The following is a 57,671-nucleotide window of genomic DNA, read 5'->3' on the forward strand; positions in this document are numbered from 1 at the left end:
ATGACATAGTGAAACTGCGCCACGTGATGAGCAGGCGCGCCGTCATACCGATCGACCGCGAGAACTTCCACCCCCAAACGCTGGAAAGCTATTGCGACCTCTTTGCCCAACTCCCCCGAACCAAGCAACATGACCTTGGTCGCGCTGGGGGATAAGGGTGTTCCGATTGCATCTGGTGTGTACACGCTGGTCAGAGTACCAGCCGATAGTCCGAAAGCTCGGAATACGGCCCGTTATGGCACGTCCACACCACCGATTTAGGCTCGCCTAATGTGCTGCCGCCGTGGGCACGCAGCACATCATGGATCTCGCCGGCGACGAACCCGCGCATGATGCGCTCCAAGGTGCGATACCCGTAAACGTCCAGGCCAACGGTGGGCTCGTCCAGGAAAAGGAACTCCGGGCCGCGGGCCAGTGCGCAAGCCACCGACACAATTCTTCTTGCCGACGACGCTACGTCCAGCGGATGGACGCCCCCGACATCTTCAAGCCCGCAATACTCGATCAGCGCGTCCGCGTTGCGGAGGGTGGAGCCGATCGCGATTTCGTCCCTGACCGTTTTCGCAGAGAACGAGGTGTCCATTGATGTGGGGGCCCAACCGTAGTGGAGGGGGTGGGGTGGGGCGACAACCTGCTGCGACCCGCCACTGTGCTCAATCAAGTCCGCCAGGGCGAGGAGAAGCGTGGTTTTCCCCGTACCGTTTGGCCCCGCGATGTGAGTAATCCCGCGCGGAATTCCCGCCGACAAGGGGCCGAGCGTAAAAGCATGGCGCTCGACCACAAGGTCGTTGATCATCAGAACAGGCGAAGGAGCATGGGCGGAATGGGTGAAGTCAGCAGATTCGGCGTCGGAGCCGCCAGCGGAGTCCTCGTCGGGAGTCTTGCTCAACTCGACCGGCGAGTCATACGCCGCCCCCGCAACGGGATTCAGCCCGACACCCCCGGGATAACGCGATTCAACGTCGCAGAGGTCGGCTAAGTGGTTCCACGTGCGGTCAAAAATGGTGACGTCGCCCGGAAAACTATCCACGACCTGCACCAAAGCGCGCGTTGCATCCATGTCACATCCGTCCAACGGGCAGTCCAACACCAGATTGTCAGGATTACGTAAGAGAGCGGACGCGATGGCCACCCGGCGCGTCTGGCCCGTCGACAATTTGGATGGATCGCGCTGGAGGAGCGTCGTCAACCCCCATTGACCAGCAACATCCTGGATTCGCGCGCGCATGTCCGGCACGGGCACACCCATCTGCTCCATGCCGAACGCGAGCTCCTGCTCCACCGTGCTCCGCAGCAACGTGATGTGGGCTGCCGCATCATTGCCCACCCACGCGGCACCCGTGTCCTCCGCGAGGGCCCACGCCTCTTCGCTCATCCCCGAACCGCTCGGGGCGCACACAAACTCCTTCATCTCTATCCTGCTTATCCCTGCTCTATCCAGCGATCCCCCACACGCAGGCCACGCACATCAGCGCAACCATCCCGTAACGAACCACGCGCTCCCACGCGCGATCGCGGACCGGGTACAGCACCGTCCGCCGCCCCGACTGAGCAATCCCCGTTCGCGACAACGGCCGGGACCGCTGCGCCGCATCCGTCACCAGCCCCACGACCAGCGGAATGACCAGCTTCCTCCGTTGCGGTTTCACACCCCTCGATCGCTGAATCTGCTGGATGGTCCTCATTCGCGACGTCGCCAGGGGGATCAACCGGACGACCGAACCCACCACATACACGATCGGCGCCGGCAGCCACGTTTGCAGGGCGCGCATGAGCGCATCCGGGTTGACTAGCGAACCGAACATCACGCCGCAGCCGACCACCGCAGCGAAGCGCAGGCTCAGGGCAGCGGCCGTCGACCATGAACCAAAAAGGCCGTACATCAGCGAAAATGACACACACGCTGGGATGATGATGGTGACGGCAGCCAGGGTTGCTGCCTTATTCCTAATTATTAGCGACGCCACCACGGCAACGCCTATCCCGATAGCCGACGCCCACGGCGCGTTGAGCACGGTGACGCTCACCATCAGGCAGGCGGCGGTCACGAGCGGGGTGTACGGGTGGATGTTGGGCTCCTTAGGGTGTCGCGGTGGTATGGGGTGGGGGTTGGAAATCGGGACCAACGGCGTCGGCAAATGTGTGCGGTGCTGGATCAACAGCGTCGGCAATTAATAGGCTAGACGGCAACGGCACATCAAGACCATAAAACTGCGGGGGTATATGGAAGTTCAGGGAAAGTGTGGGGGTATATGGTCGAAAATCGTCCGAAAAAGGCCCATATACGCCCGCAAAATTCGAGCAGGAACATGAGACGGGCGATCGCCACTCTGGTTCGCTGCTACGCACGACCGTCACCAGGGATTTTTCACCGAGCTGCCAAGCCAGGGTTTCCCGCCGGAGGGGCCAGCAAAACCCCTACGACTTCTTCGTCGAAAATGAGCGGATGGTCCGGAGTGGAAGAGCCGCAATAATCGCCGCCACCAGCGTAAACACGATCACTTTATCGATCGGGTCCGAGGTCAGCGACTGCAGATAAACCGCCGTCATGGGGCTGAAACCGAGCCCGCGATACGCCGTCACCAAGAGGCCCGTGCCCGTACCAGCCGTCCCGCCGAAAATGAACGACGCCACCGGCGCAGCCATCAACGCGGACAGCAAACCGACGAACACGCCGGCAATCGGGGGAACCCAGCGCTTCGTCCACGGCACCAGCCCCGCGAGCAAACCAATCATGGCGTAATCCGCCGCGAAGGGGACCACGGTCGGGTTGAAGGTTCCCCAGATCAGAGCCGACAGCACACCCGTTGCCATGCCCGCCTGCGGACCTGCAAGGGCGGCGATCAGAACCGTCCCGATGGAGTCCAGGTATAGAGGAACCGGCAACGGCATCGTGCCGATCACCTGCCCAACCACGATGTTAATGACCAACGCCGCAGGTAGCAGGGCTAACGACCGCGGTGGCAGCTTGGGCACAATCCCGATCAGCGCGATCAGCGCACTCACACCGAAACCGGCCAGCGCGATGATCGACCCCTTACCATCGGCAAGCGACTCCCAAGGATCGTCCGGCTGCATCAGGACCAGCGTCAACCACGTCGCCGCCATAATGAGAATCGCGATGGCGGTGCACACATTCGCGGTGTTGAAGACGCGTCGCTTGGGGGTGTTCGACGCTGTACCTTGTTTATGGCCATTGTGGTCTGGTGATGTATTGGGCTCGACGGGGCCGTTGGTGCTCATAGGTTCTCCGTATCCGGCACATTCTCGGACTGATTATGCACGTGCGGCACGTGAAACGCAGCGCAACTGTGCAGCTAGACGCGCTTCGCTTTGCCAAGCACGCTTTCAGCAGCGTTCCACCCGTTTCCGCGCGGCTGCTGGTACAACGCTCTATGTCACCTCGAGCTGTCAATACTTTAACCCATGGGACTTTAATCCATGGGAACACCGACCCCGGAAACCCGTGTTGACCTCGAGCTTATTTATTGTCGACGGGTGTGCGGTAGGCAATCACGCCCGCACAGCCTCCCGTAAATACCGCCCCGTTAATCCGGGCTCCTTCTGCTCGACCAATTCCCGCGGCGTGCCTTCAAACACGACCTGGCCACCCTCGTCACCCGCGCCTGGCCCCAGGTCAATGAGCCAATCCGCGTGCGCCATCACCGCCTGATGATGCTCCACCACCACGACGCTCTTACCCGAATCCACCAACTTATCCAGCAGAGTTAACAACTTGTCGACGTCCTGCATGTGCAGCCCGTTCGTCGGCTCGTCCAGAACGTAGACTCCGCCGTCGTCGGCCATGTGTACGGCTAACTTGAGGCGTTGGAGTTCGCCGCCGGATAGCGTCGACAATGGTTGTCCGATAGTCAGATAGCCCAAGCCGACGTCGGAGAGCCGACGAAGGATCGCGACCGCGCTGCGAACCTTCGCTTCTCGACAGAACGGGAGGGCCTGGTCGACGGTCATTGCCATGACGTCGGCGATGGTGGAGCCGCCCAACGTGTAGTCCAGGACCTCCGCGGAGAAGCCCCGGCCGGCGCAGTCTTCACAGGTAGAGCTGGCGCGGCCCATCATGCCGAGGTCGATGTCGATGGTGCCCAAGCCGTGACACGATGGGCACGCGCCTTCAGAGTTGGCGCTAAACAGCGACGGGGGGACGTTGTTTGCCTTTGCGAACGATTTGCGGATGGGGTCCAGCATTCCGGTGTACGTGGCGGGGTTGGATCGACGGCCGCCCTTGATCGGGGACTGATCGACGTAGACGAGGCGCTGGTCAGAGGTGGGTAAGTTGCCGGATGCGTGCTCAGCACTTCGCCGCCGCAGCTCGCTCATCAGCGAACTCTTCCCGGAGCCGGCCACGCCAGTTACAGCCACAAGCTCCCCCAGCGGAATCGACACCGTAACGTCGTCGAGATTATTCAACGAAGCATGATCGATGGTGATCGCGCCGGTCGCTTCCCGGACGGCGTCCTTCAGGCGAATGGAATCGTGCAGATGAGTGCCCGTCGCGGTCGAGCTCTCACGCAGCTCCTCCACGCTGCCTTCGAAGCACACCGTCCCACCGTCCTTACCCGCACCCGGCCCCATATCAATCACATGGTCCGCGATCGCAATCGTTTCCGGCTTGTGCTCCACGACGAGTACCGTGTTCCCCTTGTCCCGCAGGCGCAGGAGCAGGGCATTCATGCGCTCGATATCGTGCGGGTGCAGCCCGGCGGTGGGCTCGTCGAAAATATATGTGGCATCCGTGAGCGCCGAATTCACGTGCCGCACCATCTTGGTCCGTTGCGCTTCACCACCGGATAACGTCCCCGCGGGGCGGTCCAGCGTCAAGTAGCCCAGGCCACTATCGACAAATGTGTCTAGCATCGCCAGAAGGTTCTCAATAACCGGCTTCACCTGGGGTTTGTCGAGCGACGCCACCCACTCGGCCAGCTCGTTGATCTGCATTCCTGCCGCGTCGGCAATAGAAACTCCATCGATTGTCGACGTTCGAGCCCCCTCATTGAGCCGTGTGCCGTGACAATCGGGGCATGGCTTGTATGTCACCGCACGGTCGACGAACTCGCGAATATGCGGCTGCATAGATTCACGATCTTTCGACAGCATCGAATTCTTAAGGTGTAGAACTAAGCCTTCATACGTTCGGTTGACGTTATTTATTTTTATGCGCTCCGGCTCGCGATAAAGAAAATCGTGCATTTCTTTATCCGTGAATTCCTTAATGGGCTTATCCACATTGACGAATCCCGATTCCACGATTTGCCGAACTGACCACCCTCCAGCTTTGTAACCAGGAATGGTTAAAGCACCATCATTAAGGGATAGCGAGTCATCAAAAAGTTCGGTCAGCTTTAAATCGGAGACGGTGCCCATACCTTCGCACGTCACACATTGCCCGCCGATCACGGTGAAACGCTTGGCCTTACCTTTCCTCTGCCCCGCTTTCTTGATTGCGCCGCCGCCCGTCACCGTCGGCTGATTAAATGAATATGCTTTAGGCCCACCAATATGAGGTTCGGCAACACGGCTAAATAACAGGCGTAAATAAGCCAAAGCATCGGTAATAGTGCCGACAGTGGACCGTGGACCCCCGCCCAACGATGACTGATCCACACTGATGGCCGCCGTGATCCCCTCAATACGATCGACGTCCGGCCTGCTGGGGGCCTGCATAAACCCCTGCACAAACGCGTTATACGTCTCGTTAATGCTGCGCTGCGCCTCCGCGGCGATCGTGCCGAACACCAGCGAACTCTTGCCCGACCCCGACACACCGGTGAAAACGGTGAGCTTCCGTTTCGGGATATCGACGGTGACGTGGCGCAAATTGTTTTCCGACGCCCCGACGACGCGAATGACATCGTGCAATTTCGACGTGTTCTGAGTAGCCATCCCCACCACTGTAGCTGCACCAGCACTGCAGCCACTCGTGCCTCTGTAACCGTCCCCACTGTGGCCATCCCTACAGATTCAGAAGCTTTCCTCATTTCAGGAGTGATTCGGGCCACCACCTACGACACCGCCCACCACCGTTTACGATAAGTAATGCGATAAGTTCTTCTGCCCCGCGAATGGTTTTGCCCCTCTCGTGAAGCAGAAATACCAGGGAATCCGGTGCGAATCCGGAACTGTCCCGCAGCGGTATGTGAGAAAACCAAACGACACAATGACGCACTGGTGACCCTCCCCAACCTGGAGAACGCTGGGAAGCAGTGTCAATTAGGTTCCGCCCCGGATGGCCACAACCTCACGGCCATCAGGAACAGCATCAGGAGCAGCGCACTACATCGCGCACCAGCGGAGTGCTCACGAGTCCGAATACCTGCTTATCGTCGCGGAGCCCGCCGGGCCCGTGTGTCCACCACTGACGAGGATCAGGAATGACATTCACAACACTTGGCGTGCCACGCATCGGTCCACGCCGCGAACTCAAACGCGCTTGCGAAAAATACTGGAAATCAGTCTCTGCAGATAAAGAGCGCGAAACCCAAGAACACGCTTCCCACCTGGCCCGTACCGCGTGGGAACTCACCACGACCTACACACAGAACCTCGCCTCAGCCGGCATGGAATCCGTCCCCACCATGGGGCGCAGCTACTACGACGCCGTGCTCGACATGAGCGCCTACCTCGGCGTTCTCCCCGCACGCTTCAACACAATCCCGGACCATACAGCCCCCGACCACACGCCAGCACCGTCGATAGAAAACCGACTACCGCGCGACATCGATCGTCGCTTCGCCACCGCCCGCGGGACGTCGGATCTTCCCCCGTCGGCAATGACCAAGTGGTACGACACCAACTACCACTACATCGTTCCTGAGCTCACCGTCGACACGAAGTTTGATCTGACTATCGACGATTTTCTTGCCGACGTCGCCGAGCTGCGGAACACCGCCAACGTGCGGCCCGTCTTGGTTGGCCCGTTCACCTACCTGACCTTGGCTGATCAGGCATCCAACGATGACCTCGGCGGGCTGTGGCAACCGCTGATCGATGCATACGCAGAATTCATCACGCGCTTAGGTGCCACCGGGACGGAATGGGTGCAGCTGGACGAGCCGCAATTGACCTGCGACGTCACCGACGCCGATATCGAACGCGTCCGGTCCGCCTACACGAAGGTTGCCGAGGCCGCCGGAAAAGCCGACGTCAAACTGCTGGTAGCCACCTATTTTGGCCCAGGTGATCATGCTCTCGCCGCACTGAGCGACACTGGCGTCGATGGCATCGCCGTCGACCTCATCCCGAGTCAACAAACCACCACAGGGAACACTGCCGCCAGCGCCGACGGCGCCGTCCCACACTGGCTCGATGCATGGACAGGCGAGGAGACTCTCGTCGCGGGCATCGTCAATGGCCGCAACGTCTGGCGCACCGATATCGAACAAGCCTTGCGCACGCTCGAAAAACTCGCCGAGCACGGGCCGGTGGTGGCCTCGACGTCGTGCTCCCTCCTCCATGTTCCCTATCGCCTCGGGCGCAACGCCGACGGCACCGACGCACAAGAGGGTAGCTCGGAACCCGGTTTGCCCGTCGACGTCCGCGATCGATTAGCCTTCGGCGAGGAGAAAATACAAGAACTTGCGCTCCTCCACCGTGCCCTCGCGTCGGCAAGCACCCCGGACGACGAGCACTATATTGCTGCATCGAGCCAGGCCTTATCTGGGGGTGTACCCACCAACGACGATGTTCAACGGCGGCTGAGCTCGATCACCGAGGACGACCGCCACCGCGTTCCGTTTGGCGACCGCACCGGCCCGGCGCTGCCCGCGCTACCGACAACCACGATCGGGTCGTTCCCGCAAACATCGGCCATCCGACGCGCCCGGAAAGACAAACGCGACGGCACCATCACCCAGGACGAATACACCGCGCGGATGGAAGACGAAGTGCGGTCCACCATCAAAGCCCAGGAAGATCTTGGCCTCGATGTCCTCGTTCACGGCGAGCCCGAGCGGAATGACATGGTGCAGTACTTCTCCGAACAGCTGGACGGCTACTGCTCCACCACGAATGGCTGGGTCCAGTCCTACGGGTCGCGGTGCGTCCGCCCGCCCATCGTCACCGGCGACGTGTCCCGTCCGTCGCCACTAACGACGCACTGGTTCCGCGTCGCGCAGGATGCCACCGACAAACCGGTAAAGGGGATGCTCACGGGCCCGGTCACGATGCTCGCGTGGTCGTTCGTTCGCGAAGATCAACCCATGTCGGTTACTGCCGACCAGGTAGCGCTCGCGCTGCGCGATGAGATCGATGATCTTATTCGGGCCGGTGCGCGCATTATTCAGGTCGACGAACCTGCCATTCGTGAACTCCTCCCCCTACGCAAAGCTGACCACCAAGCCTATACGACGTGGGCAACGAAAGCCTTTCGATTGGCAACGTCGAGCGCTGGCCCGGATATCCACATCCATACTCATATGTGTTACTCACAGTTCAATGAGCTCATCGATACGATTATCGACCTGGATGCCGACGTCACCACCATCGAATCGGCCCGCAACGGCATGAAGGTACTCAAAGCTCTTCACGACGCCGGGTTCTCGCTCGGCATTGGCCCTGGTGTGTGGGATATTCACTCGCCGCGAGTGCCGTCGGTCGAGGAAATCACGACACTTATTCGCGACGCTATCGATGCCGTCGGTGTTGAGCCTCTATGGGTTAATCCCGACTGTGGACTGAAGACTCGGACGTGGCCCGAGACGACCGCGTCGCTGCGCAACATGGTTGAGGCCACCCGGAGCGTTCGGGCAGATTTGGACCGCTGAGCTGCCGTTATGTAGCGACGGGTGCGCTATCGCGATGGAGTGAGAGTGGCGAACACGCGCTGTGTTTCGGCTCTCACGTCATCGGGATCGACGGAATCGAGAACGTGGATCGTGGCGGCCTTTTCGCGACCCCCATCAGCCGCCGCCACCGTCGTGATCGCACCACGATCATCGGGCACGGCGACCAGCGCTTTATCAGCAATCCCGTAACTGACCGCGTCGAGGGCCACCATGACGGCAAGCAGGTCATGAACCTGGGCACAGTACCCAATCCCCTCGTTGTCGTGGAATTCGAAGTAAAAACGCAGCGCATCCTTCACAAGCGTGCCCAACTCACCCATCAAATCCCACCGCGCGATGTCGTCCGGCGTGACCATGATCGTTTCCGTCACCCCGAGGTGGCACAGGGTGACATCCCAATCGCGCTGCCGAGCTTCGTTCAGCGTCATCGCCACTGCGTCGGGGTCGACCCAGAAATTCCACTCCGCTGTGGGCGTCGTATTCCCCCGATACTCGACGGCACCGCCCATGATCGTCAGCGAATCGAACCTTGACACCAGCTCGGGATTCATCGCTACCGACGTCAGCGGACCCGTCGCGACGAGATCGGCCGGGCCGTCCTGAAGAGCAGCTTCCCACACGTCAGTCGTCGTCAATGTACGGGAAGCGGTCGACTTATGGTCGGTGGGTTCGCCACCATCCACCAACAGCCGCTCGCCCACCTCACGCGGAGGTCGGGCGTATCCGAGGCCGTAATCGCCGTGAGTTTCGGGAGTGGTGGTCAACGGAATCGAAACCGGTACGGCTGGCCCCACCCCAACGGGGATGTCGGGGCATCCGCACAGGTCAAGCACCCAACGCGTGTTCACCGCGACATTCTCGACCGTCGTATTTCCTGCGACGGTGGTCACGCCGGCTAACTCAATTTCCCCGGCGCGGTGCCGTGCCGCGAGATAAATCAGAGCGAGCATGTCGTCGATACCCGTATCAACATCCGCTACAAGTCTGCGCACAGAAAACCTCGCTTCCGCTGGCGACAAGCGCACAATTAAGCACAATAACGTACTGCCCCACAACGAGACTATAGGTAGACTTTCACAGGAGCAGGCTTTCTTTCTCTACCAATAATAGAGAAAATAAATTATGACAATTATGATTCATCTTTTCTATACAGGTACCGACGACGCCGCGCAGCGTTTTGCGGAAGAAATGACTACAAGCGGAACTGTCGAAGCTATCCGCAATACAAAAGGAAATTTACGGTATGAGTACTTTCAATCGATCGATGATCCTCATACCATCCTCTTGGTTGATTCTTGGGAAGATCAATCTGCACTTGATGCTCACCACGAATCACCACTTATGCAGAAAATAGCGCAATTGAGGGATAAGTATGACCTGCACATGCGTGTGGAACGGTTAAAAACAGACGATAATCCACCAAATGATGAACAATACATAAGACGCTGACAGAACAGCACTGGCTACCGTTACAACCATTTCTCTCCCCCTATCCTCTTAGAAGCCCTTACAGCTTCGCCGAAGAGTTAATAACAAAAGGCTGATGTCAACAGTTCAGCCCACCTTGTGAAGCTATCACGCTCACAAGAGTGGGCTGGATCTCTATTAAAACGGGGCCATGCGTAGGACTACAAACACACTTTATAGAGAGAATACGCACGCCATAGAGCGATAGAATGTGGCCAGGTTCGAGAAATCCCAGCCTCACATCAACCCAGCCTCTACACCTACGGAGTACCACTATGGCTCTCAAAGCTGCATTCATGTTCGTCGACACCGGCGCCGACCCCTCCACCAACCGCTCGACCGTCACAACTCCAGGCGTCGAACTCCTCACGGTGGCCGTCAACGATTACGCCCAAGCCGCCGACGTAGCATCGAAACTCGCCGACGAAGAATACGTCGCTATCGAGTTATGCGGCGGTTTCGGCATCGAAGGCGTCGCACGCGTCAAGAAAGCCGTTCCTGACACCGTCGCCGTCGGGGTTGTGCGGTTCGACCACCACCCCGGCCTCGGACATAAGAGCGGAGACGAGCTTTACTAATCCCAATCCCGCCCATGTGATCACATCATCATGTTCACGACGACGCTATGGCGCCTCACCAGCCACGATCCGCTCCATAACCTGGCCTTCGAACGCTTTCTGTTCGACTCGCTGGGGCAGAAAGAAGCGGCCCTCCTTATGTGGCGCAATAGCCCCGCCGTCATGGTCGGCCGAGCACAAAACCCCTGGTACGAAGCAAATACCGAGTTCCTCCACAGCCACCACATCCCACTCTTCCGTCGGATCAGTGGCGGCGGAACCGTCTACCACGACCTAGGAAACCTGAACTTCACGTTCATGGCATCCAAACCGTACTTCTCGCGGGACCTCCCCATCACAATCGCGCGCGACGCCCTACAGTCACTCGGCTTCAAGGTCTATGCCGACCCCCGTCGATCGATCTTCCTCCAGCACAACGGCAGCGCCTTTAAAATCACGGGCTCCGCTATCCGTGAAACTCTCACTCACGGCCTCCTCCACGGAACAATTCTTGTCGACGCGGACCTCGCCATGCTTCACGAAGCCCTCCGGGCCCACGACCCGCATGTGCATGTCAATGGAATCCCGTCGGTCCCCTCCCCTGTTACGAACCTCCCGAATGTGACTATCGACGCTGTACAGACAACGGTTCACGAGCACTTTGCCGCACATATGAAGCGCGAAGGCGTTGTCATGTACCGAACCGCCCATGCCGACGATTACGCGCACCAACTACGCCCCCACCTTCGCACGCAACGCAGCTGGGAATGGAATTACGGGCGGACACCGCATTTCAGCTACCGCAATGGCGCCATTAGCGCTGATATTCGCCACGGAATAATCACGGAGAGCAGCGTCGCCAACATCGTCGGCAAGCGTTACAGTCCACGCCTCATGGCTGGCCCCCGATAAAGGGCCAGCCATAACGCGACCTTTACAGCAGAACCCGGTACGGCTCGGCCAACACGTCGGCCAAGGTGCTGAGGAACTCCGCACCCGTACGACCGTCGACAGTTTGATGATCAATAGTCAAGCTCAACGGCAGCTCAACTACTTCTTCAATCTCGCCCTCACCGTTTAAGGTCAGCCGCGTGCTCTGCGCGCCGACCCCCAGGATCGCGACCTCCGGGACGTTGAGCACCGGGGTGAAATACTCGATCCCGTCGGTCCCGAGGTTCGTAATGGTGAACGTTCCGGGTGCGAGGGTGTCGATATCGCCAGTCCGCGCGCGATCAACACGATCGTGGAACACGGTCCTCAACTGCGATAACGATTGGCCAACGACGTTCGGAACCGTCGGCACGGCCAAACCATCGTCCAGGGCCACAGCCACACCGATGTTGACGTCGTCGCACTGCTCGTACTCGTGGCCGTCGTAGTGCGCATTCAGCGAAGGATGCTCCTGCAGGGCGATAGCCACCGCCTTGATCAGCAGCACGTTCATGCTGAGCGCCTTGGCCTCATCACCAGGGCCGACGTTGCCCTTGATCTCAGACACCGTGGCCAGCAGGTCAGTCACATTCACCTTCCGGTGCAATGTCAACTGCGCTGTGGAATGCAAACTATGCATCATATTCTGCGCGATGATCTTGCGCATGCCGGTCAGGCCTTCACCAGCCGTCACCGGCGCGGCCACGGCACCACTTGCCGATGCATCCGCCGCCGCCCCTTCAGACGACGCCTCCTGCGAATCCGCATCCGACGGGTGGGACTCAATGTAGGCCTTCATATCACGCTTCGTGATCCGCCCATGACCGCCCGTGCCCTTGACTTTCGAATAGTCGATGCCATGCTTCTTGGCCATCTTCTCTGCGACTTTAGAGATAAAGATGCGCTTGCCATCGCCACTCGTGTCGCGGTTCGCGCGCCGGGCGCCCGCCTCGAAGTCATCCTCATCGGTGGCATCGGCGCCGGAAGCTCCAGCCCCGGCACCGGCATCAGTGTCGGCACCACCACCCGCACCCGAGGAATCCTCCTCACCCGTAGGTCCCGTCGCTGCTGCAGAGACGGTTTCACCAGCGTCGCCCACGTAGGCAATAGGCGTTTTCACCGCCGTCGAATCCCCTGCAGCCACGAGAATTTTCAGGAGCGTCCCGTCGTCGTCGGCTTCAACATCTCCGGACAGTTTCTCCGAGCTAATCGAGCACAGAGCTTCGCCCTTCTTGACGGCGTCGCCTTCGTTTTTATACCACTCGTCAACTAGGCCTTCCGTCATGGTAAGGCCGAGCTTAGGCATCAATACTTCTGTTGCCATGATCGTTTCCTTACTTCTTGAGGTCGAAGATCAGCTCGTCGGCTTCCTCCATGATGCGCGCAGCATCGGGGATGTAGAGCTGTTCCAAATTGGAGGCAAACGGCACCGGAGTATTGGGCGCGGTCACTCGCTTGACGGGGCCGTCCAAGTAGTCGTAGGCCTGGTCGGACACGACCGCGGCGATGTCAGTTGCCGTGTTGTTATGCGGGTTCGCCTCATCGACGACGATCAAGCGCCCAGTCTTCCGGACGGACTCCAGCACAGTTTCTTGGTCCCACGGTGCCACCGTCAGCAGGTCGATAAGCTCAACACTTATTCCCGACGACGCCAGCTGGTCGGCAACCTCGATGCCCTGGTACAGCATCTTTCCGATGGTGACAATGGTGAGGTCGTCGCCTTCGCGAACAACGTCGGCCTTGCCCAGCGGGATCGTGTAGTAGTCCTCCGGAACCTCGCCTTTCTGTGCATACAGCGTCTTGTCCTCGGAAAACACCACAACGTTGTCTTCCTCGATACTCGACAGCAACAGGCCTTTGGCGTTGTACGGCGTCGACGGGACAACGACCTTGATACCGGGGATAGCGCCCAACAGGCCGTAGTACGAACCCGAGTGCTGGGCCGCGGCGGAGGCGCCCGCACCGTGCATCGTGCGGACCGTCAGCGGCAACTTTGCTTTACCGCCGAACATGTACCGCATTTTCGACGCCTGCCCCAGCAGCGTGTCGAAGCAGAACCCTAGGAAGTCATTGAACATGAGCTCGGGGACGGGGCGAAGCCCTGTGGCCGCCGCACCGACCGCGATACCCATATATCCCATCTCTGAGATAGGCGTGTCCTTAACGCGTTTTTCACCGAACTCCTCAATGAGTCCTTTGGTGACGCCCATCACGCCACCCCACGCACCATCACCATTCAAATGTTCTACACCGTGACCACCTGCAAGGTCTTCGCCTAACAGCATCACACGATCGTCTGCGCGCATTGCCTGAGCGAGCGCTTCATTAGTGGCCTTCATGAAGCTAATTTCACGTGCCATGACTATGTACTCCTCTCTTAGTTAATCGGCTCTAGTGAGTTAGGCGAAGACGTTGCTTAACAGGTCTTCAGGGTCAGGAATGGGGCTCTGCTCTGCGAATTCGATCGCATCATCGATGCGCTTTTCGCTGGCCTTTTCAATCTCGTCGGCCTTTTTCTTGCTGAGCCATCCCTTCTCGATCGCGTCCTCACGGAAGCGTGGGATCGGATCCAGATCGGCGAACTCCTTCTCAGCGCCTTCCGTGGCTTTATACGCTTGTTCGTCGCCTTCGAAGTGCCCGTACTTGCGGTAGGTGCGGCATTCGATGAGGCTGGGGCCTTCTCCCTTGCGGGCACGCTTGATAGCGTCTCCGACCTCGTCATATACCTCGATGACGTTCTTGCCGTCGATGACTTTGCCGGGCATGTCGTAGGCCGCCGCTCGCTGCGCGATCGTCTCGCTGGCGCACGCGTAATTCTGTGGGGTGGCCTCGCCGAACATGTTGTTTTCACAGACGAACACCACCGGGAGTTTCCAAATGCCGGCCATATTCAAGGCCTCGTGGAACACGCCTTCGTTCGACGCCCCGTCGCCGAAGAAACACACGGCGACCGCGTCGGTATCCAAATATTGGTTCCGTAAGGCCGCGCCGGTGGCGAGCGCGAACCCACCACCGACCATGCCGTTCGCGCCGAGCATCCCGGTATCGATGTCGGCGATGTGCATCGATCCGCCCTTGCCGCCGCACAGACCGTCTTTGCGGCCGAAGATCTCGGCCATCATGCGGTTCAGGTCACACCCCTTGGCGACGCAGTGCCCGTGTCCACGGTGCGTCGAGGTGATGGAATCTTCCTCCGTCAGGTGTGCGCACACACCCACCGCAACAGCTTCCTCACCTGCATAAAGGTGAACGAAGCCAGGGATCTCCCCTTTTGCGAAAAGTCCGTGAACTCGATCCTCAAAGTTGCGGATGTCGTTCATCTTGTTATAGATCCACTCTGCGGTCGATCTTTTCATAACGCCCTCCTCTTGGCCGGCTGGCATGATTCCTCATGCCACACCACGTATTGCTCTGTATTGACTTGTCACGACGGTCGTGTGCGGGAAGGTCGCGCTTGCCGACGATCTTTCGTGCCGACAAGTCCTGCCTGCCGACGCTGCTCCGTGATGCCCTGTCTGGACGGATCGGAACACCGGGTCAGAGCAGTGGCCGCTGCCGCTTGGATCACCACGTGATGACGTCGTGAAGGAAGCGGTTTCCTTCGTTCCACGCGACGAGCTTCCTCTATGTTCTAGATCACATTCATAGGGTGATTATGATCTATCTCTACGTGCGAGACTAGTGCGGTTCTGCCCCTATGCGCAGAAAAAATATTGGCTTCACTTCTGATAAAAGCACGTTTTGGACGAATCTCAACCCCTAAAGGGTGTGGTTTGTGGGCTGTCTCATAATTATCAGCGGCTTCGCGTACGTCACTGCCCCCGCACATACGCCACGCACACGGCACGCACGCACTCCCCGTACACTCCACGTGGCGCGGAGTAAAGCTAAAGCGCAAAGAAAGACGCACACTCCACGCATACGAAAAGCGCCCGCGGAACGTCATGTTCCACGAGCGCCTATCACTCCGCGCAGCACGTCACCGCGCCAAAACTCTGAGCATTCCCCGCCTTAATTCTCAGGCTTCAGAACGTCGTTAATAACGATGGTTTCGTCGCGACCGGGGCCAACACCGATGTAAGAAATACGGCAACCAGACAATTCTTCCAGCCGCTCCAAGTAATCCTGGGCCTTCTGCGGCAAATCGGACACTGACCGCGCACCGCTGATGTCCTCTTCCCACGCGGGCATGGTCTCGTAGATCGGGACGGCGTGGTGGAAGTCCGATTGCGTCAGGGGCATTTCATCGTGGCGGACGCCGTCAACGTCGTAACCAACGCAGATGGGGATCTCGCCAATGCCGCCGAGGACGTCCAACTTGGTGATGAACAGATCGGTGAAACCGTTGACGCGGGCTGCATATCGCGCGACGACCGAGTCATACCACCCACACCGACGCGGACGACCGGTGTTCACGCCGAACTCGTGGCCCGTATCGCGCAGGTAGTCGCCCCATTTATCGAAAAGCTCTGTAGGGAAGGGGCCCGCACCGACGCGCGTCGTGTAGGCCTTCGAAATACCCAGAACCGACGTGATCCGCGCAGGACCGATGCCCGACCCCACCGACGCACCACCGGCCGTCGGGTTCGAGCTGGTCACAAACGGATACGTGCCGTGGTCGACGTCGAGCATCGTGGCCTGGCCACCCTCCATAAGGACAGATTTGCCCTCATCAAGGCCCTTATTCAGCACAGTTGCCGTGTCGATCAGCATCGGCTTCAGGCGGTCCGCGTAGGACATGAAGTAATCGAAGACCTCGTCCGGATCGATCGCCTTCCGGTTGTAGATCTTGACCAGCACCTGGTTCTTAAAGTCCAAGGCAGACTCGATCTTTTGGCGGAGGATCGACGGATCGAGAACATCCTGCGCACGGATCCCCACGCGGGCGACCTTGTCGGAGTAGGTGGGCCCGATACCGCGGCCCGTCGTGCCGATGGCTCGCTTACCCAAGAACCGCTCGCCGACACGGTCAAGAGTCTGGTGATAAGGGGCAACGAGGTGCGCGTTCGCCGAAATCCGCAGCCGTGATGCGTCGGCACCGCGGGCCTCAAGGCCGTCAATCTCAGAGAACAGTGCCTCCAGGTTGATCACCACGCCATTGCCCAGCACCGGAGTGGCGTTCGGGGACAGCACTCCCGCGGGGAGCAGCTTGAGTTCGTACTTCTCGCCGCCCACAACCACCGTGTGACCAGCGTTGTTACCGCCATTGGGCTTGACGACGTAGTCAACTTTGCCGCCCAAAATGTCGGTAGCTTTACCTTTGCCTTCATCGCCCCACTGAGCACCCACGACAACGATCGCAGCAGCAGTCACGAAAACTCCCACGGTCCCATGGATTGCCGACGAGCCGGGACCACAAGCCTAACGTCGGAGTGCCAATCGGGGCACAAACCACGTCAAGTGTAACGGGTGAGAGCGCGCGCGTGTGCAGAAGGGCCAAACAGCTAGGTAAATAGGCAAAACCCCGCGCACCGACGGTGAAAACCTGCCCGGCTACGATGGTCGTGACACCGTACACCGCTGGTTAGTGGCATGGGCTGCCGGACTTTCCGCGTCTAGCGCTCGGCTCCATGCAGCCACCAACGGTTTTTGCAGCGTTCATTGTCGAAGGATCACCGTACCCTATGCCCATTCACATCGTCCGTTGCGGTGATGCACCGCTTCCCCAGGACCTCCCCCTGCCCGTGCATACCATCCCCACCTGCCCGGGCCGTAAGGATCTGCACTTTATCGATGAGCTGGTGGCACGGTACCTTCCCCACGATCCGACGCCGAGCCTCGATGAAATCGCCGCACAGCCCGATGTTGATCACCTTGGGGCGCCCGGCCCGGATCCGCGCACGCCGATCGACACCGTTCGGCTAGTTGTTGTTGGCACTGATGCCGATCTTGATGCTGTGGCCACGCGATTAATGCGTATCGACGCCACATGGATCGAGCTCGCTTACGTCCCTGTCCTGGCCAAGGTTTATGCTTCATCGGGCTCCCGTGTTTCGCCGGGCGAGTCGAGCGTCGAAGCGCCGTCGGGGATTGCGACGAGTTGGGGTGTGGCCGATAAGCCCTGGTCAATCGCTTTGTCGGGATCGGTCCGTCCGGTACCCCTTATCCGCGATGATTCTGGCAGGGTAACTCTCGGGGTCGCCGAAATCTGTTCAACGGATGGCTCGCCGTTTGTCGGCGAAATCATTATCGACGACACCACCGTCGGAGCTCCTGATGGGAGCGATTTTTATGGCACGCGGTTGATATCCACGTTGGCCGCGCCGGGAATTGCTGCCGTTGCAATGACAGGACCGTCTGTCTACAGCGGTGACCGGACGCACCCCACACGATCCGGCTCGCCCCATAAGCGGAACGGATTGTTGGGGCGATTCTTTCACCGTGGCCCCGAGGCCGGCGCTGTTGATAGTGCAGTGCTCACTGGGCGCGCCGTTCAAGCTGGTGGGGAGCCATTTATGGTGTATCGCGATGGCGTCGCCCACCCGCGCCCGCTGACTCGTGTGACGTTTTACCGGCACCTGCGCGATATGCAGGTTGTTCGCCCTTAATTACGGATCACAAAACGGGGCCCACCTCGTTAAGAGTGAGCCCCGTCGTTTCAGCTGTTATTTAGCACACAGAGGGTGGCGCGGTGCGCGACCGCGTTTCCTCACGCATGCTCGTCGCCACCTTTAGTGGTGGTGATGATGGCCTTCCGCCTCAGGCTTTTCTTCCTCTGGCCTGTCCACCACAGCGGTCTCGGTGGTCAGAACCATCCGAGCCACCGATGTCGCATTGTCCACAGCGGAGTGGGTGACCTTCACAGGGTCGATAATTCCCTGCTCGATCAGGTTGCCGTACTCCAAGGTGTCAGCATTGAGGCCTTCACCGTTCGGCAGATCCTTGATCCGGTTAACCACAACAGCGCCATCAAGACCAGCGTTGTGAGCAATCCAGAACGCGGGCTTGGTCAACGCATCAGCCATAGCCTTCACGCCGACTTTTTCGTCGCCTTCGAACTGATCGGCAAATTCCTCGAGCTCACGAGAAATCTGAACCAACACGGAGCCGCCACCAGCAACAACGCCTTCTTGCGCAGCAGCGCGAGCGGAGTTGATCGCGTCCTCGATGCGCAGCTTGCGCTCCGAAACCTCAGTCTCAGTTGCACCGCCAGCCTTCACCACGGCCACACCGCCGGAGAGCTTAGCCAGGCGCTCTTCCAGCTTCTCGCGATCCCACGTGGAATCCGTCTCATCAATCTGGCGACGGAGCAGGTCACGTCGGGACTGAAGATCTTCCTTGGTGCCGCCACCGTCGACAATGATGGTCTCATCCTTGGTCACGGTGATGCGACGTGCGGAACCGAAGTAGGATTCGTCGGCCTCGCTCAAGCTGAGGCCAACTTCCTTATCGATGACAGTTGCACCGGTGACCACAGCAAGGTCGTCCATGAAAGCCTTGCGACGATCGCCGAAGTATGGCGACTTCACGGCGCACACGTTCAGGCTCTTGCGGATCGAGTTCACAACCAGCATCGAGAGCGGCTCGCCCTCAACATCCTCGGCAACGATCAGGACCTGCTTGCCAGACTTAGCGATCTTCTCCAGCACCGGGAGGAAATCCGGCAGTGACGAGATCTTCTCGCGAGCCAACAGAACCAGGGCGTCATTCAGAACCGCTTCCCCGGTCTCCGTATCGGTGACGAAGTACGGCGACAAGTAGCCCTTATCGAAGGACACACCTTCGGTAACAGCCAACTCGTCGTTCAGCGACTGCGATTCCTCAACGGACACAACGCCGTCTTTGCCGACTTTTTCCATAGCCGACGCAACCATCGCGCCGATTTCAGCGTCGCGGGAGGACACCGTACCGACGTTGGCGATCTCGTCGGTGCTGGATACCTCGGTGGCGCGGGCGCGGAGCAGCTCAACGGCTTTCTCCGCAGCGGCCTTGATACCAACGTTGAGCGCGAGCGGGTTGGCACCAGCAGCAACATTGCGCAGACCAGCGTCGACAAGAGCCTGGGCCAGCAACGTTGCGGTTGTGGTGCCGTCACCGGCGATATCGTTAGTTTTGACGGCGACGGACTTCACCAGCTGGGCGCCGAGGTTCTCGAAAGGATCCTCAACGTCGATATCGCGGGCGATCGTCACACCGTCGTTCGTGACGAGGGGGCTACCAAAAGCCTTGTCAAGCACCACATTGCGACCCCGTGGGCCGAGGGTGACTTTGACGGCGTCGGCAAGAGTGTCAACGCCAGACTGCAGGCCACGGCGGGCTTCCTCGTCGAATGCAATAAGCTTCGACATACTGTGCCTCTACCTCTCCTGAACGATTACTTTTCGACGACAGCGAGCACATCGCGCTGCGAGAGAATCAAGTATTCCTCGCCAGCGTACTTAATCTCAGTTCCGCCGTACTTGGAGAAGATGACGACGTCGCCCTCGGCAACGTCCATGGGCACGCGCTTGCCGTTTTCATCGGTACGGCCGGGCCCAACAGCGACGACGGTAGCTTCCTGCGGCTTTTCTTTAGCGGTATCCGGGATAACCAGTCCGGATGCGGTGGTGGTCTCAGCTTCGACGATCTGAACGAGGAGCTTATCCTCAAGAGGCTTGATGTTGACCTTAGCCACGATTACTTCCTCCAGTGAATGGAAAGTGAATGGAAAATTGTGCTCTTGACAGGTTTTCCCACAGCCGTCGTCGCGGGTGAACAACTGTGATTCACAACCTGATTGGCACTCTACCCGTGTGAGTGCCAGCTCTCAACCACCGGGAGTGCTAAATATCCAAACACGCTCGTGCAGCCATATGTGAAAGCGCTTGGGCGGGCACTTTTTAGAGCGTTTATACAACGGGAATAGCGACGTCAAGACCAGGATTTGTGGCAGCGCCGAGCCCCGATGGCCCCACACCGCGTGCTATCGAATATGCTGCGGCCACCGCAATCATGAGGCCGTTATCCGTGCACAACTTCATCTCTGGGACGCATAAGTTGATCCCCGCGCTCTGGCACCGCGCGGTGGCAAGGCGACGCAAACCAGAGTTCGCCGCGACCCCGCCGCCGAGCAGCAGCGTCGTCGCTTCTGTATCGGTACAAGCCAACACCGCCTTCTCGGTCAGCACGTCCGCCACTGCTGCTTGGAACGATGCGCACACATCGGGCAGCGACACCGTCTGGTGGTTCCGCTCGGCTGCCTCAATATAACGGGCGACGGAGGTCTTTAAACCAGAGAACGAAAAATCGTACCGGTGGGGGCCGCAGAGATCCTGTGGGCGCATCACACCGCGCGGGAAACGGATGGCCTTCGCGTTCCCCTCGGCTGCCAGCTTGTCGATAATCGGGCCACCCGGGTACCCCAGCCCCAGGAGACGCGACACCTTGTCATAGGCCTCGCCGGCAGCGTCGTCGAGGGTTGACCCCAGCTCCTGCATGGGTTTGCCCAGGCCGTTAACCTTCAGAATCTGAGTGTGGCCGCCGGATACGAGAAGCGCGATGGCGTGGTCGAGGTCCAGGTCCGCGTCGGCCAGAGCCCCCACCGCGATGTGTCCGGCCAGGTGGTTCATCCCGTAAAACGGAACACCCCACGCAGCGGCGTACGCCTTCGCCGCCGATGAACCGACGAGGAGGGCACCAGCCAAACCTGGGCCAACCGTTGCGGCCACATAATCTGGCTTATCGACGTCGGGGCGCGCGGTTTTCAGGTCGGCGAGGGCTGCCCGCATGACCGGCCCCATGGCCTCCAGGTGGGCGCGGGAGGCGACCTCCGGGACGACGCCACCGAAGCGGGCGTGCTGTTCCATCGAACTAGCGACGCGGTTGGCTAGGACGGTCACGGTGGGGTCGGCGTCGTCGTGCGTGGTGACTTCGACAATGCCCACGGCCGTTTCGTCACATGAACTCTCCACACCCATCACGATTGCGCGCATGATGACAAGCGTAGACACCGGGGCGGGATGACTGAAAACACGTGGTGGGAGGGCTTGTGTGGGGCTAGTCCGGTCTGGGTTCCCTTTTCATGGTGAACGCGTCTGCACCCGACGGCTGATAATAGTTCTTTCGAGTGCCTAACACCGTGAAGCCTTCTGATTCGTACAACCCGATGGCTGGCTTATTGTCGGTGCGCACCTCGAGGAACACAGGGCCGGGCGCGTTATCGGCGACATAGAGGATTGTCTCCAACAGCACTCGTCCCAGGCCGTGACCACGCCATGCGGGATCTAACCCGATGGTTCGGACTTCAAATTCTGGGTCATCGTCCGGGCCTAAGACTCCTAGTCCGGCATAGCCGACGAGGGTCATCGCGTCAGGTGACCTTTGAGTTTTACGACGCGGGTTCTCCCCTTTTTCATCGCTGTGCCCGGCGCGGGAAGCTGCTGACGTGACAAGGCCGGCGTACACCGATCTCGGGTCGCGGAGCTCCGCGAGGAATCCTTCGTAGGGCCATGGCGAGTCGTCCGGGAAAATTTCTGCTTCCAGTTCCGCACAGGCAGCGGCGGCGGTGGCGTCTAGCTGGACGAGAGTCATTCCGTCAGGGAGATTATCGGGCGGAGCACTAGCGTGCTGGCCGTCACTCATCGCGGTCTGCCGTCATCTGTTCACGGAGCTGACGCGCGCGAGTAATCGCTTCCTCGCTGATAGCGGGGCTCACCGGCTTTGCTTTCGGTGGCACGGCGTCGGGCCGTCGTAAATAAAGAGGGCGGAGGGATTGGAGATCTGACTGTCGCGGGAAGAGCGCGTTGCGGTCGCTGTCATCCCGGGTGGAGTCGGCAGAATCGTCGACGTTCTTCGTGCGGTCAAGATTCGCGCGGTCGAGATTCATGGGGTGGTCGAGGGCTGCGCGAACGAAGTTCACGATGTCCGGTTGCGCGTCCACCGACTGGTTAACACTGGTCACGCTGGACAAAAGAGCGTCGGCCACGGAATCAGACACAACTGCAAAACTCGGCTGTTGTGCAGGAGTATCCGCTTTTCCGGGCACATGAACATCCGTTGGACGCGTGACCTCGGGTTCCGTGACGCGCACGGGGTGCCCGTCGGACATGCGGTACGTGGCCCAATACACCTCTCGGCGGCGAGCATCCGTCGCAACAATAATCGTGTCCCCCTCATGCTGGGTGGCATCCGCGACGGCATTCCACGCCAGACCATCCAGTGAGCACACCCCGATGACGGGAATATCCAAAGCGTCCCCAAACGCCGCAGCAGTCGCCATACCGACTCGCAATCCCGTGAACGGCCCGGGACCCACACCCACAACAACCGCGTCGAGATCGCGCGAGGTAACTCCCACTTCGTCACAGCACTCCATGATGAAGGGCGTCAACACTTCGTTGTGCGCGCGGGAATCTCGAACGCTCCTGTTAGACCGCGCGCGGATCGTGTCCCGCGAGGTGACGTCGACAAGCCCCGCGGTGACATACGGTGTCGCAGTATCAATAACCAGCACGAGCATGATGGATAGATTACCGCCGGACCCATGTCCACGAAATGACTCGTGGTTCGTCCTCATCAAAATCGACGGGATCTGCTGGTGCTGATGTGTCGCCCCCAGCAGAGGCGTCGTTGCCAGCGGGCCTCTCGCTGCCACCCGTCGCGCGCTCAAGGCGGATCAACAGATAATCCTGCTCCAACGCATCGGCCATATCCGCGGCCCATTCCGCCACGACGATGCTATCGGGAATGCGCGTATCCAAATCCAGCGAATCGAGGGCGCCGATCGGATCCGTCGTGGTATCGCCCAGCAGGCGATACGCGTCGACATGAATGAACGGCACCGGGCCGGGATGTTCGCGGGCGATGGTAAACGTCGGCGATGTTACACGGCCTGATACATGCAAACCTCTGGCCAGCCCCTGCGTAAACGTGGTTTTACCCGCACCCAGTGGCCCGTCCAACACGACGACGTCACCCGGCCGCAAAGCGTGAGCGATCGATTCAGCCAGAGTTTGCGTCGCCTCCGCATTACGGACACGAACACGGCCGTCGACAAGACCGCGGCCGACATACCGTCGATGGACGCGGGTATGCGGGCTGGTCAGGATCTCGTAATGAATGGTGCCGAGGGTTTCGGCCAATTCCGTGGCCGTCGGCAATGAGGCAGGCTTGCCATCTGAACCGATGCACTCGCCGGGTGGACCAAAAATAACTGCCTCATCGCCCTGGTGAACTGCGCTGGCCTGCTTTGAGCCCGCCGGACCCAGGGCGACAACAATCTGGTCCATGCACACACGTCCGATTTGCGGATACCGACGCCCGTTGATCGCGACCTCCATACGGCCGGACAGCGCACGAGGGATCCCGTCGGCATAACCAGCGGGAACAACGCCCGTCACTGTGTCGACGTCCGCTGTCCACGTCCCGCCATAACTCACTGATTCCCCAGCCTTGACCAACCGCTTCGCGACAATCGGCGCAGATAAAGTCATCGCCGGCTTCAATTGCGAGACCAACGAAGAACCGGTGGACGCCGAGCGATCTGCCGGCTCCTCCAACGGATCCATTCCGTACAGCGCAACACCCGGGCGCACCATCTGGTAAAACATGTCCGGCCTGGTCACCGAGGCAGGTGAATTACACATGTGGTTGATGCGAACAGGAATTCCGGCCGCCTGCAGCTCCTCAATCGCGGCATCGAACTGAGCCTTCTGCCGATTATTCGACGGGTTATCCGCGGCATCTGCGCTGGCCAGGTGGGTAAATGCGCCAGTGACGTCGATGATGGAATCACTACTTGCTGCGCTCAGTTCCTTCAGCGCGTCATCCCATTGGTCAGGAGAGATCCCCGAACGGCTCAGACCCGAATCCACCATCACCGTCACGCGAGGGGGGACAAATTCCCAGTCTTCTTGGGAGCGTTTGCGCTCGGTCGCTTCATCGACAATGGCTCTGATATGCGCCAGCGTCGGAACGCCCAGGTCGATCCCGTAATCCAGGGCTGCTTTAACAGAGACGTGGTCGTCTGCGTTCCAGATCCAGGCCAGAATGGGCGCTGAAATCCCAGCCTGGCGAAGCTCCACCGCCTCGGTAATCGTCGCCACACCCAGCTGGGTGGCGCCATTGGCCAAGAACACCCGTGCAGCTTCCACCGCCCCGTGGTTGTACCCATTCGCTTTCACCACAGCCATCAACTCCGCCGGGTGATCCGGGTTTGCCAGCTGTGCGTTCCGCGCCACGGCCTGCGCATTATGCGCCAATGCGTCGCGGTCGATGGTCATGGTCAAAAGGCCGGGCAGAGCCGCGTCGTTACCGCCCGCGGATAAATGGTCGCTAGATACAGCATGAGATGAAGACTGGATGGGCATAGACATCATTGTGCCACCTGCCTAGGACACGGCCGACGGAGATTCTCGAAACGGCCTATAACCAGCGAAAACCGCGCTTGAGCGGCCTACATCTGAAGGCGCGCGCGTGCACGCGGAATGGCCTCTGCAATAACCGACGCCGACGTCGGCGCATATCCATCTTCGGTCTCTGCTGCGATATCAGCCGCCGACGCATGAATGACCGCGGCACGAACGACAGTCTCCATGAGGGCGGACAAAGGCAACTCGGTATCGGGACCGGCGTGGCCGACGCTCTCAGCAACCAACGCGCCAGCGAGTCCCGACAACACATCACCGGAGCCCGGTGTCGCTGCCCACGAACACCCGGCATCGACAACACACACTTTTACCTGCGACGATGCATCCGCCAGAGTGCCAGACGATCTATCCGCCGGGGCCGCGACCACCGTGGACCGACCTTTAAGGAGCACCACGCAATGCAACGCTCTCGTTACCGCTGATACCGCGGGTATACGCGGGTAGTCGCTGTCCTGATTAAGAACGTCAGTCAAGGCCTCGCGTTCCTCAGAGGACAATTCCACCGACGGTTCCGCGAGAACAGCCTTCACGACACGTCGGAATTCACCCTGGTGTGGGGTCAAAATAACGGCACCGTCGTAATTCTTGACCGCGTGGATCAGCGGGAACGTCTCGTCAGAGTCCGCGTGCTCCTCGTCCGACCCCGCCTTGTTCTTGCTCGGTTGGCACAGGGCGGTCACCCCGTCGGCGTCGATAAGGATGGGGCATGCGTGTGACGTCTCTGAACCACTCAGAAGACCGTGGAGGTCATCGTAATTCCTCTCGACACCACCACCGGGGCCGACAACCCACGCCTGAACACGCCCTGACGAGGCAATATCGTCAGCGGCCACGATCTCGGGATGGGCAGCGACGACCGCATCGCGACTCTTACCAGCGAAACGAACCATCGCGCTCGTGGCGCGAACCGCAGCCGTCGTGCACAACACAGCAGCGCCCGGGTACTCGGGGGATCCGGCGCGAACCCCCACTACTCCGCCGGTGTACTTGTCATCATGCGCCCCTGGCTCCAACGCCATCGCCGGCCACACCGCCGACGACGCCGCTCCGGGCGCTTCTCCGCGAGCGTCCGTCCCGCGAACCTTAGCCGCATCAGGCGCCAGCGTCACCATCCCGTCGGGCAGAGCGATCTGCCGAATATCCGGCGGCGTCACCGCCCTCACGCCAGAGGCAACCAGCTCACCATCCGCCTCACGCTTCTCGCACTCGCTGCGACAGGCATCGCGCAACCCACAATCCGCCTGAAGAACAACCCCGCAATCGGAATTCATGGCGTGGGCACGTCGAAAAGCACCAAATGTCACGGTCGCTGCAGCCACCACATGTGGGGTGTGGGCGATCCCGGTATCCGCATCAATTCCGGACGGAATATCCACCGCCACCACCGGAATCTCCGCGTCCGCGGCCGCAGCGATCCACGTGGCCGGCTCGTCACGAAGAGGCCCATGGCCACCAATCCCCGTTACCCCGTCGATAAGAAAACACGACGAAAAACGGGCGCGATACTGCACTAACTCCTCAGGACTGAGGTCGGCCTCCTCGGCCTCCCCGTTCTTTCCGACGACAACTCCGCCCGACTTCTCGAACGCCCGGCGCGCCCGCTCATGAACGGACGACCCCACGCACACGGCCACCGCGTGCCACCCGCGCTGAACGAGCACAGCTCCGGCGTAGAGCGCGTCGCCCCCATTGCCACCGCTACCTGCGACAATAATCACCGCCGGGGAAGAAGGTTTCTCCTGGGACAACCCAGAAAGTCCATGTGCACCATTATCATCCGGACCCGCTGCCCGATCATTGCCGGGCACTCCCGGCAGGGTCGACAGCCACTGCACGGTATCAGCCACTGCCGTGGCCGCTTTTTGCATCGTTTCGTCGGGGAACGAATCGGACGCAATCACCCCCTCCTCCGCAGCTCGAATTGCTTCGACGGGGAGAAGGGGGTGGAACACGATGCACTCCTTAGACGGCTTGCGCAGCCTTCATACGGCTCACACAGCCGGTGGACCAACGGCGAATCAATCAATCGTCAACGTCGTCCACCGTACTCCGAAGACCGTGCTCACGTGCTTATTCGACAGTCACCGACTTCGCCAAGTTGCGTGGCTTGTCGATGTCTTCGTTCCCGCATTCGCGGGCAATCTGGGCCGCCAAGAACTGCAGAGGAACCGTCGACAATAAAGGCTGCAGGAGTGTTGATGTCTGCGGAATCTCGATCAGGTAATTCGCGAACGGCTTGACGGCGTCATCGCCTTCTTCCGCAATAACGATGGTTTTTGCACCTCGCGCGCGGATTTCCTGAATGTTCGACACAATCTTGGAGTGCAGCACTGCCCTACCACGCGGGCTCGGCACCACCACCGTCACCGGGAGATCGTCTTCGATCAAGGCAATCGGCCCGTGCTTCAACTCACCAGCCGGGAAACCTTCGGCATGAATATATGCCAGCTCCTTGAGCTTCAAGGCCCCCTCCAGCGACACGGGGAACCCAACGTGCCGGCCGAGGAACAGCATCGTCCGAATCGCGCCCATCTCTCGGGCGATGTTCGTGATGTGTTCTTCCTGGTCCAGGACCTGCTGGATTTTCTCCGGAATCTGTTCGAGCTCCTGGTAGATGGCGGTGACCTCGTCGGGGTATTTCGTGCCGCGCGCCTGCGCCAGGGCCAAGCCCACAATGTAGTTCGCCGCGATCTGCGCCAAGAAGGCCTTTGTCGACGCCACACCGATCTCGGGTCCGGCGTGGGTGTACAGCACGGCGTCGGCTTCGCGCGGGATTTGCGCACCGTTGGTGTTGCACACAGCCAGCACCCGCGCATTCTGCATCTTCGCGTGGCGGACGGCCTCTAAGGTGTCCGCGGTTTCACCCGACTGGGATACCGCAACCACCAGCGTCCGGGAGTCGAGCACGGGGTCGCGATAGCGGAACTCGCTAGCTACCTCGATCTCGACGGGGATACGAACCCAGTGCTCAATGGCATATTTCGCCAGCAATCCAGAGTGGTACGCCGATCCACAGGCGACGACGAACACTTTCTGCACTTCACGAAGCTCATCCTCGGATAACCGCTGCTCGTCGAGAACAATCCGACCGTCCTGAAGGTGCCCCGCGAGGGTGTCGCGGATAGCGGAAGGCTGCTCATTGATCTCCTTCTCCATGAAGGAGTCATAGCCGCCCTTTTCAGCGGCCGCCAGATCCCAGTCAATGGTGAAGGGCTTGCCTTCTTGCTGATTACCGTAGAAGTCCGTGAGGGTGTAGCCATCTTTCGTGATGGTCACCGCAGTGTCCTGCCCGATCTCCACCGCCTTGTTCGTGTATTCAATGAACGCGGCGACGTCGGAGCCCAAGAACATTTCGTCCTGGCCGATGCCAATAATCAACGGCGATGACCGTCGGGCAGCGATAATCCGATCCGGGTAGTCAGCGTGTGTGAATAATAGGCTGAAAGCCCCTTCTAGCCGACGCAACACCGCCAGGACAGAGGCGTCGAAATCCCCCTTGTTCTGTCCTTGGTTGTATTCCAAAGCAACCAGGTGGGCTGCGACTTCCGAGTCGGTTTCGGACTTCAGTTCAATGCCCGTGTTTTCAACTTCTTCCCTAAGGGCGGCGAAGTTTTCAATGATGCCGTTGTGGACGATGGCGACTTTGCCGTCGTAAGACAGGTGCGGGTGAGCATTAACATCGTTGGGCCGGCCGTGCGTTGCCCAGCGGGTGTGCCCAATTCCTGTGGCGCCGGTGAGGTGATCCGTACCGATGTGGTCGATAGCGTTGCGCAGGTTATCCAGCTTTCCTGCTTTTTTCTCTATGTTGATGGCGCCCCGGCCGTCGAGGACGGCGATCCCTGCGGAGTCATACCCCCGGTATTCCATCCGCTCAAGAGCCGCAAGGGCGATGTTGAGGGCCTGTTTACGGCCAACGTAACCGACAATTCCACACATGGGCACGATGATACTAATTTTTGTCGATACGGGCTGCTTCATCCACCCCATTCCGGTCGATATGTGGTGTCATCTCGACGTTTACCCCGCCCGTCGGTTACTGTTTTCTTGTGGCTGACAAACTTTCATCGCTCGTAGCTCATCTTGATAAACGTGGCCCGCACCGGGTTTTAGTGGGAGACCTCGATTATGTCGGGATTCCCGGCAAGGTTTATCTCCCCGCCGACGGGAACAACGTCCCCGGTGTCGTCTTCGGTCATGACTGGATGACCGATATTTCTGCTTATCACGGCACTCTTCGTCATTTGGCGAGCTGGGGTATTGCCGTGGCTGCGCCGGATTCCGAAACCGGTTTCAAGCCGAACCCCGGTGCTTTTGCTAATGACCTCATGACCTGCATGTCTGTGATCTCGGGCGTCCAGATGGGTCAGGGTTCTATCACCGTTCACCCGGAGAAACTTGTGCTGGCGGGGCATGGTTTCGGCGCGAGTGCGGCTGTTCTTGCTGCTGCCGGTGAGTGGGGTTCCTCGTCGTCCTCGGATTCCGAGGTGTCCGCGCGTTCGGTCTCGGTGGGGTCCGGATCGGTGACCGCGTCTGCTACCCCGGGCCCGAAGGGTTTGACCGGTGTAGCTGCTGTTTTCCCGCGTAGTACGTCTCCGCGGGCGTCGGACGCTGCTTCAAATATTGAGGTTCCCGGTCTTATTTTGGCCCCTGGTCAGGATTCTGTTCTTGTTGGCGACGAGTCCCTCCGCATTGCTGCGAAGTGGAAGGGCGATTCCTATTACCGACGCGTGAATAAGGCATCGCAGTCGGTGATGTCGGAAAAGGTTGTGAAGAATATGGTGCTGGGGCTGGGCTCCCCCGGCTTTTCGCAGCGTGCCGCACTTCGCGGACTGCTTGTCGCTTTTGTCCGCACGACGGCGGAAGGCGACAAGAAGTACAGCGGCGTTTTGTCCGATGAGGACCTCAAGGGCACTGAGTTCTGGGATCGCGATGATATTGCGAACGAGCTCCCCGAGAACGCCGATGTGATGGAGCGCCTCCGCGACGCGCTGTAGTTGAGGCGCGCGGGGGCGGGCGATGACGGCCGGGGCGGCCACGCACAGCGCCAACCACGGGCGGTGTCGGCCGAGGGCTGTGTCAGCTACGTATCGCCCGAATGCCTCCACCGCGAGAAGTGCCTTGCGTTCGTGGCGTATGAGAGCTGCGAGAATTGGTTGTCTGCGAGCCATGGGAGTTGTCAGCCTTATCCCCGTTGGTCGTCGCGCGCCCGAACGTGAAAGTCGAGTGGCCATCAGGAGCCTGATGCCGGCCTTTGCGCGTGGTCGCGAACGTGGTTTCTTTGCTGATAGTGCTGCTGGCCCCTTCCGCCTTCTGGGCCTGCTGAATAATTTCCTCGAGTTTCTTCACCCGTTCACCGTATTGGCGGTGAAACTCCGCGAGGTTTTTATCCATTTCTGCCCGATGGGCGTCCACGATGGCCTGATACGCCGCACGGTAATTCTCGGTATTACTCACCATGCCCCTGCTTTCTCTACGGTGATGCCTAAGTGTGATGTTGTGTTGTCTGCTGTAGTGCCCGGCGCTGTTTCCTCTGGCCGTCCTACGTGCGCTTCTTCCTCCGCGACAGCCTCCAGTGGCTGCTGCACCGAGACGTCCATTCGGATAGAAGAAGGCCCTCTCGTTCCTTGCACTGAGCCAGACTCCCCGCCCGAAAGGGCCGAACTCTCCGGTGTTTTTTGATTCCAGTCCGGCGCTCCTTGAGTGCTTTCAATGGTGAGACCACTGGCCATCTGCGTACATGTTTGTCCCGCCGACGACGCGTCCGACAGCTTCGGAGTCACTTTTTGCGCAGACTCAGCCTCCGACTGGGCCAAGGACGAACACTGGGCCGAGGACTGCGACTGGCATGACGATGCGGACTGGTCCGTGGCCTCCCTCTGCCCGGTAAACATTTCACACGAGGACGGTGACGTCGATGTCCCTGGCGAAACCAGCGTCGCCGGTGAAGGACAAACACTCACTAGTGGTGACGATTCGTTCCTCGGCACAACACTCGGCAGCGCATCCCCACCCCGTGATGCCACTACATCACAGTGTTGCAGCGGTTTCGGCGGCTCGACTGGGCACACTCCACACACGCGGACCTGCTCCGAGCAATGCGTCGATAATGTCCCCAACGCTTCACCGATCGCACGATCGCGCGCCTTCACCTGGTTCAACAGGAGCAAACCCGCTGCGTTCCCCACCTGCGTCAACGCATGCATAGCGATCTTTTTCGCCGGCGGAGGCAAAGGCAAGATCAAGGGCAATCCCGTCTCCACCACCGTCGTAAATAAATCGACAACGTCCTCCATTGCCGAATCGGTATCTTCCATCACGGATTGCAGCGCATCCGCGCACGCGTCACTGGATTCGGCGCCGTCGGAAAGAGAAATGAGCCACTCGCCGACCTTGTCCACCGCCTCGCTAATCAACCCCTCAGCGACGTCGACAAGAGAATCAGATGCCCGGCCACCACTGCTGCGCACGGCCATAAAATACGGGATCATGCGTCGTAAAGTGTCAGCACTTTCCCGCAGCGGATCCCACTCCACGCCCGACGCGCGCATGACATCAATCTTTAATTGGTTCCCAGACACCACCGGGTGATACAGCACCCCGGAAAAAGCGGCTCCCAACATGAGAGCATGGCTTGCTGCCGAATACTCTGCCGCACAATCGATTTGCTGGGACAGGGTGCTCATCGCACCACCACCGCTTCCACCGAGGGCTCCAGGTTCGCAAGCGCTGCGGTATTGGCATCATCGGCCCCGACAATCTGGGACACAACACTGTCCGCTGATAGCCCCTGAGCAGCGGCAACCTCACACGCCCGACGGGACAACTCCCGGAGTTGGTCCAACTCACCCGCAATAGCCAGCCCCTCCTGCACCCACGAAAAACCGGTATGCACGGGCATAAATGGCACTGGCGAGCCAACGATCACTGATTCGACATCCTGCCCCGCCTCGCATACACCGACGAGCGCGCGGACGCCTCTGGTGCAGAGACAACAAGCTCCCCCATTACATCCCCCTGAAATTCGTAGCGATTATTTCATGGCTGATGCCATGATCCCCACCGCAAAATTATGCCAGACTGCTGCGACATCGCCCACCCCTCACATCATCCGCACATAGTGCTATAGATCACACGGTCGCAGCGTGGGCACTAGCTACACACTTGCGACGACGGCAGCCAACCGACCAGCGATTTTCCGCGCCGTGGCACCGTCGCCAGCTTCCACCATCACGCGGAAAAGTTCCTCCGTGCCGGATGGACGCAAAAGCACGCGGCCCGATTCGCCCAGTTCCTCTTCGGCCTCAGTGATCGCCGTCCGAACGGCCTCGTCATTGGTAATGGCGGCTTTGTCGGTGACCGGCACATTGATCAACGTCTGCGGGAGAACCCTCATCACCGACGCTAATTCAGACAAAGTCTTCCCCGTCTGAGCCATCCGGACCATCACGCTCAGACCGGTGAGTGTCCCATCGCCCGTCGTCCCGTGCTCGGGGATGACGATGTGCCCGGACTGTTCGCCGCCCAGGCTGTAATCACCGGCATTCAGGTCCGCGAGCACATAACGATCGCCGACCTTCGTCGTCCGGACCTCGATACCCTGTTCTTTCATCGCAAGTTTGAGACCAAGGTTCGACATCACCGTCGCGACGAGGGTCGACTTCTTCAATTCGCCGCCCTCTTTCATCGCGATCGCGAGGATCGCCATGATCTGGTCACCGTCAACAACATTGCCTTCGGAATCGACGGCCAAGCAGCGGTCCGCATCGCCATCATGGGCCAGGCCCAGGTCAGCGTGGTGTTCCAGCACAGCGCGCTGCAGAACATCAATATGCGTCGATCCACAATTCTCATTGATATTGAACGCGTTGGGTTTGTTAAAAATCGGGACGACGTCGGCGCCAGCGGCCTGATACGCCATCGGTGCAGCCGTCGACGCGGCCCCATTAGCACAATCCACTACGACCCGAATTCCATCCAAGGGCGTGGGCACAGCCCCAGCGAGATGGAACAAATAGCGCTCCAAGGCATCGGGAGATTCCTCGACAATGCGGCCAATGCCCGCCCCCGTCGGGCCAGTCTCGGACAATTCCAGCATGGTGGCTTCGATCTCCGCCTCGACCGCATCGTCAAGTTTGAGGCCACCCGCCGCGAAGAACTTGATTCCGTTATCGGGCATAGGGTTGTGGCTTGCGGAAATAACAACGCCCATGTCAGCGCCATAATCGTCGGTCAAGAACGCCACAGCGGGGGTTGGAATGACGCCCACGCGGAGGACGTCGACACCCTGGCTTGCCATCCCTGCCGACAACGCGGCAGACAACATCTCCCCCGACACACGCGGGTCACGCCCCACAACAGCGACAGGCCGACGGCCCCCCTTCCGGTTGGCGGTCAGCACCTTCGCCGCAGCGGACCCCAACTTCATTGCCAACGGCGCAGTTAACGTCTTATTTGCAAGACCACGAACACCATCAGTGCCGAAGTAACGTCGTCCCATCTGGTCTACCCTTTCCCACTGTTCAGCATTGGCGTTTCGGTGTGTGCGCTTCACAACCCTAGCTACCGCAATCCGGCAGCCCGAGTTGGAGCGCTTACGCCCGGGATGCTTTATAACTGAGCCAACAGTCTAATAGGACAGGCCCCATAACACCGCACTGTGCAAAAACAGGTTGTGGATAACTGCGTGTGTGTCCGCAAACTGTGGATAAGTGGCCTGTTGGTGGGCGATGTGCCGCCCGCCCATTTCTATTTGATGTCGATCTACTACCAATATGTAGCCGGTGACCCGATATCCGTGACTAGATATGTAGCTAGTTCCCCGTTATCGCGCGCCACGATATACGCTATGTCGTCGGCGCCGCTGTACTGTTGCGGATCCGCCTTGCTCCTGTTGTTCACTTATCGACGTACCGGGAAGTTGTATGCCACGCCCCGTAGGAAAATCCACCTATCTCCCTGGATTAGACGGCCTCCGCGCCATCGCTGTCATCGCTGTTCTGCTCTACCACCTGTCGGTTCCGTACTCCGACGGAGGGCTACTCGGTGTCGGCGTCTTTTTCACCCTGTCGGGGTATTTGATCACGTCGATCCTGGTCAGGCAATGGGACCGTGATGGTCGTATCAAGTTTGGCCAATTCTGGCTTCGACGTTTCCGCCGGCTGTTACCGGCGGTCATCACCGTTTTGATTACGGTCATGATGCTCACCGCGTTCCTCGACCACGGGAGTTTAGCGAAGCGTGGCTGGGAAGCTCTTTCTGCGCTGTTCTATTACAACAACTGGTACGAGATCGTTGCAGGTGATTCGTACTTCGACATGTTTGGTGGGCCGCAACCGCTCAGCCACATGTGGTCCCTGGCGGTGGAAGAGCAGTTCTATCTCGTGTGGCCTTTTGTGTTCACCGCCATCACTTTCCTGTGGCAGCGTCGTAAGCATTCGCATGGTTTCGCTGGGGTGACGTGCTTGATTCTCGCCGCTATTTCGGGCGCATGGATGGCGTACTTGGTGGAGCCCGGCGTCGATCACACACGTGTTTACGAAGGAACGGATACTCGCGCATTAGGGCTGCTGATCGGCGCGTCCCTGGCTTTCGTGTGGAAGCCCGGCGTCGCAGCCTCCAACTCTTCGGGATCCGACAGCACACAAGCTTCACGGTCCTGGCGTTCCAACGCACTCGCCCGACATCTTCTTGACCTCGTCGGGCTGGCCGGCTTGGCCGTCGTCATCGTCATGATGGTTCGCACCGACGATAACGCCATGTGGCTCTACCAGGGAGGATTCGCAGTTCTCGCCCTGGCCACTGCGGCGGCTCTACTCCCTCTTGCCGACGAGCACTCGTGGATGACCCGCATCGTTGGTCTTCCGCCTCTGCGCTGGCTGGGCGAGCGCTCCTACGGGGTCTACCTCTGGCACATGCCTGTTATCGCGTTCGCGCCCGATGGGTTCGTCGAAAATCACTTGATTATTGCTGGACCTGTGCTGTCCGCGATATCTGTCATTCTGGCTGCTCTGTCCTGGACCTTGATCGAGGATCCGATCCGCCGGCACGGAGTTGTTGCACTGGCACGTAAGTGGTGGTCAGGTCACGTGTCGGAAAACGCCTCCGGCACCACAGCGAGCCCAGCAGTCTCTCGCCGACGGGGGACGCCGCCGGTCCTCACCGGGGTTGCCTCGGTCATCCTTCTCGCGATTCTCGCCGCCGGATTGCCTAAAGCTCTTGCCGACGGGTCGAATGGCTCGTCGTCCAACGATCCGATGGCTGCGATCGGCGGCAGTGGAACCGACGGGGCCGTCAAAGTTGGCGGAGACAACGGTAATGGGCAGGGAAACGGTGCCGACAACCCCGACGCAGCGTCGGCAAGCGATAAAGATGGTAAGGACACCGCTGCTCAAGGGCGGAATGCTGGGATTGACTGCTCAACGGTGATCCATATTGGCGATTCCACCTCTATCGCGCTCAATTCCCCCGACTACCTGCCGGATCCGGCGGACCGCGTGGGCGCGCAATACAAACGCGTGGGCGCGAAGGATGTGTACCTGGACATCAAGGGCGCGCGGGCCGTTATTGAGCGGTATAAAGATGATCCGAACGCCACGGAAGTCGTCACCAACATGGAGAGCCACCACTACAAAGACGCGTGCTGGGTGATGGCAATTGGAACGAACGACGCAGCTAATGTCACCGCTGGCAATCAGACGTCGGCGGAGGACCGTATCCGCACGATCATGGACATTGTCAAGGACGAGAAGCATGTGCTGTGGCCGACGGTGAAAACTGTGAACGCTGCCCAGTCCGCCTACGCTAACTCGGGTATGCAGCATTACGACGAGGCGCTGCGGAAGATGTGCAAGGAGTACCCCAACCTGCGTCTTTACGACTGGGCTGGTGAAGTGCAAGATGACTGGTTCATTGACGACGGGATCCATCCGAATACCGTGGGCGCCAAGGAAAAGGGCCGGCGTTTTGCCGACGCGCTGACCCAGGCGTTCCCGAAGGGGAAGAAGCCCGCCAGCCAGTGCACGGTCGGTAGCGGCGACTGAGAGGTGTGAAGGCGCTGGCTTCACACTGTCGCCGGCGCTGTCCCCTAGAAACCGAGCGGACTATTCACTCCGTTGGGCACATACACCGTCGGGCGCGTACGTCGTCGTCGATATAGATAAAGGAAAACCCCTTGCTCTGCCGAATTGTGTGGCAGGACAAGGGGTTGTGCGCGTCCAACGCAGCCCGGCAAGCCGGGTAAAGCGATATTTAACGCTTGGAGTACTGCGGAGCGCGACGAGCTTTGTGCAGACCAGCCTTCTTGCGCTCAACCTCGCGAGCATCGCGGGTGAGGAAGCCAGCCTTCTTGAGGGCGCTGCGGTCAGCCGGGTTGTAGGCGTTCAGCGCACGGGCAATCGCCAAGCGGAAAGCGCCGGCCTGACCCGAGGGGCCACCGCCCTTGAGGTTCGCCTTGATGTCGAACTGGCCTTCACGCTCAATGAGGGTGAGAGGAGCCTTGATGAGCTGCTGGTGCAGCTTGTTCGGGAAGTAATCTTCCAGGGCGCGGCCGTTACAGGTGAACTCGCCGGAGCCGGCGGTCATCACGACGCGAACAACGGCGCGCTTACGACGACCCACGGTCTGGATTGGGAAGTCGCGCTGCTCGGGTTCGGCAACTGCTTCTTCTTCAACCTCAGTGGCAACGGAATCGCCGATGGTGGAAACGAACTCTTCGCTCGCTGCCTGAGCGGCGATGAAGTCGGCCTCGTTGGCCTCGTCCTGAATCTGGTTTTCGGTGTTCTCGCTCACTACTGTGCCACCTGCTTGATCTCGTAGTTCTCGGGCTTCTGGGCAGCGTGACGGTGCTCGCTACCTGCGTACACGTGAAGCTTCTTGATAGATGCGCGGGAAAGCTTGTTGTGCGGCATCATACCGGCGATAGCTTCTTCGATGACGCGTTCCGGGTGCACCTCGAGCGAACGACCCAGGGTCATGGTGGTCAGACCACCCGGGTATCCGGAGTGACGGTAACGGAACTCACGCTCGCGCTTGTTTGCGGAAACGCGAACCTTGTCGGCGTTGATGATGATGACGTGGTCGCCACAGTCAACGTTCGGTGCAAAAATCGGCTTACGCTTGCCGCGCAGCAAGTCAGCGGCCTCAACAGCGAGGCGGCCGAGCACCACGTCGGCGGCGTCGATGACGTACCACTTACGGGTAATGTCACCGCTCTTCGGGTGGAAAGTAGACAACATGACTCCTTGAAAGTCTGTCTGGAACTGCCAGCCACAAAATTGAACAGGCTAACTACCGTCAGTCTGCTGCCGCGGCGGCCGGTGGAGACCCGCGGCTCGTGTCAGATTGGCGATGTGGCGTTGTATCAGCGTCAAAGACGCGGAACTCGTAGTTCCTATCACGGAATCAACGCTGCATCGACAACTCGACACACAGGTAGTTGAGAGTACCGGAATAGGTGTGAGCAGTTCAAGTGAGCGGGCATTGCTAGCCGACGCTCTTTATGTGAGGAGTCCGCTCTCCCTCGCGCGGTGCCTACTATTCCCTTCGTGGGTGCCTGTCCTCCCCTTAACGCAGAGCATTCTGCAGCACTGTGGCGAACCGCTCCATCCCCGTCCTCATCACCGGAATGCTATTCCCCGCGAACGAAAACCGTATGGAGAGCTGTCCTTCCAGCTTCGTGTCCGCGTCGATCGTCGTACTGTCTTTTCTTTCGACGTTCCGGTAGACGGAAGTCGGTTGAGAGTCGTGTGGGAAGAATTCCGTGCCCGGGACGAAAGCGATCTCGTGTTCTATTGCGTCATCGATGAGCGATAGCGTATTCACCTGAGGACGTAATTCCTCCGGGAAATCTATCCACACAAACATGCCGCCATCGGGGTCGGTAATGTGCGTCCCGTCAGGAACGATGTCAAGTAATTGTGTGCGCAGGGCATTGCATCGTGCCTGGTAGGTTGCCCGCATCGTGTCCAGGGCGCGGTCACGAGAGGAGACGCCGTCCGGTTCTACCCTGTCGAGCCACAGTGCGGCAGCGCGCTGGTCGATCACGGACCCGTGGAGCGTCGATACTTGTTTGGCGACCACCATTGGTTGGAGTAGCCAATCTGGTATCAGGGCGGCTCCGATACGGAAAGCGGGTGACAGGAATTTCGACAAGCTGGCCAAGTAGACCGCGCCGGATTCGGACTCGTAAGTGTGGCAGAGCGGTTCGCGCGCGTTCCCGTCGAAGGCTAAGGGAGAATAGGCGTCGTCCTCAACCAGTAGACTGCGGTGACCTGCGAGAACACGCCGCACTTCATCCTTCCGACGCTCGCTCATTGAACGGCCGGTGGGGTTTTGGAAGACCGGGATGAGGTAGGTGATGACGGGGTCATAGTCCCGTAGTGCACGCTCGAGTTCGGAGGGGATGATGCCGTTATCGTCGCAGGGCACGGGGATGACCCGCGCTCCGACCATGGTGAATGCTTGGATGGCCGCGGGGTAGGTGGGGGCTTCAACGAGGACCGTGTCCCCTGGGTTGATGATGACGCGGGCGAGTAAAAACAGTATTTCTTGGCTGCCGGTGGAGATGAGTATGTTATCCGCGCGAGCAGGCAGGTGCCGGCGTTGCATTTCCCGCGCCATTGCTTGCCGAAGTTCGGGCTCGCCTTCTGTCACGGAGTATTGGAAGACGTCCGGACCGCTGTCGTCTAGCACCGTTCGGACGCATTCCGTTATGCCCGATGCGTCCATGAGTGTGGGGTCCGGGGCTCCGCCGGCGAAGCTGATGAAGTCGTCGTGGCTGATGTATCCGAGGAGGTCTCGGGTCATGGAGCGGGCGACGTGGGAGAATTCGCGGTTGAGCGGTAGCAATGGGCTCCTCTGGGTCGGTCGGTCTGTCGTCAAAGTGTCAGGAGGACACGCGCGGGTTTATTTGGGCTTCGGGGATTTCTGATCCTTTGTTGGCCCACGCGTCCATGATTGTTTTCATGGTTCCATTATCAATGAGCTCTTGCGTGGCGGCTCGAATGGCTTCTGCCAGGGCTCGATTGTTTTGCGCGACGATCGCCGCCTTGGGCGCCCGGTTCACAATGCTGCCGACGGTGTCGAGGCGCCCTTAGGATTGGTTGACTGCGTAGGAGACTATCGGCGAATCTGCCACCATGACGTCGGCTTTTCTTCCCACGACGGCCGTGGACGCGTCTGTTTGGTTTTTGTAGCTTTGGATGGTCAGCTTCTCGCCGCTTCCGCAGTGGGACGCTTCTTCGGTCACAACTTCTTCGTGCAAGGACCCTGTTTGCACAGCTACGGAGTGCCCGCACAGGTGCTCCGGGTCGACGTTTTTGGGGTTTCCTTTGGCGACGCCGAATGCTCGCCCGGAGTCATACAAGCTGACCATGTTCACTTGTTTCATTCGCTCTTTATTGATGGTGAATGCGGAGATTCCGGCATCGAATTTCGTGCCGACGGAGGGGATGATGCTGTCGAATGTTGAATTGCGAATATCTGCGTCGAGGCCCATCACGCGGGCGAGTGCCCGCGTGAGGTCTATTTCGAATCCTTCGAGGGTCTTACCATCGGAGCCGACGAACTCTGCAGGCGCGTAGTCGGCCGAGGTCCCGACGATGAGCGCTCCGCGAGACTTGATTGGTTCCGGCACTGTCTTCGCGATGTCATCGTTGGTGGTGAGGGCATCGATTGTGGACTCTATTGCGTTATTTCCAGTTGGGCTTTCCTCGGATTTATACGTGCAGCCGGACAGCACTCCCGCGACAACGAGCGTTAGTGCTGCAACGATGGTGGCGCGGCGAGTAGCGCATTGACTGTCGCGCTGCGGTTTATGCGTCATCATCTGGCTTGGGGTTGAGTTGCGATTCGGAAATGAAGGAATCTTCGGTTCCCCATTTGGCCAGGATTTTCTTCATCGTCCCGTCGTCGATGAGCTTTTGGATGGCGGCATGGATGGCGTCGGCAAGTTGCGTGTCATTCTTGGCGACGATGGCGGCTTTAGGAGTGGAGTCGACGACCTTTCCGATCGGCTGGACGCGCCCTTTGGATTGCTTCTCTGCATAATCGACGACGGGCGAGTCGGAGAACCAGAGGTCAGCTTTCCCTCCTGCGACGGCGGTGGCAACATCTGCGGAGTTTTTGTACGACTGGATCGTGACTCCCTTTTTGCCGTTGTGTTTGCACTCGTCGTTCTTGTCGTTGGCCATTTCTTCGTAGACGGACCCGGTGAGGACGGCGACGGAGTCACCACAAATGTCGCTGGGGTCGATGTCCCGTGGGTTGTCTTTGAGCACGGAGTATTTGGTCCCCGATGTGTACAGTGTGACCATGTTGGTGTGCTCGAGGCGCTCGGGTTTCACGTCGAACGACGAGAATCCTGCGTCATACTTGGTGCCGACAGATGCCACGAGGCTATCGAAGCTTGCGTTGGTGAATTGCGTGGTGAGTCCGAAGAGGTCTCCAACGGCTTTGGCCATGTCTATTTCGGCACCTTCGATGGTTTTTCCATCATTTCCGATAAATTCGAGTGGCGCGAAGTCCGCCGACGTTCCAACAGTGAAGGTGCCTTTTTGTTTCAGCGCTGCGGGGACGGAGTTAGCGATGGCATCGTCTTTAGGAACCGAGATCGTTTCGGTGAGGTCGTCGGCTGTTCCTGCCCCTTCGGAGTTATAGGTGCATCCGGCAACGCTGACGCCGACGAAGGTTGCACACATTCCCAGCGCGGCGACAGTGCGGGCCAGCATGTAGGGCCGTTGTGTGCCCGCGGCTGACTGTCCCGGTGCCGTTGACCGACGGTGGGTCGCTGTGCGCGGGAAGCTGGACCGCACTGAACGCAGAAAATTCATTCCTTGAATTTTATTTACCGTTTTCGTGCAGTTCAACTGTGCGGATGAATAATCACTGCATGAATTGGTGAATTTCTCCATTGGTGGCTTCCACACTGACCCTCGTCAACCCACCTGTGAGTCCTTGAGATTTACGCTAAGGGTTTTACGCTAACTCCAGGATGCTGCAGCCGAGCGGTTGATATCGCTCATGGAATCATTGCTGTCTGCCACTGCCCTTGCGATCGTGGCGAGGACTTGGTTGAGGTCGGCTGCGGCGGTGTCCCATTGTTGCTGGGCTGCCTGATATGCGGAGGCAGATTCACCGGTCCAGGTGCTGACCATGGGAGCTAGTTGGCTTTTGAGTTCATCGAGTAAGCCGTTGATACGTGCAGATGTTTGGGTAATGTCTCCGCTGGCTGCTGAGATGTCGCCGAAGCTGTAGTGGATCATGTCGGTGCTCATAGTGCTGTTCTCTTTCTTCCTTATGTTTTCGGTGGTTGGTCAGGGTGCTGGCGCGAAGGCTTTATAGAGACAGGCCGCCTAGCTGGGTGAATGATGCGGCGTTCTGTTCTTCGGTGGTGGCGAATGCTGAGGCGTTCGCGCGAATGTTGTCTGATATGGAGCTCAGCGCTTCACGGAGCCGAAGCGCGGCGTCGTTCCATTGGGCCATGAGTTCGCCGAATGCGACGCTGGCGTTTCCTTTCCACGCTCCCGCTACGCCGTCGACGGTGCCTTGTAGGCGTTGAAGCTCTGCTTGGACTTGGTCATTGACGGCGTCCACTTTCCCGGCCGTCGTGGTCATCAGTTCGTGTTCGGTAGCAAAAAGCCCGCTCATTGGTTCCCCCTGTGTTGATATTGGATTCCGCCCCCACGGCCTCGTTACAATCCCGAGGTTTTCCGTGGTGTTGTAGCGGTGTATGAGTACAGACTCATCAGTCGTCGATCGGTTCCCACTTATTTAATATTTTTTCTGGCGGATGCCTTTTCGCACCCACGATTAACTGTCTTGACCCTATATGCTGGGAAAATGCGCCTACTGGCATGGATTTCCGCATCATGAGGGCATGACTTCTGCACTGCGTGCGGCGGTCGAACATGCCGCTGTGCGTTTCGCGGTGAGTTCCCCTTTCCATTGGCATCCGACGCTGACTTGTTTTCCTTCTTGCAAAAATGTCGTCCACTGAACCACCGATCCACCTTCTGGGCGTTCTTCGTAGCTCACGGCACCTTGCCGCCACGCGGATTCGGGCGCGTAATTGGAAACTCAGCGCGAGTTTGGACCATTGATTCCACGTGCTCACGGAGGTGTGCGTCGGTCACGTCGGGTTGAACGGGGTGCCCTGAGACCAGGACCCGTATGTCTTCATCCGCAGGGTCTTCCAAGATGAGCCGCTCTGGCGTCGACGAGTGAGACCGTATCCATCCAGAGGTCAAGGCTGCCCGCACAATTCCGTTATCGACGATTCCGCCTGGCTGATCATGGCGGTCGCTACTTGCTGGCGTGGCGGATAGTGCTGTTTGTCCCCCGGTTGCGTCATTCCCCTCTGCCCGTTCGTCGCCATCAATGTGTTGAGAGTTGGCCTCTGCTTGATTCGTCTGCTCATGATTTCCGCCGCTGCGCAGCGTGACGGCGAGAGCTGTACCAATAAGAACAAGGGTGCACATGGTGACAGCGAGCGCATTGCGGTGGCGGAGTAAAAACCCTCCACGGCGATAATCCCGGCGCGGCGGACGAAGATCAGTTACCTTTCGTTTCGTGGGATTCGGTGAAACATCCTTGTCCGTCCGCACCCTGTTGGGAGGATTCTGTTGGGTTCGCCCTCCCCGGGGCAACGCGGTGTCATCCCCGCTGCGATGCGTTTCGTTCCCGGCGCGGTGAGCCTCGTTGCTCATAGGACGAACATCGTTGTGCGAATCGCGCGAGAGAACTCCGGCCATACGCGCCGAAATCTCTATCTCCTCGATGCCGACGCGCATCGCGGGAATGGACGCCTCGTTCAGCTTCTCCAGGGCATATTCAACAAGTTCGGCACCCCGACCCGGCTTATTTGTAGCCTTGTCTGTAGCGATGACGAGAACCTCAACGCCCTCGGGTCCGATCAGGTCTCGTTCACGGGAACTCGGGACTCGTCCGGTCTCCACGGCAGATTCGATTTCTGCACTGACGACGGCGATCAGGGGGTCCATGAAGGACTTTCCGTCGCCGATGGGGACAAGGTCGGTCATTGCTTCGTCGGCAGGAAGTGTCAGTGCTGTTAGCCCCGCGTATTGCCCTGCGATGTGGAGGACGAACGAAATAGGGCGAAGAGCAGGCTCAATGCTACAGAGCGCGTCGGACATCGGGAGGATGGTGGGTGCGCTCTCTGTTAACGCCGAGCGCGCGAAGGAAGGATCAGTATCCGGGTGCTGATACCGCTGTGCATCATCGTCGACGTAGTTATCAGCCCACCGCTTCCGACGAAGTAGCCCCCACCATGACGGGCACAAAACAATGCGTTGTTCGGTTCGGCTGTTACGCCCGATGGAGACAACGTCCGGGAGGCTCTGGCCTCAGCTGGACTCGGTGTGTCTTTTTATACGAGCCTGATGATTATCTGGAGGCATCGTCGGCGTAAAGCTTGGTGACGCGTAGTTCCTTGTCGTCGTACTCACAGTCACGTAGTTCCCCCTTATGTCTCAACCCCGTTTAATTTTCGGTGCTATTTCTGTTCGGTGTTATTACTGTCTGCCGTGGTGGTTTCGGCTGCATCGGCGTCATCCGTGTCAGTGCCGCTCGAGTTATTGGCATCCGCGTCAGTGCCGGCAGGACTACATTTCTTGTTCTCTTCTTCGGCACTGTCCTCCGGTGAAAGCTGCGCGCGTGCGAAATGAATTTCGCTGGTCGTCCCGTTCACAACGATGTGCGCTCGGCCTGGAATAGCTGGCCGCAATGGCACCCCGAATAATGGACCATCGTCTTTATCCGCGGACAGCAGCGCGACTACCCCGTTGATGGCACGCATTCCTGCGAGTAGAGGATCGTGAGCTGCGCGCATCATTCCTGATGCGCGTCGCGCCACGACAATATGGACCCCGATATCGCGAGCATGTGGAAGCACACTAACAAATCCACTCATGACGGATGGCGAAATCGTGAGAAGGTCGTAGTCGTCGATAAGAAGAAAAATCTCTGGGCCGGACCACCATGATCTGTTCTTCAGCTCCTGCGGAGTGATGGAATCACCAGGCAGACGCATGTTCATGGTGGTGGTCAGCTGGGCAATCAAAGTGTCTGCGGCGGAGGGTGTCGAGGCATATCCGGCGTCATAATCGCTCGGGACTTCTGCCAGCAAGGTTCGTCGTGGATCAATGACGACGATGGCCGCGGTTGGCACATCATCCGTGCTTGTTGCATCAACAGTGCTCGTCGCATCAGCTGCAGAGCCATCGGCTTTCGCGTCTTCATCCGTCGCCGGTTTCTTTCCGAAATTCTTCGGCTTATACGCGCTTGTAATGCCGTGAATGAGTGAGCGAAGCGTCGTTGTTCGTCCACTCTCCCCTTTTCCAACGATGAGCATGGCCGGGCTTGCCACCGTTGACCACGACCACGTTGATAGACGCACGCTCTCGCGGCCCATCGCGATCGCTGGAGGAAGAACGGGGTCGAGTTCCTCACGTGTGAGGACGTCGGGAAGAACCCGTAGCGCGGGAACTCGAGTATCTCCTCGTTGCGCTGCTATGCGCGTCACCTCGGCAATATCTTGGTTCGTTGAGTGAACGACCAAGGCATGAAGGCTGGTCCCTTTCCATTTCGCGATTGCTCGGCCTGGTCGGCTGGGTACCCGTTCAGATAATTTCCTATCAATCAGTGACTCCAGGGGGTCCCCCAGCGATAATTCAACTTTCGTTCCGAGTAAGTCACGGATCTGGGGCCGCAGTGCGGACCATCTATTGGCCGTAATGATGACATGAATTCCTACCGAGAGGCCATCTGCGATGAGGAGCCCGAGAGCATCAGCCACGTCGGGGAAATCTGTCGTTATGACGTGCCACCCGTCGATGACCACGAAGATGTCGCTAAGCCCGTGGTCGCGGGCAGCATCGACGCTGGACCATCCCCGCCGAAGCCATTCCTCCCTACGGTCCTCGGCTAACACAGCGACTTCATTGACCAGCCGAAGGATGCGGTCATGTTCATGACGGTGAACCACGGCAATCGTGTGCGGCAAACGTTCCAGAGTTCCTAGACCGGATCCGCCCATGTCCAGGACATAAAACTGCGCCTGATCACTGGTACGGGACAACGCCAACGTGGTGACCACACTTCGTGCCGCGGTTGTTGTTCCTGACTGCGGTCCGCCAATAATGCCGATATGTCCGGCTGATCCCCGCAGGCCAATAGTCCATGGGATTTGACGTTGGGTCCGTGGTGCGTCGATCAGGCCGATCGTTATCTGAAGACCTTCGTTGGAACAGGTGTGGTCACGTGTGAGACGACGAGTCCGAGTATTCAATTCGGACATGGTTAAGACGTCAGGTAAGGGCGGCAACCATATCGTTCGGGCAGGTACGAAGCGCGCCACCTCCGATGCGCAGGGTCCGTCGATGCTCAATCTGTCAATGGCAATGCGCAAAACTGTTGATGGTTGTGGCGACGCTGCCAACCCGGCGGAGGAACCAGCAGCCTCCGATGCAACGGAACCATTCCAGCGTCGGGAGACATAGGTGGCGCGAAATGCGGTAATGGAATCTCCACCCACTCGCGCGAGACCATAACCGGGTTCCTTGGGAAGAGTGTGGGCGTCGTTGACGCCAAGAACGATCCTCGACTCCCCTGCAGAGAATGTGCGAAGCCCGATGCGGTAACTCAGATGGGCATCGAGACCCCGCAATCGTCCTTCTTCCAGGCGCTGCGTCGCTAAAAGAAGATGAACCCCCAGAGAGCGTCCCAATCGACCAATCGCCACGAAGGTGTCGATGAAGCCAGGATGTGCACTCAATAATTCCGAAAACTCATCAATAATAATGACTAGTGCTGGCAGAGGCGGATAATCACCGTCATCACCAGTTCCGCGACCAGAATATTGACGCCGCAGATCGGCGTATTCCACCGAGGACGACACACCGTGCGCCCGAAGAAACTCTTGACGCCGGGTCAGCTCCCCCTGGAGAGCGTCCTCCATACGATCAACAAGCGCGGATTCATCGTCCAAGTTCGTGATCACCGCTGCAACATGGGGCAACCGTTCCATACCGATGAACGTTGCGCCACCTTTGAAATCAACAAGAACGAGATTGAGCTGTTCAGGTGAATGCGACGCCACAAGCGAGAGCACCAAGGTTCGTAATAATTCGCTTTTGCCAGAGCCGGTCGCACCGACGCATAAACCATGCGGCCCCGATCCACCCTCGGCGGATTCTTTGATGTCCAGGTAGAACGGGTCACCGTCACTGTTAAGACCTAATGGGATGCGAAGACGCTCCGCACCCCACTTTTCAGTCCATGCAGACGACGGTGAGACCAGAAGAGGTGTCGCCACACCGAGCACAAGTTCTACTTCGTCGATTCCTTCCGAGGAGTGCTCAGCGAGCACGGCATCTGTCGGCCGTGTGTACCGTGCCATCGAGCGGGCGAGAACATCAAGTTCCTGCTCGGAAAGCGTATCGGCCTGGGCAAATGTATCCAGACCCGACGTCGTTAATGCGGAAATCATCCCATGATCGGCCCGAAGCGCGATGTCCTCGTCCGCAGCGTGAGCTTCCCACTGGTCCATCACATGCCGACGCTGCTGGCGCTGGGTTTCCGGCATCACATCCTCGTCAGGCGTGCCGACGACAATCACGCTGGTCACCGCCGGGTGATGGGCAACGGTGAGAGGCACAGCACCGTCGATAATGAGAACAACTTGAGGCCCGGAGTCATCTCGAGAGCCAGAGGCTCCAGACATATCCGACCACAATTCATCCAAGGCCGTCACGACTTCCTCGGGATCGGAGAACGCCTCCTGACCGTCCGAATGGGGAATCCATGGCAGCCACGGCCACGATCGCGGATGGCCGCACACCATAATCCGCACAGCCTCCGGACCATGCAGAGTGACTAACTGGGCCAGCAGCGAACGAACAACTTTCCGCCCGTCGGACCCACCGATGTACACCGTCGAAAAGTCACCCAGCGCCAGGCACACAGGAACATCCAAGAGCACCAATGATTCTCTGAGCGCGCGACGCAAGGCCAGGGCACAAATCGGATCAATATCCTCCACAGCATTGGTTTCCCCAATACTCACGTGGGTTCGCGCACGTTGAGACGCGGTTCCGATGCGCACATGGGCAAAATCGTCGTCGTACCGACCCCGCTCCCACATGCGGTCACTTCCCACAAAAAGCGTCAAGGCATGAGGATCGGGATCCACAAACTCCATCATGGAGCGCTGCTGTTCAGCGTCTTCCCTGGATTCCCGCCGGCATCGATCAATGTGCCTCAGATACACACGGCGTCGTTCGTCGACAGACTGAGCCTGATTCCCCGTCACCATCCCCACCATGGACGCGACCATGATCAGCGGAAAGAGATAGGTCATAGGGTTGGCGGCGCTTCCGGAAACAACCATGATGGCGACCATCCCGAGCACCGCGACCACCATCACTAAAGGCAAAAGCCGACGAAAAAGCGGCTGTTGAGGGGAACGCGGGGCCTCGGGCGGCTGATCGACAGGGATTTCACGAGGGGCCGGAAGCTCCGGGCACCACCTGTCGGCATAAGGAACGACTGTCTGCATCGACGTCGCTGTGGAAGACTCATCGTTCCCGTCGGCACGCTCAGGTGAACGACGCACCACCGACTGCGCGGATGAATTCCCCACTGAATGCCCCCTATCCACCTGCGGCTGATAACGATATACACAGCATGGATCCCCTCAGACTGTGCAATGTGGGTAGTATATGCGAAACTTGTTATCCGGCATAGCATTCGGGGGAAATGGGGGATACATGCCATACACAAACACGCGTGATTATCGCAGGTCAAACACATATCAGGCGGGGGAAAACAACGAATTAACGACGAGCCCACGGATTGATCTAACGCGAACACGAATACGTATCATTCTTGAGCTGCCCGATGAATCATTCGCCAGTTTGGGATTTCAGCAAAGCGATAGCGGTGAAAGAAATGAATCGGAGAATAATGATGACCGTGAATTATCTGTTTATCCTACTGACTTTTCAGAACATAACTCTTTATTCAGTAACCTATTAATCAACGACGATCTCCGCGAATCTCTCTACCGGCATTGTCTTGATGTCACGGTGCTTACGCACCAACCGGCAACAGAATTAATTAGTGACCTGGTGGATTCTCTCCGAGAACGACGGGTTCTTGATACCGCTGCCCCACCAACACCGTGGCGGCTTATAACCAGTAGCGGCCGCACTATCCGGTATGACGCATCATTGGCGGATTATGGGGTTCAACCTGGCGATACACTCTTGCTAACCACGCGTCCGTGGTCCGGCCACGATATTCACATCACCACAGCGGAAGCGCTATCCCAATCCCGTGATAATCACTTTTTCGGTCACATCATTAACCGCGGAATCTTACCCATCACGATTATGACGTTGGTGGCATTGTCGCTTATTCCCCAACTGGTCAATGTGATTTCCAAGAATTGGGGACTCTGGGACGAAATTACGTCGATCACCCAACATAATCCACCCTTGGCCTCCCCGGATGGGCATGGGTACTTCTTATCTCTCTTCGCTTATTCGTCACTATTTCCGTGGTGGTGTCTCGTCGCTGTTGCTTTACTCTCCTCTTCTTTTTGCGTATTTCTTGCTTATATTAAGACCCACCACACAATAAAGACATCGGATATAAGTGCGAGCAAAGAAAAGGGAACAGACTACGCATCCTTGTGGACTCGGAATTCTCCCCCGCATAGTTCCTATATCGTCGAATCGACAGCATTGTGGTGGGCGGCTGCATGGGCGCTGGGCACTCTGAGCTGGTCATCTCCCTGGATGGGGGTATCCCTCGGCTGTCTCTGCACAGCATTGGTGTGCGGAGCAGTAACTTTCTTCCACCTCAGTGTTCTTAAGAAAAATTCCACAACGGTGGCAGGTAGGTCAGTGGCGGGAATTCCCGGCGCGATTAATAAATCATCGGACATCATTCCCGCCATCGCCCTCCTCATGTTTTCCGGGATCATGGTTCTCCCGCTGGGACTAACTTTCTTCTCCTTCGTGACGCCTCAAGTCGTGTTTTGCGTCTGGCTGCTGCTCGCACTTTTCATCCATTCGTGGACCGGGATGCTCGCACTTCGCTGCGCTGGGGTTCGTCCGGACCCTGTGCCGTCGACGGGGAGTGAGCTCGATGAGGCCGATAGCCCGCCTCTCCCCGATCGCGCACACCGTGTCCACCTGGCGCACGACATTCATACGGGCATGTCCACGGGCTGCGCGGCCGTCATCGTTCTTTCTGCTCTGTGCCTCGCGTGGTCCTCTCCGTCGGCGGGAACAGCGTCGCTCATCCTGGTCATTGCTATCGCCGAGGGGCTTCGTGCGCGTCTGCAAGCTCGATATTCAGTTCAGGCTTTGGCTCGAGCAACGTCGCTCGTGTGCCTCGCCATTACATCGCTGACTCTGTTTTTGGCTGATTATCCCGTCGGGACGATGCACACGGTGGCTCTAGCAGCCGGAACGTCTGTTTTCGCCTTGCTGTTAGTTATTCCCGTCCTGCCGCAATGGAGAGTAACGGACCCTACGATTCAGAAGGCGATTGAGATTATGGAAGCCATCATGACGGCTGCGGCGATCCCTCTCGCGTTGTGGGTGGCTGGGGTTTTCACCGTCATTCGTGGGCTGGGGTAATCGCCATGCCACGCTCTTTAAGGATCCCTACCTCAGCCCATTTCTCCTATATCTCCGCCCCATCTACCAGCCAGAAAGTTGGTTTTTCTTCACGACGTACCCTCGCGTCCGTATGCGTCACGATCGGGGTTTTATCGTCGACGATCATCGATTCTCCTTGGTCGGTCGGACCTCCGCGGTCATACGCTGCCGACGTCGACACCCGTGAAAACCAATGTTCGCGCGGTTTGACGGAGGTCGAATTAGCCCGGCGCGGTTTCGCCACGGATATGCTCACTCCTGTGGATTCCTTACCTTCGTTGGCCGAGGCTCAGCGTTTGGCAACGGGTCGGGGAATCACGGTGGCCGTCATTGATACGGGGGTAAATCGCCATGTCGATCTCCCGACGCTGGTCGGTGGCGGGGATCTTTTGGGCGACACCGATGGCACTGAGGACTGCGATCTGCACGGAACAATCGTCGGCACGATTATCGCTGGTCACGGGCGTGCGCGTGGGGTTGCTCCGGATGTTAAATTGTTGTCGATACGGCAAACGAGCGCTCACGCCCAGCCACGTCCGCGCTCTGGGGACGGTGAAGGCGGGCAGCCTGCGTCCCCTTCAACCGGGTCCCCGAAAACGGGCACCTTAACCGGTGTTGCGGACGCTATTAATAGGAGTGTCGACGCGCACGCACGCGTGATCAATATTTCGGTCGCTGCCTGCACAGATCCACGGATGGAGCCCGAGGGGATCGAGCATCTTCGTGGTTCGCTGGATCGTGCCGAGAGCGCCGGGGTGACAGTGGTCGCGGCGGCGGGGAATTCCACTGGTCCGTGTCATGATGGAATGAATGCTTATCCTGCCCATGAACCGACGGTGATCTCGGTGGGGGCCGTTGGCGGTGATCGTCATCGGCGGGCGGATTATGCCCTCGCCGGCGGCGATATTACGGCCCCGGGTGGTCCGGTGATGGGTCCTGAGCTGGGGTCATCACCAATTATGGCGGCCACTGATCCTGCGGAGATTCAGCGGAATCCTGCCATGGCGGAGGAACCAACCCCTCAGCCTTTTGTCGGGACGAGCTTTTCAGCCCCGCTCGTATCGGGCACGGTGGCCTTGATGCTCGAGGTTGCTCCGCATTTGAGTCCATCTGATGTTCGGCAGATTCTTGCGGCGACGGCAACGCCGGGGGCTGGGTCTCAGGCGGGGATGGTTCACCCTGCTCGGGCGGTGGGAATGGCGCGTCGGCACGCGGAGTCTGGGGGTGTGATCCCCACGGAGTCTCGGGAAGCGTCCGATCCTGACATCACCATGCCCGCTTCTGCTACTCACCACTCCCACCGCCGCATGGTGATAACCGTGATTGCGATCCCGTTCACGATTCTGTGTGCGGTGGGTGCCGCGGTCATGGTTGCTCGGCGGCGACAATAATTTTTGACGCGCGATCGCGGGAGAGGTTTTCCCCCTCAGCGAGATGCCGGACTACCGACCACGGTGCCACTGTGGGAGTACGAAATCCCAGGATCTGCAGCGTTTCCAATGAATCCACGGCGAATCGTCGGCCGTCCGAGCTCACGATCGCATACCCCGATCCGGTGTCAACGGCCACCGCGTGGGCCGGCCCGGAATAGTAGTCGGCAGTTCGTGGAGTGAGCCGTTCTTCTTCTTTCTTGCCGACGGCCACCGCCTGCTCCGCCTGAACGACAGGCACTGCACCATGCGGGAAGGTTGTCGCCTCCGACCACGTGAGGATGTCGGCGTCGCCCACCTCTGCAGATTCGGCATCGGTGGCGGGTCGTTGCTTCTCGCGGGGGCTTGTTACCGTCCCCGCACAAAGCCGCCCCTCTCGCGGAGCCCACTCAGGTTTCTCCCCCGGTATGGTTCCCCAGTTCAGTTCGTCGGCCGTCGGTATGTCTGAAATGTCCGCCGGGCTCACTCGCTCCACCACCACGCCTGGTCGCGAAAGCAGCAAACGAGCATGCACGGGAGCTAGAGGAGCAATTCCGTGGTCACGCACAACGTAAACGTCACCGTCGTCGACAGCTGCGTCGTCGCGTGTGGTTGCCCCGGAATCATGGGAGGGGCTATTACCGACGGTCTGTCGGTGTATCGATGAAGGGTCTGCCGTGCGCCCCGCGGACGAACCGTGCTGGTCAGCGATGATCACGGTACCGATGGTGTTGAAGGGGCGACGTAAACCAGACTCACCTCCAGCCGGCATGGATGATCGAATAGTACGAACATCATCGACGCGGGGGATCGCTTCGACGAAGGAATCCGGGACATCCCGAATGATCGATGAGGAAATGCCCAGTGCCCGCGAAACCGCTGGCTCGGGGATGGAACCGCGCTTGGCGAGGAGTGAGCGCCGATATGGATGTCCGTCGGACGAATCCGGGCTGATCAACCACATCCCACTTTCTGCCCGGAGAATCGCCGAGCGAGCATCGAGTGGCATGGACTCGGCCACCGCCACCGATAACGTGCCGCGGCTATTCTGACCAGGTTTTACGTCATTCTCGACGTCGTCGGCCCCCTCGTCATCAGCACTCTTACCCTCGTTGTAGGCAGCTTTCTTCACCAAGGAGGATGCGCCTGGAGCGCGGGAAGGCATCTTCTGTGCACCAGACTTATCCGTGGAGCGAAGGCCATCTGCCGACCGAGATTTGTTCGATGACCGGGGGTTATCCGGCGAATGGCATACTCCCCACGATCTCTCCGTCGATTCCGCATTCCCCTGCGGTGGCAAATCGGACGGCCCCCGGAGCCCGATAAACTCCCCGCGTGACAAGGATGCTAAATTCTTGCTCGACACTCGGTGAGCTTCTTCCGCTTTGCCCACCACGAGCCGCGCCGATGCCAGATCCGTCACCGGGTGGAGCGTGTCGTCGACGCGCACGAACATTTGGCCGGTATCTGCTGCGATCAGAATCGTGTGGTCTCCAATCGCGGGATCGGGCCGCATCATGGCCATAATCCCAGCACCGGCGATACCGAGAACGCTCAGCACAACACCGATCGCCAAGGCTCGGCGTCGGCTCCCGGGAACGTCGTGAACCATGCGGGTATCCGCACAAACCAGGGCCTGTTCCAGCTGCTTACGAACAAATCGGTATCCAGCTAACTGTGCACTGGACGTCGGCTGCTGATAGTCCTTACCGCCACCGGCGGATGCACGTCCCCGCTGGTGGTCGCCGTGACCCGGCCCATCGTGGTTCGAACTTGCCATGATTCCCCCGTAATCCCCCATTTTCTGCAGATCCTGCGTAGTCGGCAGGTTTCGCTGCGCACTCCATAACCTACATCATTGCCAGGACAGAACTTCATCTTCAGCTAATGTGGCTGGCATGGAGAATCTACCGGATAACGACACCGCTTCCGATACCCCTACCCCTTCACCCCATGCACCCCATGTCGCGCCACTCTCGGATGATCCGACATCGTGCGCTATGGCATTTCGTAACCTCTACAAAGCTTTCCGAGGGAAACCAGCTGTTAATCAATTGAATTTGGACATTCCCCGCGGGAGTTTTTACGGTCTCGTCGGCCCTAATGGCGCGGGAAAGACCACAGCGATCACGATGTCCACCGGTCTCCTCCGCCCGGATCAGGGTTCCGTATGGGTCAATGGAATTAATGTGTGGGATAAACCCGCAGCAGCAAAAGCAACTTTCGGGCTCTTGGCTGATGGTTTACCCACTTTTGATCGTTTGTCAGGAAAAGAACTTCTCCAATTTTCTGGCGCTCTACGCGGAATGGATGAGGGAATCGTCGAGAAACGCGCTAATGAATTACTCGATGTTCTCGATCTCAAAGAATCCGCAAATAAAATTGTCGCTGATTATTCGGCCGGTATGACAAAAAAGATTCTTCTGGCTCAGGCACTTATTCACCGCCCCGAACTTCTTATTCTCGACGAGCCGCTAGAAGCTGTTGATCCCGTGTCGGCTCAAATTATCCGATCAATTTTGACGACGTACGTCAAAGCCGGGGGAACAGTCATTATGAGCTCGCATGTGATGGAAGTTGTTGAGGGACTCTGCGACCACGTAGCCATTATGCAAAATGGCAGAGTTTTGGCTAGCGGAACAACCGATGAGGTGCGCAATGGGTCGAGTTTGACCGATACATTCCTCAACCTCGTCGGCGGCGGAAGACTGGCTGAAGGAAGTTTGGGGTGGTTAGCATCATGAGTCAGCCGATTAATCCGAATAACACGGAGCCGGTCTCGGGTTCTCCATCGACACGTGTTCAATCCGCGTCGCCGTCTCAACCATTTCACGCTAGCGATAAGGAAATCCGTTCTGCGGTTTTCCGCTTGCATATGCGTTTATGGAAAAAGTCCTGGTACGAGGGCGCTAGCCAATGGATTCTTGTCATTATGACGACGCTGTACGCGATAGGGGGCGTCGCGTTTACGGCTAGCTCTTGCGTCGATATTGCTCGTAGAACGGGCCGGTTTTCAGCGGCTGCGGTCGGTGCACACCCGGCGGGCGATATGAGTGGACCTATCGCCGACAATCCATGGACCGCTTTCGCAGCACTCGGGGCCACAACCCTGCTCGTGTTGGCTCTCATATGGCCGGCTGGGGAAAATACGGTTCAGCCAGCTAAGTTAGCGCAATTCCCACTTAAACCTTCGTCGCTGGTGAGAGCGTTACTGCCCACCATCGTTGTTCAAAGTCGTGCGATTATTGCCATCGGTGTCACCATAGCCACGATGGTCGCGGTCATCATGTCAGGTAATGCGACAGGACAATGGTTCACGGCGGCCATTGGCATTGTCGGATTAATTTTGGGGATTTCGTGTCTCCTCGTTATTAATCAAGCCCTGATTGTGACATCGAGTTCTAGTGGAGGTAACCGTTCACGCCGAAACTGGCTCTATTTCATTGGCACATTTCTTTTCCTCTTTGTTTTCATTGTTATTCAGGTTTTCGCTTCTGGCTTCGCATCGTCGGTAACCGACACTATTCTTAAGTGGGTTATTCGTATTGCGGGCTGGACACCTCTAGCCTCAGGCCCGGCGATGATCGACGACGCCGCCCAGCACGCTTGGATCAGCCTCGTTATCCGAACCGTCATCACAGTTGTTTTCATTATTGCCGGCCTATACCTGTGGTCGCGGTCCGTCGATCGTGATTTCGCGTCCGCCGCCAATACGTCGGGAGAATCTGAAGATGTTTCTCCACGAGACTCTTTTTACCTCCGTGGAGTTCCCCACACCGTCGTCGGAGCATTATTCTCACGTCAGTTGAAATACTGGGTGAGAGATAATCGATTTAAATATGCGATTTTGAGTTTCCCGATCATGGCGCTCATATTTTTGATTATGGGGATTGCCACGGGAAACAATGGTTTAATCGTCGGCGCTCTGTATATTGCGATTATCGGTAGCTCTAACTTCGCTTCGAATGATTTCGGTATGGATGGACCAGCTAACTGGGTCCACATGGCAGCTGGAACACGGGGTAAAGATATCGTTATGGCTCGCGCTATTGCGGTGATTATTTTCAATGTCCTGTTACTGGTTCCTTGCCTGGTCATCATGGTTCTTTTTGCGGATTTCACCCCCAACCAGAAGGCGATTATGGCTGGCGCGTGCCTCGGCGGGGTTTTTGCAGGTCCCGCGGTCGGCTTATTCCTCTCCGCCTATAACCCCTTCCCCGCTGTCAAACCCGGCGTTAACACAATGAGGAATAACGGACGGCAATCCGGCCCAGCCTTCGTAGCAATGCTTATTGCACTGGCCGCATTCACCATCATTCTTGGTCCGGCAGTTGCTGTTCCACTTATCGGTCTCACCGGGGCGTGGTTCGCCGCTGCATACTCCCTGATTGTGGGCCTCGCGATGCTCGCTGGCTCCATTGCCCTGTCCGCAAAACGAATTGATTCGCACTATCCCGAGATTTTCGCGAAGGTTCGGAAGTTCTTATAGCCTTTCCGCTTTCCAGAATCTCTTATAAGATTGCTCTGGCCGCTCAGCGGCGGCCACCTTTCTTATTTTTAAGGGGTATCTATGGGGGATTTTTTCGTCGTCATCGCCTGCGTCGGCCCGATATTTATCGGATTATTCTGGCGATGGCCGTGGGGCTTAACTACAGGATCGACTCGTGCAGGCTATGGCACATCTAATGCTGCCGGCCAGAGCTCAGCGATCATCGAGCTCTATCCCCTCACTCACGCGTATTCCGCTCCCGTGATGCTCGCAGTCCTCCACCGTGTTGTGCGTTGCCCGATCACACTGAGCTCGACGGCACATACCGGTGCCGACGTTATCGCTTGCTGGGACCACTCGTCCGCTCAGTCAACCACCACGTGGCGACTCTGTGTGGAGCTCCCCACCGCCGATTCGTCGCAGGTCATCTCATATATTCGCAGTTGTGGATGGCAAGCCTGGGTTTCTCCCGACGCTGGCCAGGAACCTGGTTGGGATGGCTATCTTCGTGACGTCCGCGCACTAGCTGAGGATGGTCAGAACAGTTCGGACAACCAGCCTCTACATAGTCCGGCTAGCGTTGCGACTGGTTCTGCGGTCCTGCCGGATTCATCGGGCCGTATCGCCATCATCTCGAGCAACGCTGAACAGGCTAGTGATCGTTCGCTGCAGTGTAGAGCTGCACGACATTTAGCTGAGCGCGTCCGAGCAGCTGGTCGTCGCGTCACTGTCATCACTGATTCACCCGGCGAATGGGTATCAACAAAATTCACGATCGTCGTTCCTCCTGATGGTGAAGCAACGTCCGATAGCCAGGGCGGGGAATGCGATCGCAATTCGATTTTCGACGCCGCGCCGCGTCAATCGTCGGCACTAAAGAATGCTTTTCATCCCCAACGCGACGCTGACCTGGAGATTTGGGACTGCAGCGACGCCTCGATCACGTGGGCAATCACTCACGGTTTGGCGGAGACGATTATCGATATTGTCCGACGGCCCGATTCGCAGCGGTGGCGGGAGGCTCACACCGTCATGGACGCGTCCGACCTCCTGCGGCTAATCGAGCGACCGGATACCCCGAGTCTGCTCCGCACGGGCAGCTAACTCATCGTCAGCAGGGTAATCGACGCCCGTTAGCGTCAGTCCGTTCGCCGGAGCGACAGGAACCATAGGGTGCCGCGAATCATGGGCCAGCATGTCCTCCATAAACCCATCCGGCCGCTTCCCCTCCCCCACAGCTAGAGACGCGCCGACGATGGAGCGCACCATGTTCCAGCAAAACGCGTCGGCCGTCACGCGTGCCTCATAAACGTCCGGCTCGACTGCCGTGGACACCTCATGCCATGAGAAATGCTGCAGGTCACGGATGGTTGTGGCATGGGGACGTGCGCGACAGAACGCAGCGAAATCATGGAGGCCGACGAGTACCTCGGCCGCGTTGTTCATCGAATCGAGGTTCACCGGCCGGTCCCACACGGCGGTGTCGCGAGCTCGCGTCGGCAAGGCCCCGGCGCGATTCGTCGTCACGCGATACACGTAATGGCGACGGAGCGCGGAAAAACGGGCGTCGAAACCGTCGGGCGCAAAGGAACACCCGCGAATCCGGACGTCGGGGCGCAGCAATCGAGCGAAGCGTGACACCAATGTTGACGGATCGTTGTGAATGCTCCGTGTGTTCAGGATGCCGCGCGGAATATCAACATGTGCCACCTGGCCCGAGGCGTGGACCCCCGCATCCGTCCGACCAGCGACAACGAGCTGGACCGGCTGGCGCACCACCGTCTGGAAAGCCTGCTCAATGTCCCCCTGAACCGAGCGAACATCGTTTTGACGGGCCCACCCATGAAAGTCGGTGCCGTCATAGGCGATGTCGAGGCGAAGACGAACCAGGTCGTTCGTGGCGTGGGTATGCTCCGGTTCCGGTTGTGCGGTGGCATTGTCATTCGGAATCACGCTGACACTGTATCTGTTAGAGGCTGCAATCTGTTA

General features: G+C 58.8%; 48 protein-coding genes and 1 riboswitch (1 of these 49 running past the window's edge). Of the genes, 12 read left to right on the top strand and 36 right to left on the bottom strand.

Features of this window, described 5'->3' with window-relative positions; genetic code table 11:
- From purT to CKROP_RS08515, 5 genes are all read right to left on the bottom strand, one after another.
- Window positions 1-185, bottom strand: the 5' end (the start) of a protein-coding gene (gene purT / locus CKROP_RS08495) for a formate-dependent phosphoribosylglycinamide formyltransferase (protein ID WP_052292409.1). Its footprint begins 1,075 nt before the window's first position; 185 of the gene's 1,260 nt are visible here — the first part of the coding sequence; it begins with the start codon at window positions 183-185; the stop codon falls past the left edge of the window.
- A 5-nt stretch (window positions 186-190) separates the two neighbouring features.
- On the bottom strand, window positions 191-1,399 hold the full coding sequence (locus CKROP_RS08500; RefSeq protein WP_237698414.1) for an ATP-binding cassette domain-containing protein: 1,209 nt from the start codon (window positions 1,397-1,399) through the stop codon (window positions 191-193).
- A 34-nt stretch (window positions 1,400-1,433) separates the two neighbouring features.
- A complete protein-coding gene (locus tag CKROP_RS08505; protein WP_052292410.1) occupies window positions 1,434-2,048 on the bottom strand; it encodes an energy-coupling factor transporter transmembrane component T family protein in 615 nt (204 codons plus the stop codon).
- 370 nt (window positions 2,049-2,418) lie between these two features.
- A complete protein-coding gene (locus tag CKROP_RS08510) occupies window positions 2,419-3,108 on the bottom strand; it encodes an ECF transporter S component (protein ID WP_148209756.1) in 690 nt (229 codons plus the stop codon).
- A gap of 405 nt (window positions 3,109-3,513) precedes the next feature.
- Entirely contained in the window at window positions 3,514-5,901 is a 2,388-nt protein-coding gene (locus CKROP_RS08515) for an ATP-binding cassette domain-containing protein (RefSeq protein ID WP_041628903.1), read from the bottom strand.
- 163 nt (window positions 5,902-6,064) lie between these two features.
- A riboswitch (cobalamin riboswitch) is annotated at window positions 6,065-6,353 on the top strand.
- A gap of 36 nt (window positions 6,354-6,389) precedes the next feature.
- Here CKROP_RS08515 and metE point away from each other — a divergent pair.
- Entirely contained in the window at window positions 6,390-8,780 is a 2,391-nt protein-coding gene (gene metE / locus CKROP_RS08520) for a 5-methyltetrahydropteroyltriglutamate--homocysteine S-methyltransferase (protein WP_012732334.1), read from the top strand.
- Window positions 8,781-8,806: 26 nt separating this feature from the next.
- On the opposite strand, the gene CKROP_RS08525 is transcribed toward metE, so the two are convergent.
- Window positions 8,807-9,793 carry a nucleoside hydrolase gene (locus CKROP_RS08525; protein ID WP_012732335.1) on the bottom strand — a complete coding sequence of 329 codons (987 nt, stop codon included), beginning with the start codon at window positions 9,791-9,793 and terminating at the stop codon, window positions 8,807-8,809.
- 139 nt (window positions 9,794-9,932) lie between these two features.
- Here CKROP_RS08525 and CKROP_RS08530 point away from each other — a divergent pair, with 139 nt between their 5' ends.
- The 3 genes from CKROP_RS08530 to CKROP_RS10850 all read left to right on the top strand — a co-directional run bounded on the left by CKROP_RS08530 (window position 9,933) and on the right by CKROP_RS10850 (window position 11,737).
- The gene (locus CKROP_RS08530) at window positions 9,933-10,250 is read left to right on the top strand and encodes a putative quinol monooxygenase (protein ID WP_237698415.1); all 318 of its coding nucleotides are present in this window, start codon (window positions 9,933-9,935) and stop codon (window positions 10,248-10,250) included.
- A 293-nt stretch (window positions 10,251-10,543) separates the two neighbouring features.
- The gene (locus CKROP_RS08535; RefSeq protein ID WP_012732337.1) at window positions 10,544-10,846 is read left to right on the top strand and encodes a DUF6506 family protein; all 303 of its coding nucleotides are present in this window, start codon (window positions 10,544-10,546) and stop codon (window positions 10,844-10,846) included.
- Window positions 10,847-10,876: 30 nt separating this feature from the next.
- Window positions 10,877-11,737 carry a lipoyl protein ligase domain-containing protein gene (locus tag CKROP_RS10850; protein WP_012732338.1) on the top strand — a complete coding sequence of 287 codons (861 nt, stop codon included), beginning with the start codon at window positions 10,877-10,879 and terminating at the stop codon, window positions 11,735-11,737.
- Window positions 11,738-11,759: 22 nt separating this feature from the next.
- Here CKROP_RS10850 and CKROP_RS08545 read toward each other — a convergent pair whose 3' ends face one another.
- The 5 genes from CKROP_RS08545 to CKROP_RS08560 all read right to left on the bottom strand — a co-directional run bounded on the left by CKROP_RS08545 (window position 11,760) and on the right by CKROP_RS08560 (window position 17,068).
- A complete protein-coding gene (locus CKROP_RS08545) occupies window positions 11,760-13,079 on the bottom strand; it encodes a dihydrolipoamide acetyltransferase family protein (protein WP_012732339.1) in 1,320 nt (439 codons plus the stop codon).
- A 10-nt stretch (window positions 13,080-13,089) separates the two neighbouring features.
- Window positions 13,090-14,115 (bottom strand): alpha-ketoacid dehydrogenase subunit beta, encoded by a 1,026-nt coding sequence (locus CKROP_RS08550; protein ID WP_012732340.1) that lies wholly within the window; start codon window positions 14,113-14,115, stop codon window positions 13,090-13,092.
- Between the two features lie 39 nt (window positions 14,116-14,154).
- Complete coding sequence (locus CKROP_RS08555; protein ID WP_012732341.1) at window positions 14,155-15,111, bottom strand: thiamine pyrophosphate-dependent dehydrogenase E1 component subunit alpha; 957 nt, start codon at window positions 15,109-15,111, stop codon at window positions 14,155-14,157.
- Window positions 15,112-15,179: 68 nt separating this feature from the next.
- Window positions 15,180-15,365 carry a hypothetical protein gene (locus CKROP_RS11350; RefSeq protein WP_148209677.1) on the bottom strand — a complete coding sequence of 62 codons (186 nt, stop codon included), beginning with the start codon at window positions 15,363-15,365 and terminating at the stop codon, window positions 15,180-15,182.
- Between the two features lie 401 nt (window positions 15,366-15,766).
- The gene (locus CKROP_RS08560) at window positions 15,767-17,068 is read right to left on the bottom strand and encodes an adenylosuccinate synthase (protein WP_012732342.1); all 1,302 of its coding nucleotides are present in this window, start codon (window positions 17,066-17,068) and stop codon (window positions 15,767-15,769) included.
- Between the two features lie 311 nt (window positions 17,069-17,379).
- On the opposite strand from CKROP_RS08560, the gene CKROP_RS08565 reads away from it, so the two are divergent.
- A complete protein-coding gene (locus CKROP_RS08565; RefSeq protein WP_012732343.1) occupies window positions 17,380-18,303 on the top strand; it encodes a hypothetical protein in 924 nt (307 codons plus the stop codon).
- A 123-nt stretch (window positions 18,304-18,426) separates the two neighbouring features.
- Here the strand turns inward: CKROP_RS08565 and groL are convergent, their stop codons facing one another.
- From groL to glmS, 8 genes are all read right to left on the bottom strand, one after another.
- Window positions 18,427-20,043 carry a chaperonin GroEL gene (gene groL, locus CKROP_RS08570; RefSeq protein ID WP_012732344.1) on the bottom strand — a complete coding sequence of 539 codons (1,617 nt, stop codon included), beginning with the start codon at window positions 20,041-20,043 and terminating at the stop codon, window positions 18,427-18,429.
- 26 nt (window positions 20,044-20,069) lie between these two features.
- Window positions 20,070-20,369, bottom strand: a complete 300-nt coding sequence (gene groES, locus CKROP_RS08575; RefSeq protein ID WP_012732345.1) for a co-chaperone GroES — start codon at window positions 20,367-20,369, stop codon at window positions 20,070-20,072.
- 214 nt (window positions 20,370-20,583) lie between these two features.
- Window positions 20,584-21,666, bottom strand: a complete 1,083-nt coding sequence (gene tsaD, locus CKROP_RS08580) for a tRNA (adenosine(37)-N6)-threonylcarbamoyltransferase complex transferase subunit TsaD (RefSeq protein WP_041628904.1) — start codon at window positions 21,664-21,666, stop codon at window positions 20,584-20,586.
- Window positions 21,667-21,730: 64 nt separating this feature from the next.
- A complete protein-coding gene (locus CKROP_RS08585; protein WP_012732347.1) occupies window positions 21,731-22,264 on the bottom strand; it encodes a GNAT family N-acetyltransferase in 534 nt (177 codons plus the stop codon).
- 43 nt (window positions 22,265-22,307) lie between these two features.
- Entirely contained in the window at window positions 22,308-23,192 is an 885-nt protein-coding gene (gene tsaB, locus CKROP_RS10855) for a tRNA (adenosine(37)-N6)-threonylcarbamoyltransferase complex dimerization subunit type 1 TsaB (RefSeq protein ID WP_012732348.1), read from the bottom strand.
- A gap of 10 nt (window positions 23,193-23,202) precedes the next feature.
- Complete coding sequence (locus CKROP_RS08595; RefSeq protein WP_052292411.1) at window positions 23,203-25,041, bottom strand: bifunctional alanine racemase/tRNA (adenosine(37)-N6)-threonylcarbamoyltransferase complex ATPase subunit type 1 TsaE; 1,839 nt, start codon at window positions 25,039-25,041, stop codon at window positions 23,203-23,205.
- Between the two features lie 86 nt (window positions 25,042-25,127).
- Window positions 25,128-27,053 (bottom strand): bifunctional ADP-dependent NAD(P)H-hydrate dehydratase/NAD(P)H-hydrate epimerase, encoded by a 1,926-nt coding sequence (locus CKROP_RS08600; RefSeq protein ID WP_012732350.1) that lies wholly within the window; start codon window positions 27,051-27,053, stop codon window positions 25,128-25,130.
- Between the two features lie 118 nt (window positions 27,054-27,171).
- Window positions 27,172-29,037, bottom strand: coding sequence for a glutamine--fructose-6-phosphate transaminase (isomerizing) (gene glmS / locus CKROP_RS08605; RefSeq protein WP_041629579.1), 1,866 nt, complete (start codon window positions 29,035-29,037; stop codon window positions 27,172-27,174).
- Between the two features lie 110 nt (window positions 29,038-29,147).
- On the opposite strand from glmS, the gene CKROP_RS08610 reads away from it, so the two are divergent.
- Window positions 29,148-30,095: a dienelactone hydrolase family protein gene (locus tag CKROP_RS08610; protein ID WP_041628905.1), complete on the top strand. Its 948-nt coding sequence runs from the start codon at window positions 29,148-29,150 to the stop codon at window positions 30,093-30,095.
- A gap of 82 nt (window positions 30,096-30,177) precedes the next feature.
- Here CKROP_RS08610 and CKROP_RS08615 read toward each other — a convergent pair whose 3' ends face one another.
- The 4 genes from CKROP_RS08615 to glmM all read right to left on the bottom strand — a co-directional run bounded on the left by CKROP_RS08615 (window position 30,178) and on the right by glmM (window position 33,598).
- A complete protein-coding gene (locus CKROP_RS08615; protein WP_041628906.1) occupies window positions 30,178-30,558 on the bottom strand; it encodes a hypothetical protein in 381 nt (126 codons plus the stop codon).
- A complete protein-coding gene (locus tag CKROP_RS08620; RefSeq protein WP_012732354.1) occupies window positions 30,552-31,784 on the bottom strand; it encodes a hypothetical protein in 1,233 nt (410 codons plus the stop codon). Before CKROP_RS08620 ends, CKROP_RS08615 begins: the two co-directional genes overlap by 7 nt.
- A complete protein-coding gene (locus CKROP_RS08625) occupies window positions 31,781-31,999 on the bottom strand; it encodes a hypothetical protein (protein ID WP_148209678.1) in 219 nt (72 codons plus the stop codon). Before CKROP_RS08625 ends, CKROP_RS08620 begins: the two co-directional genes overlap by 4 nt.
- Window positions 32,000-32,254: 255 nt before the next feature.
- The gene (glmM, locus tag CKROP_RS08630) at window positions 32,255-33,598 is read right to left on the bottom strand and encodes a phosphoglucosamine mutase (protein WP_012732356.1); all 1,344 of its coding nucleotides are present in this window, start codon (window positions 33,596-33,598) and stop codon (window positions 32,255-32,257) included.
- Window positions 33,599-34,022: 424 nt separating this feature from the next.
- On the opposite strand from glmM, the gene CKROP_RS08635 reads away from it, so the two are divergent.
- Window positions 34,023-36,140, top strand: a complete 2,118-nt coding sequence (locus CKROP_RS08635) for an acyltransferase family protein (protein WP_012732357.1) — start codon at window positions 34,023-34,025, stop codon at window positions 36,138-36,140.
- Between the two features lie 208 nt (window positions 36,141-36,348).
- Here the strand turns inward: CKROP_RS08635 and rpsI are convergent, their stop codons facing one another.
- The 11 genes from rpsI to eccCa all read right to left on the bottom strand — a co-directional run bounded on the left by rpsI (window position 36,349) and on the right by eccCa (window position 47,755).
- Window positions 36,349-36,888 carry a 30S ribosomal protein S9 gene (rpsI, locus tag CKROP_RS08640; protein WP_012732358.1) on the bottom strand — a complete coding sequence of 180 codons (540 nt, stop codon included), beginning with the start codon at window positions 36,886-36,888 and terminating at the stop codon, window positions 36,349-36,351.
- Window positions 36,888-37,331 (bottom strand): 50S ribosomal protein L13, encoded by a 444-nt coding sequence (gene rplM, locus CKROP_RS08645; protein ID WP_041629580.1) that lies wholly within the window; start codon window positions 37,329-37,331, stop codon window positions 36,888-36,890. Before rplM ends, rpsI begins: the two co-directional genes overlap by 1 nt.
- Window positions 37,332-37,662: 331 nt before the next feature.
- Entirely contained in the window at window positions 37,663-38,946 is a 1,284-nt protein-coding gene (locus tag CKROP_RS08650) for an aminotransferase-like domain-containing protein (RefSeq protein WP_012732360.1), read from the bottom strand.
- A 37-nt stretch (window positions 38,947-38,983) separates the two neighbouring features.
- A complete protein-coding gene (locus CKROP_RS10860; protein ID WP_012732361.1) occupies window positions 38,984-39,163 on the bottom strand; it encodes a hypothetical protein in 180 nt (59 codons plus the stop codon).
- A 27-nt stretch (window positions 39,164-39,190) separates the two neighbouring features.
- On the bottom strand, window positions 39,191-39,925 hold the full coding sequence (locus CKROP_RS08655; protein WP_052292412.1) for a transporter substrate-binding domain-containing protein: 735 nt from the start codon (window positions 39,923-39,925) through the stop codon (window positions 39,191-39,193).
- Window positions 39,912-40,928: an ABC transporter substrate-binding protein gene (locus CKROP_RS08660; protein WP_169302967.1), complete on the bottom strand. Its 1,017-nt coding sequence runs from the start codon at window positions 40,926-40,928 to the stop codon at window positions 39,912-39,914. Before CKROP_RS08660 ends, CKROP_RS08655 begins: the two co-directional genes overlap by 14 nt.
- 150 nt (window positions 40,929-41,078) lie before the next feature.
- Entirely contained in the window at window positions 41,079-41,372 is a 294-nt protein-coding gene (locus tag CKROP_RS08665; protein ID WP_012732364.1) for a WXG100 family type VII secretion target, read from the bottom strand.
- 61 nt (window positions 41,373-41,433) lie between these two features.
- Entirely contained in the window at window positions 41,434-41,745 is a 312-nt protein-coding gene (locus CKROP_RS08670; protein WP_012732365.1) for a WXG100 family type VII secretion target, read from the bottom strand.
- Between the two features lie 219 nt (window positions 41,746-41,964).
- Entirely contained in the window at window positions 41,965-42,132 is a 168-nt protein-coding gene (locus CKROP_RS11195) for a type VII secretion-associated protein (RefSeq protein ID WP_012732366.1), read from the bottom strand.
- Complete coding sequence (locus CKROP_RS08675; RefSeq protein WP_012732367.1) at window positions 42,129-43,397, bottom strand: hypothetical protein; 1,269 nt, start codon at window positions 43,395-43,397, stop codon at window positions 42,129-42,131. Before CKROP_RS08675 ends, CKROP_RS11195 begins: the two co-directional genes overlap by 4 nt.
- 212 nt (window positions 43,398-43,609) lie before the next feature.
- Window positions 43,610-47,755, bottom strand: coding sequence for a type VII secretion protein EccCa (gene eccCa, locus CKROP_RS08680; protein ID WP_012732368.1), 4,146 nt, complete (start codon window positions 47,753-47,755; stop codon window positions 43,610-43,612).
- A 127-nt stretch (window positions 47,756-47,882) separates the two neighbouring features.
- Between eccCa and CKROP_RS08685 the strand changes: the two genes are divergently transcribed.
- Both CKROP_RS08685 and CKROP_RS08695 read left to right on the top strand, forming a co-directional pair.
- Window positions 47,883-49,763 carry an EsaB/YukD family protein gene (locus CKROP_RS08685; protein ID WP_169302968.1) on the top strand — a complete coding sequence of 627 codons (1,881 nt, stop codon included), beginning with the start codon at window positions 47,883-47,885 and terminating at the stop codon, window positions 49,761-49,763.
- A 5-nt stretch (window positions 49,764-49,768) separates the two neighbouring features.
- Entirely contained in the window at window positions 49,769-51,175 is a 1,407-nt protein-coding gene (locus CKROP_RS08695) for a S8 family serine peptidase (RefSeq protein WP_012732370.1), read from the top strand.
- Here the strand turns inward: CKROP_RS08695 and eccB are convergent.
- Entirely contained in the window at window positions 51,150-52,973 is a 1,824-nt protein-coding gene (gene eccB, locus CKROP_RS10865; protein WP_169302969.1) for a type VII secretion protein EccB, read from the bottom strand. The genes CKROP_RS08695 and eccB overlap by 26 nt on opposite strands.
- A gap of 118 nt (window positions 52,974-53,091) precedes the next feature.
- On the opposite strand from eccB, the gene CKROP_RS08705 reads away from it, so the two are divergent.
- The 3 genes from CKROP_RS08705 to CKROP_RS08715 all read left to right on the top strand — a co-directional run bounded on the left by CKROP_RS08705 (window position 53,092) and on the right by CKROP_RS08715 (window position 56,786).
- On the top strand, window positions 53,092-53,937 hold the full coding sequence (locus CKROP_RS08705; protein ID WP_012732372.1) for an ABC transporter ATP-binding protein: 846 nt from the start codon (window positions 53,092-53,094) through the stop codon (window positions 53,935-53,937).
- Window positions 53,934-55,682 (top strand): ABC transporter permease, encoded by a 1,749-nt coding sequence (locus CKROP_RS08710; protein ID WP_012732373.1) that lies wholly within the window; start codon window positions 53,934-53,936, stop codon window positions 55,680-55,682. Before CKROP_RS08705 ends, CKROP_RS08710 begins: the two co-directional genes overlap by 4 nt.
- A gap of 81 nt (window positions 55,683-55,763) precedes the next feature.
- On the top strand, window positions 55,764-56,786 hold the full coding sequence (locus CKROP_RS08715; protein WP_012732374.1) for a hypothetical protein: 1,023 nt from the start codon (window positions 55,764-55,766) through the stop codon (window positions 56,784-56,786).
- Here the strand turns inward: CKROP_RS08715 and truA are convergent.
- Window positions 56,739-57,572, bottom strand: a complete 834-nt coding sequence (truA, locus tag CKROP_RS08720) for a tRNA pseudouridine(38-40) synthase TruA (protein ID WP_041629587.1) — start codon at window positions 57,570-57,572, stop codon at window positions 56,739-56,741. The two genes, CKROP_RS08715 and truA, sit on opposite strands and share 48 nt — an antisense overlap.
- Between the last annotated feature and the right edge of the window lie 99 nt (window positions 57,573-57,671).

This window comes from Corynebacterium kroppenstedtii DSM 44385 (assembly GCF_000023145.1).
In the GTDB taxonomy this organism is placed as follows: Bacteria; Actinomycetota; Actinomycetes; order Mycobacteriales; family Mycobacteriaceae; genus Corynebacterium; species Corynebacterium kroppenstedtii.

Excerpts from the sequence above, each read along its gene's own strand:
- CKROP_RS08510 (WP_148209756.1), bottom strand. The coding sequence starts at position 3,108 with ATGGCGGCGACGTGGTTGACGCTGGTCCTGATGCAGCCGGACGATCCT.
- CKROP_RS08515 (WP_041628903.1), bottom strand. The coding sequence starts at position 5,901 with ATGGCTACTCAGAACACGTCGAAATTGCACGATGTCATTCGCGTCGTC.
- metE (WP_012732334.1), top strand. The coding sequence starts at position 6,390 with ATGACATTCACAACACTTGGCGTGCCACGCATCGGTCCACGCCGCGAA.
- CKROP_RS08530 (WP_237698415.1), top strand. The coding sequence starts at position 9,933 with ATGATTCATCTTTTCTATACAGGTACCGACGACGCCGCGCAGCGTTTT.
- CKROP_RS08535 (WP_012732337.1), top strand. The coding sequence starts at position 10,544 with ATGGCTCTCAAAGCTGCATTCATGTTCGTCGACACCGGCGCCGACCCC.
- CKROP_RS10850 (WP_012732338.1), top strand. The coding sequence starts at position 10,877 with ATGTTCACGACGACGCTATGGCGCCTCACCAGCCACGATCCGCTCCAT.
- CKROP_RS08545 (WP_012732339.1), bottom strand. The coding sequence starts at position 13,079 with ATGGCAACAGAAGTATTGATGCCTAAGCTCGGCCTTACCATGACGGAA.
- CKROP_RS08550 (WP_012732340.1), bottom strand. The coding sequence starts at position 14,115 with ATGGCACGTGAAATTAGCTTCATGAAGGCCACTAATGAAGCGCTCGCT.
- CKROP_RS08555 (WP_012732341.1), bottom strand. The coding sequence starts at position 15,111 with ATGAAAAGATCGACCGCAGAGTGGATCTATAACAAGATGAACGACATC.
- CKROP_RS08565 (WP_012732343.1), top strand. The coding sequence starts at position 17,380 with ATGCCCATTCACATCGTCCGTTGCGGTGATGCACCGCTTCCCCAGGAC.
- groL (WP_012732344.1), bottom strand. The coding sequence starts at position 20,043 with ATGTCGAAGCTTATTGCATTCGACGAGGAAGCCCGCCGTGGCCTGCAG.
- tsaD (WP_041628904.1), bottom strand. The coding sequence starts at position 21,666 with ATGCGCGCAATCGTGATGGGTGTGGAGAGTTCATGTGACGAAACGGCC.
- CKROP_RS08585 (WP_012732347.1), bottom strand. The coding sequence starts at position 22,264 with ATGACTCTCGTCCAGCTAGACGCCACCGCCGCCGCTGCCTGTGCGGAA.
- tsaB (WP_012732348.1), bottom strand. The coding sequence starts at position 23,192 with ATGCTCGTGCTGGTTATTGATACTGCGACACCGTATGTCACCGCGGGG.
- CKROP_RS08595 (WP_052292411.1), bottom strand. The coding sequence starts at position 25,041 with ATGCCCATCCAGTCTTCATCTCATGCTGTATCTAGCGACCATTTATCC.
- glmS (WP_041629579.1), bottom strand. The coding sequence starts at position 29,037 with ATGTGTGGAATTGTCGGTTACGTTGGCCGTAAACAGGCCCTCAACATC.
- CKROP_RS08615 (WP_041628906.1), bottom strand. The coding sequence starts at position 30,558 with ATGGTGAGTAATACCGAGAATTACCGTGCGGCGTATCAGGCCATCGTG.
- CKROP_RS08620 (WP_012732354.1), bottom strand. The coding sequence starts at position 31,784 with ATGAGCACCCTGTCCCAGCAAATCGATTGTGCGGCAGAGTATTCGGCA.
- CKROP_RS08625 (WP_148209678.1), bottom strand. The coding sequence starts at position 31,999 with ATGCCCGTGCATACCGGTTTTTCGTGGGTGCAGGAGGGGCTGGCTATT.
- glmM (WP_012732356.1), bottom strand. The coding sequence starts at position 33,598 with ATGGGACGACGTTACTTCGGCACTGATGGTGTTCGTGGTCTTGCAAAT.
- CKROP_RS08635 (WP_012732357.1), top strand. The coding sequence starts at position 34,023 with ATGCCACGCCCCGTAGGAAAATCCACCTATCTCCCTGGATTAGACGGC.
- CKROP_RS08655 (WP_052292412.1), bottom strand. The coding sequence starts at position 39,925 with ATGATGACGCATAAACCGCAGCGCGACAGTCAATGCGCTACTCGCCGC.
- CKROP_RS08660 (WP_169302967.1), bottom strand. The coding sequence starts at position 40,928 with ATGAATTTTCTGCGTTCAGTGCGGTCCAGCTTCCCGCGCACAGCGACC.
- CKROP_RS08665 (WP_012732364.1), bottom strand. The coding sequence starts at position 41,372 with ATGAGCACCGACATGATCCACTACAGCTTCGGCGACATCTCAGCAGCC.
- CKROP_RS08670 (WP_012732365.1), bottom strand. The coding sequence starts at position 41,745 with ATGAGCGGGCTTTTTGCTACCGAACACGAACTGATGACCACGACGGCC.
- CKROP_RS08685 (WP_169302968.1), top strand. The coding sequence starts at position 47,883 with ATGCCATACACAAACACGCGTGATTATCGCAGGTCAAACACATATCAG.
- CKROP_RS08695 (WP_012732370.1), top strand. The coding sequence starts at position 49,769 with ATGCCACGCTCTTTAAGGATCCCTACCTCAGCCCATTTCTCCTATATC.
- eccB (WP_169302969.1), bottom strand. The coding sequence starts at position 52,973 with ATGGCAAGTTCGAACCACGATGGGCCGGGTCACGGCGACCACCAGCGG.
- CKROP_RS08705 (WP_012732372.1), top strand. The coding sequence starts at position 53,092 with ATGGAGAATCTACCGGATAACGACACCGCTTCCGATACCCCTACCCCT.
- CKROP_RS08710 (WP_012732373.1), top strand. The coding sequence starts at position 53,934 with ATGAGTCAGCCGATTAATCCGAATAACACGGAGCCGGTCTCGGGTTCT.
- CKROP_RS08715 (WP_012732374.1), top strand. The coding sequence starts at position 55,764 with ATGGGGGATTTTTTCGTCGTCATCGCCTGCGTCGGCCCGATATTTATC.